At 52.1% G+C, this 49,387-nt stretch carries 47 protein-coding genes and 1 pseudogene; 7 read left to right on the forward strand and 41 right to left on the reverse strand.

Translation table 11 applies throughout. The features are described from left to right. Positions 1-57: 57 nt before the first annotated feature. The gene (locus tag EDM55_RS20975) at positions 58-414 is read right to left on the reverse strand and encodes a group I truncated hemoglobin (protein WP_092274481.1); all 357 of its coding nucleotides are present in this window, start codon (positions 412-414) and stop codon (positions 58-60) included. Between the two features lie 270 nt (positions 415-684). On the opposite strand from EDM55_RS20975, the gene EDM55_RS20980 reads away from it, so the two are divergent. Continuing rightward, positions 685-1,149, forward strand: a complete 465-nt coding sequence (locus tag EDM55_RS20980; RefSeq protein WP_246071081.1) for a GbsR/MarR family transcriptional regulator — start codon at positions 685-687, stop codon at positions 1,147-1,149. A gap of 92 nt (positions 1,150-1,241) precedes the next feature. Here the strand turns inward: EDM55_RS20980 and EDM55_RS20985 are convergent. The 27 genes and pseudogenes from EDM55_RS20985 to EDM55_RS21110 all read right to left on the reverse strand — a co-directional run. Beyond that, positions 1,242-1,531 (reverse strand): annotated as a pseudogene (locus EDM55_RS20985) (DUF2785 domain-containing protein); the annotation flags it as partial. A 431-nt stretch (positions 1,532-1,962) separates the two neighbouring features. Next, on the reverse strand, positions 1,963-2,349 hold the full coding sequence (locus EDM55_RS31145; RefSeq protein WP_246071080.1) for a methyltransferase domain-containing protein: 387 nt from the start codon (positions 2,347-2,349) through the stop codon (positions 1,963-1,965). A 264-nt stretch (positions 2,350-2,613) separates the two neighbouring features. Beyond that, positions 2,614-3,171: a nitroreductase family protein gene (locus tag EDM55_RS20995; protein ID WP_122961310.1), complete on the reverse strand. Its 558-nt coding sequence runs from the start codon at positions 3,169-3,171 to the stop codon at positions 2,614-2,616. A gap of 120 nt (positions 3,172-3,291) precedes the next feature. Next, positions 3,292-3,540, reverse strand: coding sequence for a hypothetical protein (locus EDM55_RS21000; protein ID WP_122925837.1), 249 nt, complete (start codon positions 3,538-3,540; stop codon positions 3,292-3,294). Positions 3,541-3,672: 132 nt separating this feature from the next. Further along, a complete protein-coding gene (locus tag EDM55_RS21005; protein WP_122961311.1) occupies positions 3,673-4,410 on the reverse strand; it encodes a PIG-L deacetylase family protein in 738 nt (245 codons plus the stop codon). Positions 4,411-4,427: 17 nt separating this feature from the next. Then, positions 4,428-5,420, reverse strand: coding sequence for an N-acetylglucosamine kinase (locus tag EDM55_RS21010; protein WP_122961312.1), 993 nt, complete (start codon positions 5,418-5,420; stop codon positions 4,428-4,430). Beyond that, positions 5,420-6,928: an argininosuccinate lyase gene (gene argH / locus EDM55_RS21015; protein WP_122961328.1), complete on the reverse strand. Its 1,509-nt coding sequence runs from the start codon at positions 6,926-6,928 to the stop codon at positions 5,420-5,422. Before argH ends, EDM55_RS21010 begins: the two co-directional genes overlap by 1 nt. Positions 6,929-7,056: 128 nt before the next feature. After that, positions 7,057-9,588 (reverse strand): NEW3 domain-containing protein, encoded by a 2,532-nt coding sequence (locus EDM55_RS21020; protein ID WP_122961313.1) that lies wholly within the window; start codon positions 9,586-9,588, stop codon positions 7,057-7,059. Between the two features lie 160 nt (positions 9,589-9,748). Continuing rightward, entirely contained in the window at positions 9,749-11,476 is a 1,728-nt protein-coding gene (locus EDM55_RS21025; protein WP_092274463.1) for an ABC transporter permease, read from the reverse strand. A gap of 15 nt (positions 11,477-11,491) precedes the next feature. Beyond that, positions 11,492-12,568 carry an ABC transporter ATP-binding protein gene (locus tag EDM55_RS21030; protein ID WP_092274460.1) on the reverse strand — a complete coding sequence of 359 codons (1,077 nt, stop codon included), beginning with the start codon at positions 12,566-12,568 and terminating at the stop codon, positions 11,492-11,494. A gap of 93 nt (positions 12,569-12,661) precedes the next feature. Continuing rightward, positions 12,662-13,804 (reverse strand): extracellular solute-binding protein, encoded by a 1,143-nt coding sequence (locus EDM55_RS21035; protein ID WP_092274457.1) that lies wholly within the window; start codon positions 13,802-13,804, stop codon positions 12,662-12,664. A gap of 18 nt (positions 13,805-13,822) precedes the next feature. Continuing rightward, entirely contained in the window at positions 13,823-15,004 is a 1,182-nt protein-coding gene (locus EDM55_RS21040) for an ROK family protein (protein WP_092274455.1), read from the reverse strand. A 179-nt stretch (positions 15,005-15,183) separates the two neighbouring features. Then, a complete protein-coding gene (locus tag EDM55_RS21045; RefSeq protein ID WP_122961314.1) occupies positions 15,184-15,711 on the reverse strand; it encodes a GNAT family N-acetyltransferase in 528 nt (175 codons plus the stop codon). A 173-nt stretch (positions 15,712-15,884) separates the two neighbouring features. Continuing rightward, a complete protein-coding gene (locus EDM55_RS21050; protein ID WP_246071079.1) occupies positions 15,885-16,922 on the reverse strand; it encodes an aromatic acid exporter family protein in 1,038 nt (345 codons plus the stop codon). A gap of 112 nt (positions 16,923-17,034) precedes the next feature. After that, complete coding sequence (locus EDM55_RS21055) at positions 17,035-17,451, reverse strand: zinc-ribbon domain-containing protein (RefSeq protein WP_174769318.1); 417 nt, start codon at positions 17,449-17,451, stop codon at positions 17,035-17,037. 65 nt (positions 17,452-17,516) lie between these two features. Beyond that, on the reverse strand, positions 17,517-17,690 hold the full coding sequence (locus EDM55_RS30410; protein ID WP_170184476.1) for a hypothetical protein: 174 nt from the start codon (positions 17,688-17,690) through the stop codon (positions 17,517-17,519). Positions 17,691-17,804: 114 nt separating this feature from the next. Then, positions 17,805-20,060 (reverse strand): S-layer homology domain-containing protein, encoded by a 2,256-nt coding sequence (locus EDM55_RS21060; RefSeq protein WP_122961315.1) that lies wholly within the window; start codon positions 20,058-20,060, stop codon positions 17,805-17,807. Positions 20,061-20,185: 125 nt separating this feature from the next. Further along, positions 20,186-20,560, reverse strand: coding sequence for a VOC family protein (locus EDM55_RS21065; protein ID WP_092274447.1), 375 nt, complete (start codon positions 20,558-20,560; stop codon positions 20,186-20,188). Between the two features lie 138 nt (positions 20,561-20,698). Then, on the reverse strand, positions 20,699-21,451 hold the full coding sequence (gene hemQ, locus EDM55_RS21070; protein WP_092274444.1) for a hydrogen peroxide-dependent heme synthase: 753 nt from the start codon (positions 21,449-21,451) through the stop codon (positions 20,699-20,701). A 115-nt stretch (positions 21,452-21,566) separates the two neighbouring features. Continuing rightward, positions 21,567-22,310, reverse strand: a complete 744-nt coding sequence (gene nagB, locus EDM55_RS21075; RefSeq protein ID WP_122961330.1) for a glucosamine-6-phosphate deaminase — start codon at positions 22,308-22,310, stop codon at positions 21,567-21,569. Between the two features lie 16 nt (positions 22,311-22,326). Next, positions 22,327-23,217 (reverse strand): MurR/RpiR family transcriptional regulator, encoded by an 891-nt coding sequence (locus EDM55_RS21080; RefSeq protein WP_246071078.1) that lies wholly within the window; start codon positions 23,215-23,217, stop codon positions 22,327-22,329. 222 nt (positions 23,218-23,439) lie between these two features. Beyond that, entirely contained in the window at positions 23,440-23,793 is a 354-nt protein-coding gene (locus EDM55_RS21085) for a DUF1516 family protein (RefSeq protein ID WP_092274437.1), read from the reverse strand. 183 nt (positions 23,794-23,976) lie between these two features. After that, a complete protein-coding gene (locus EDM55_RS21090) occupies positions 23,977-24,981 on the reverse strand; it encodes a proline racemase family protein (protein ID WP_122961316.1) in 1,005 nt (334 codons plus the stop codon). 30 nt (positions 24,982-25,011) lie between these two features. Then, the gene (locus tag EDM55_RS21095) at positions 25,012-26,451 is read right to left on the reverse strand and encodes an aldehyde dehydrogenase family protein (protein WP_092274431.1); all 1,440 of its coding nucleotides are present in this window, start codon (positions 26,449-26,451) and stop codon (positions 25,012-25,014) included. 12 nt (positions 26,452-26,463) lie between these two features. Next, a complete protein-coding gene (locus EDM55_RS21100; RefSeq protein ID WP_092274428.1) occupies positions 26,464-27,348 on the reverse strand; it encodes a dihydrodipicolinate synthase family protein in 885 nt (294 codons plus the stop codon). Positions 27,349-27,385: 37 nt separating this feature from the next. After that, positions 27,386-28,411, reverse strand: a complete 1,026-nt coding sequence (locus EDM55_RS21105; RefSeq protein WP_092274425.1) for a 4-hydroxyproline epimerase — start codon at positions 28,409-28,411, stop codon at positions 27,386-27,388. Beyond that, positions 28,408-29,607 (reverse strand): NAD(P)/FAD-dependent oxidoreductase, encoded by a 1,200-nt coding sequence (locus EDM55_RS21110; protein ID WP_092274422.1) that lies wholly within the window; start codon positions 29,605-29,607, stop codon positions 28,408-28,410. Before EDM55_RS21110 ends, EDM55_RS21105 begins: the two co-directional genes overlap by 4 nt. 216 nt (positions 29,608-29,823) lie before the next feature. On the opposite strand from EDM55_RS21110, the gene EDM55_RS21115 reads away from it, so the two are divergent. Next, positions 29,824-31,491: a sigma-54 interaction domain-containing protein gene (locus EDM55_RS21115; protein ID WP_375371895.1), complete on the forward strand. Its 1,668-nt coding sequence runs from the start codon at positions 29,824-29,826 to the stop codon at positions 31,489-31,491. A gap of 192 nt (positions 31,492-31,683) precedes the next feature. Here EDM55_RS21115 and EDM55_RS21120 read toward each other — a convergent pair whose 3' ends face one another. The 7 genes from EDM55_RS21120 to EDM55_RS21150 all read right to left on the reverse strand — a co-directional run bounded on the left by EDM55_RS21120 (position 31,684) and on the right by EDM55_RS21150 (position 39,195). Then, positions 31,684-32,400, reverse strand: coding sequence for an ABC transporter ATP-binding protein (locus tag EDM55_RS21120; RefSeq protein ID WP_122961318.1), 717 nt, complete (start codon positions 32,398-32,400; stop codon positions 31,684-31,686). After that, entirely contained in the window at positions 32,397-33,170 is a 774-nt protein-coding gene (locus EDM55_RS21125) for an ABC transporter ATP-binding protein (RefSeq protein WP_122961319.1), read from the reverse strand. Before EDM55_RS21125 ends, EDM55_RS21120 begins: the two co-directional genes overlap by 4 nt. After that, a complete protein-coding gene (locus EDM55_RS21130) occupies positions 33,136-34,137 on the reverse strand; it encodes a branched-chain amino acid ABC transporter permease (protein ID WP_246071076.1) in 1,002 nt (333 codons plus the stop codon). The genes EDM55_RS21125 and EDM55_RS21130 overlap by 35 nt, the downstream gene beginning before the upstream one ends. A 3-nt stretch (positions 34,138-34,140) precedes the next feature. After that, positions 34,141-35,043, reverse strand: a complete 903-nt coding sequence (locus EDM55_RS21135; protein WP_122961320.1) for a branched-chain amino acid ABC transporter permease — start codon at positions 35,041-35,043, stop codon at positions 34,141-34,143. Positions 35,044-35,063: 20 nt separating this feature from the next. Then, on the reverse strand, positions 35,064-36,209 hold the full coding sequence (locus EDM55_RS21140; protein ID WP_122961321.1) for a branched-chain amino acid ABC transporter substrate-binding protein: 1,146 nt from the start codon (positions 36,207-36,209) through the stop codon (positions 35,064-35,066). Between the two features lie 21 nt (positions 36,210-36,230). After that, the gene (locus tag EDM55_RS21145; RefSeq protein ID WP_122961322.1) at positions 36,231-37,895 is read right to left on the reverse strand and encodes a peptide ABC transporter substrate-binding protein; all 1,665 of its coding nucleotides are present in this window, start codon (positions 37,893-37,895) and stop codon (positions 36,231-36,233) included. Between the two features lie 232 nt (positions 37,896-38,127). Further along, the gene (locus tag EDM55_RS21150; protein ID WP_122961323.1) at positions 38,128-39,195 is read right to left on the reverse strand and encodes a M24 family metallopeptidase; all 1,068 of its coding nucleotides are present in this window, start codon (positions 39,193-39,195) and stop codon (positions 38,128-38,130) included. A 191-nt stretch (positions 39,196-39,386) separates the two neighbouring features. On the opposite strand from EDM55_RS21150, the gene EDM55_RS21155 reads away from it, so the two are divergent. From EDM55_RS21155 to EDM55_RS21175, 5 genes are all read left to right on the forward strand, one after another. Beyond that, on the forward strand, positions 39,387-39,659 hold the full coding sequence (locus EDM55_RS21155) for a (2Fe-2S)-binding protein (RefSeq protein WP_122961324.1): 273 nt from the start codon (positions 39,387-39,389) through the stop codon (positions 39,657-39,659). Further along, a complete protein-coding gene (locus EDM55_RS21160) occupies positions 39,656-39,991 on the forward strand; it encodes a (2Fe-2S)-binding protein (protein ID WP_246071075.1) in 336 nt (111 codons plus the stop codon). The genes EDM55_RS21155 and EDM55_RS21160 overlap by 4 nt, the downstream gene beginning before the upstream one ends. Then, entirely contained in the window at positions 39,988-41,184 is a 1,197-nt protein-coding gene (locus tag EDM55_RS21165; RefSeq protein ID WP_246071074.1) for an NAD(P)/FAD-dependent oxidoreductase, read from the forward strand. Before EDM55_RS21160 ends, EDM55_RS21165 begins: the two co-directional genes overlap by 4 nt. Positions 41,185-41,321: 137 nt before the next feature. Further along, a complete protein-coding gene (locus tag EDM55_RS21170) occupies positions 41,322-41,744 on the forward strand; it encodes a VOC family protein (RefSeq protein WP_092274387.1) in 423 nt (140 codons plus the stop codon). A gap of 30 nt (positions 41,745-41,774) precedes the next feature. After that, on the forward strand, positions 41,775-42,365 hold the full coding sequence (locus tag EDM55_RS21175; protein ID WP_092274384.1) for a TetR/AcrR family transcriptional regulator: 591 nt from the start codon (positions 41,775-41,777) through the stop codon (positions 42,363-42,365). Between the two features lie 4 nt (positions 42,366-42,369). On the opposite strand, the gene EDM55_RS21180 is transcribed toward EDM55_RS21175, so the two are convergent. From EDM55_RS21180 to EDM55_RS21205, 6 genes are all read right to left on the reverse strand, one after another. Beyond that, positions 42,370-43,197 (reverse strand): carbohydrate ABC transporter permease, encoded by an 828-nt coding sequence (locus tag EDM55_RS21180; RefSeq protein WP_122961326.1) that lies wholly within the window; start codon positions 43,195-43,197, stop codon positions 42,370-42,372. A gap of 14 nt (positions 43,198-43,211) precedes the next feature. After that, entirely contained in the window at positions 43,212-44,504 is a 1,293-nt protein-coding gene (locus EDM55_RS21185; protein ID WP_092274379.1) for a carbohydrate ABC transporter permease, read from the reverse strand. A 112-nt stretch (positions 44,505-44,616) separates the two neighbouring features. Further along, positions 44,617-45,966 (reverse strand): ABC transporter substrate-binding protein, encoded by a 1,350-nt coding sequence (locus EDM55_RS21190; protein ID WP_092274376.1) that lies wholly within the window; start codon positions 45,964-45,966, stop codon positions 44,617-44,619. A 61-nt stretch (positions 45,967-46,027) separates the two neighbouring features. Next, on the reverse strand, positions 46,028-47,086 hold the full coding sequence (locus EDM55_RS21195; protein ID WP_092274373.1) for a Gfo/Idh/MocA family protein: 1,059 nt from the start codon (positions 47,084-47,086) through the stop codon (positions 46,028-46,030). Between the two features lie 10 nt (positions 47,087-47,096). Then, positions 47,097-48,065: a sugar phosphate isomerase/epimerase family protein gene (locus EDM55_RS21200; RefSeq protein ID WP_092274370.1), complete on the reverse strand. Its 969-nt coding sequence runs from the start codon at positions 48,063-48,065 to the stop codon at positions 47,097-47,099. 60 nt (positions 48,066-48,125) lie between these two features. Beyond that, positions 48,126-49,145 (reverse strand): LacI family DNA-binding transcriptional regulator, encoded by a 1,020-nt coding sequence (locus tag EDM55_RS21205; RefSeq protein ID WP_311133301.1) that lies wholly within the window; start codon positions 49,143-49,145, stop codon positions 48,126-48,128. Between the last annotated feature and the right edge of the window lie 242 nt (positions 49,146-49,387).

Here is a 49,387-nt window from a genome sequence, read left to right on the forward strand (position 1 = left end):
TATAAATTCTTACTGTATAAAAATAGGCCCATACAAGATGGACCTACCCCGAACACTTTACTTGTACAAAATATCGTCTCGTAGTGCGCCAACTTTTGCTAAAGCATCATCGATATCTCCCGCTCCGACTCCGAAATGCTCAAGCGCTGCCTGCAAATGGTTTACGATCGCATCAAAATGCTCCGGCTGCAGGTTCATCCCTGCATGGACCTTTGCCATTGACTGACCGGTATACTGATTGGGACCGCCTAACGCGTAGCTTATGAACTTAGTTTGGTGCCTCCGCTGCTTTTCCATATCGGTGTCCTTGAAAAAATGGTTCACGGTTTCATCTGCCAATATCAGATCGTAAAAGTAATCAACGACCTTGGCAATCGTTTCTTCACCGCCATATTTGTCATAAAAAGTTGCCATCGTTTCCCTCCAGCATGTAGAAGTTTCCTTTTAGCTATTCCCTGATCTAGGAATCCCCATTACATGTTTTAGGCTGGCAGCACAAGTGGGAGTGAATCAGTTCCTCTTTGTCATGAGCGCCACGATATCAAACCTCCGTGTCGAGCAAGAGCACGGTCGGGTTGATTCTCTCTTACCCAACCGTTCGAAGTATTGGTATAATAAATTACTGAAAACTATCCGAGCTGCTCGAAAAACGTCTGTACGTTTTTCCCAAAGGGAGTAATTGTATTGAATGATAAGTTATCTCCAGAGCTTTTGACTTATATTGAAGAAATCGGGCTCCACCATGAGAGCCAAGGTATTTCCCGAATTGCAGGACGGATACTCGGCCTGTTGATGGTGACAGAAGGCGCTCTTTCCGCCGAACAGATCGCATCCTCCCTGCAAGTAAGCCTTGGCAGCGTTTCTACCAACATCCGCTTATTGCTGCAAACCGGACATGTGGAAAAAAAGAGTGTGACGGGAGACCGTGTCACCTACTATATATTTTCTCCCAATGCCTTGGAAAAGGAGGTTCTCTCTACCCTGAAGCGAGCTGCATCTCTGCAGACCATCCTGGAAAAGGGGGCACAAATCGAGAGCGTGAAAGAAAGCGGGATCTTGTCAAAGCGCTTTGAGTCCATGAAAGAGAGGGCCGTGCATTTGGAGGGATATCTGGAAAAATTGCTTGCTCAATGGCGTTCGCAATCCTGACTGCTGAAGTGCGCTGCTCCATCATGCTGGTATAAAAAGAGGCAATCCCTCCGCCAATTTTCTATGGCTTTTCGGACAGCCCCTCCACTTCTTTAACGGATAGAAAACCTGTTCAATTTTGCCTCAGTACCAATCATGACTGTGTTAAGCTCATTCCCTCGGCTATCTTGTCCCCGTCTGAAATAGAGACTACGTAAAAAATTCTTGCTGTTCACGCGAGCAATCACCTGACTACGAGTTCTCGGCATATTGCAGCATTGCGCCAAGCCACTAATCCAATCCGCGATTTCTTGATGGGGAAGTAACTCTTTGACAATCAGCGTATCCACGATGTTGACTAACCGCTACCATTGTTAAGCATGCCAGAAATAGCGACAAGAACCTATTTGCGCGTCCATCTTGCCTTCTTGAAATAGATGGAATTGCTGTCGTTGAAGATACGGACTGAACGTAGACACTTAGTAACTACATTGCGCTTACCTGCCCGTTCCTTCAAAGAAAAAGGCCACTGATCGTTATGACCGGTTGCCGTCTGTCTTTATTCTCCATAAGTGTAAAAGAGGTAACGTCGCAACTGTTCGTTTGATTCCGTATCACTTTCTAAAGAGGTATAGGCCGAAACCTAATGTATCTCTTCCCCATTCCAGATACGTATTTCTCCAACTCCTAATTCTTGTGAGCATCGCGTCAACGTCGGGATCATCCGGGTTTTCATAACAGTACTCTTCAATAGAGCTCGCATAAAGGCCTTCGTAAGCATCCCAATCATCCTCACTTGCTACAGCCGAGAAGAGTGGGGTTAGCCCCATCTGTTCACCCAGCTTTACATTTCCGTGATGAGTCGTCGGCATGTGTAGACCCAATGCATATACCCAAACGAAACGCTGAAGTGGAATATTGATCGATAACTTGCTTTGCATCTTCATTGACAAATTGGATGCGCTCCAAAGAAATTCTCCCGTTGGCACGATTACGCGCCGATTCGATCGAACCTTCATACAGCTCAATAGCAGTGGCTGAAATGTTATATTTTTCCATATAACGAATAAGCAATTCACTTGTTCCAGCTCCAATGTCAATCGCTTTATCATTGGGATTCAGCTTTGTGTGATTCATAAACATATTGATCTTGCTTTCACTGATCGGATTGCTAAATGCATGGCTCCTGTGGGCTATCGCCGAGAATTTTTTTCTGTCCATTGTTTTCCCCTTTGCTTGAATCAAGTTTATATGAGTGATAGTCCTTTAAGCGATCGGTACAGAAAATCATAATCCCAGCCCCTTTTATGAATGTTAGATTCGATTTTACACTACATATTCAGTATAAGAATAGTCGGTTGAACAAGCCGCATTTTCTTAGCACTCCTGATCGTCCCGAAAAAGAATCAGCAAAAAAAAAATCGGCGAACGTCAAAAAAAGGGGGACACCACGTCTGGTGTTAACCCCCTCCTTTCTTCTATCAACTACAGCCACGTCGTCTTGCTTGCAGCCTCTGCGCGAGCCGTAGTAGGAACGTCCGCTTCTGGATACCCGATGAATAGAGTCCCGACAACCTTTTGATTTTCCGGTGATCCTAGGAACGTCATCAATCGTTCGTCTCGTACCAGTCCCACGCCTCTCGTGCGCCAGACCATGCCCAGCCCAAGTTCTTTAGCTGCCAGCCACATCGAGTGAATCGCGCAGCAGACAGCGTATTCGTTATCTTCTGACGACGCTTCATCACCGGGAATGATATCCGCTGTCGCCACTATGACCAGTGGCGTTTTTTCCAATACTGCCAGCGATTCCGCGACGAGATGAGGCTTGGTTGGGAAGCGCTCCAGCAAAAATTGTTTGGCGATTGCCTCGAATCGCTCCTTCGCCTCTCCTCTGATCACATAAAAATGCCATGGCTGGCGCAGTCGATCATTCGGCGCGAGCACAGCACACTCCAGCAGCGCCTCGATCTTTTCGGTCTCTACCTCTTTTGGCAAATAATTTCGCACAGCTCTTCTCTCTTGCAAGGCTTGACGAACGAACATGACGCGGTTCCTCCTCTACTACCTATCAGGACAAATTTTACCATCATTATATCTAAGATACCTACCCGCCGTATAGAAAGAAACACCAACTTCCCTATGCAGCCGCTCCCATGGCCTCGGCTAATTCCCATGTATCGCCATTTGTGCTTTATACTCGTCTGCTTTGGTTACATAAATATCGTACTGCGTAAAATCTCTAGTGGAGAAGGAAAACGAGCCTGTGTGATGCCGGGGGTCCTGATGAGTTCGTGTCCGAAACGAGACGCCAGCCGCCTCCAGCCTGTAAATCACCCGAAAGTAATCCTGGCTGCCAAAAGCTGTGTAAATCAAGCTCTTGTGCCGGGAAAACAAAAACTGGAATAGACTCACTGTGCATTCCTCCCTTCCCTCTTATGGATATACGGGGGTGGGGAAAATTGGTTTCTAACATAGAATAAAAAAAGGATTAACCAGCACTACGCTGACCAACCCTTGTGCTATTTTTGCCGTTGAACTCGCCACTCACAGCTCGATCACCGGAATCTCGGTTTCTGACGGTAAAGGCTCTACCCTTTTTCCTCCTGAACGAATCAGTGTGTAGTATTCATAGCAGCCTATCACGCCAAAGTCGCCGTCAATCACACCCGGGTAGGCCCGATTCACCGAGTAGCTCTGACTTTGATGGGCGCGCAAGGCTTCGCCCTTTTGCAAACGGTAGGAGGTAATATCGACTTTTCCCGTAATGGGCACGGCCGGCTGTGGCCCCCGATCCGGGCAATGATCGTAGTAGTGGGGAATGGAAACGTAGTACAGATCCGGATATTCTTTGGCTGACAGCACCTCCTCAGCAAGTTCTACTGCCCTTGTTGTCGCCTTGCACGTCACAATGTGATCGGGATGACCTGTCACACCATCTGGCGGAAAGGTCACCACGACATCCGGCTTCCATTCCACAATCGTCTCGCGTATTCGCCCGACCAGCTCATCGAAATTCGTCTGCACCAACGAGCCATCTGGATAGCGGAACAGATCCAAGCGGTCAATCCCCAAAACCTCGGCAGCTCTCTCCAGCTCCTGTTCACGATGGCGTGCCAATTTCTCGCCACAATCGATTTCAAACGGCCCCGTCCGCCCTTTGCAGCCGGAAGTGACGCAGACTAAACACGTCATTTGACTGGCATCCCGGCACTTTGCCAAGGTACCACCGCAGGCAAACGATTCATCGTCAGGGTGAGGAAACACTACCATTACTTTTTTCATCTCAACTGGCACCTCTTTTACTGTTCAGATTGGCCGTCCAAATACGCCAATCCTTTTGCAATGACCCCGTAAATCGGGTCGTTCTGTGCATTCTCGATCACGGCCGACGACGCGTAGCGGTTGACTCGATCTATGACAATTTCTCTGACCCGATCGTCATTTTGCAAAACGCCGCCCTGCAGAATCAGCTGAAACGGTTTGTCCTTCATGTGCAAGGCTTCTATGACGGCACGAACGGCAAGGAACAACTCCTCCCCTGCGTCCTGCAAGATTTCCAAGGCTACAGGATCTCCTTGATCGGCAGCCTGACTGACCAAGACGGACAGCTCGCCCACCTTGTCCACGGAATAGAATGAGCCGTACGTCCAGTTAAAAAGCTCATCCACGCGAGACAGCCCGATGAAGGGCAGCAGCAAATCTTTCAAAAGAGTGGGGGCTCCCCTGCCATCTGCCGCTTTTAGCACAGCGACAATCGCCCGCTTACCAATCCAGTAGCCGCTTCCTTCATCCCCGACGCGATGACCCCAGCCCCCTGCCCGTGACGTCTCCTGTGCATCGTTTACCCCAAAAGCGATGGAGCCGGTACCTGCGATCACCAGGATGCCTGGCTTGCCGCCAGTCGCACCGAGCAAAGCCGCGAAGCCATCGTTTTCGACGATTAAATGACGGACGTGCACGTGCAGCTGCTGCAATACGCGCTGAACCATCCCCGTTATCACCTGGCGATCATGTTCGGTATCAAGGCCAGCGATCCCGAAGACAGCGCACTCAACCTCCCACTCTGCCGAGGGCGTGCTTGGCACGTTTGGATAGTGAGTTAAAGCCTCCCCCAGAGCCTGGGAGATCGCCTGCATCAGCTCTCGCGCGGCTGCCTCCTCCCCACTTCCCTGGTAATTGCATGAGCCGGATCGTCCGGAGCCGACTTCCTGCCCGGATCGTTCCACCAGCACGGCCAAGCACTTGGTGCCCCCTCCGTCTACTGCCAAAAGGGGAATCCGTACAGCTACCATCACCCCACACTCCAATCAGCGATGATCTGATCCAGCCGCTTCCACGTTTGTTCTCTCTCCTGTTTCTCCTGCGAAAGCCAAGACGCTTCTGCCCGCAAGGAAGCTGTGCGCTCCTGAATCATCCGCTTGATTTCATCGGCATTCGGTCCTCCCGGAAGCTTACGGATGCGGACAAAATGAACCGGATCCAAGGCGAGACGAAGCTCTTCTGCCGTGATAGCCAGCTCTTTGCCGATCACGTCCAAAGCCGCACGATTGACCAGCTCCAGACTGATCTGATCCGCTTTAAGCCCGGCTGCCATCGCTTCTTTTACCACTTTGCTGACGATGTGGTGGGAGTTTCTGAACGAGAGATGATCCGTGCGCACAAGAGTATCTGCCAGCTCCGTCACGGTCGCAAAGCTGCCTTTTGCCCGTTCCAGCAGACCTGCTTTGTTTACTTCCATCGTTCCTACCACGCAAGCCATCAGTCGATACATCTGCTCTAGCACCGACATGCTCTTCCAGACATACGGCTGCATGTCATCCTCTGTGTCCACGATGTCACCGAATGGCGTGTTGTGCATCATGGTCAGCACCGTTTGGGCATTTCCCGCGCTGCTGGACAGTAAGGAGCGCATGTGCTCAAAGGACACCGGGTTGCGTTTTTGCGGCATAATCGAGCTGATCTGCACGTAGGGGCTCGCTACCTTTAAGCCCGAAAACTCCTGCGTGCACCATAGCAGCATATCCTGAACCGTACGTCCCAAATTAATCGCTGCCAGCTGAATCGCCGTGGCAGCCTCCCCCAGGTAATCGGCTCCGCAAACGGCGTCGTACGAGTTTTCTACCAGCTCATCAAAGCCGAGCAGCTCCTTCATCCTCTCCCGGCTGATTGCAAATCCCGAAGTGGTCAAAGCCGCCGCTCCCATCGGACTGCGATTGCACGTCCGATAAGCGTTCAACAGCCGCTTGATATCGCGACTGAGCAAATCGACTGCTGCCATAATGTAATGGGCCATGGTTGTGGGCTGTGCCTGCTGCGTATGGGTATAGCCGATCATCACGGTCTCCGCATGCTCTTGTGCAAAAAGGAGCAAATGCTCTTTCAGATAGAGGGCAGATTCCAAGGTTACCAGCAGCTTTTCCCGCAGCACCATGCGATATATGGCGATTCCCATGTCGTTACGGCTTCGCGCCAGATGCAGATTGCCCGCCACGTCCGGGGCCAACTCCAAGAGACGGCTCTCTACCTGAAAGAACAAATCTTCAAACTGCCCGGTGTACGCGGAGTGGCGGAGCTCTTCCATCTCGATGCCGACCAGAGCTTGGGCAATCGCCTTCGCTTCCGTATCCGTCAAAAGCTCCTGTTCGCGCAGCATAACCAGATGCGCCTTGTTGATGGTCATCATCGGCTGCAGGAGATGGTTTTTGGCTTCATGAAAGGCAGGTGCAAGAACTACCTCCACATAGGTCTTTCCTGGGAAGCTTTCTCCCTCCTGCTGAAAAATACGCTCTCTATAATTCATTTGACTTGCATCTCCTTCCCTGCTGTATCGGCTGGCTACTACGATTATTACAAAGATTCTCGCATCGATCCGGGAAGGAAAAGAGGCAGGCATTCTGCCTCTTCCCTTTGGCGGATCAAACTTGATTGCTACTGATGGAGACTCACCATATTGACGAACAAGCGGATCGCCCCAGGAACCAGAGCAGGAATTTCACGGTACCAGACGAGGGAGCTGTAGGTGTACGTTCCTTTGCCGTACTTAGCTGAGAGGAATGTGCCTGTAAACTCTTTCTCTCCTGCATCTCCGTTGGAAATCAGCTCGGTATACTCTTTGCCCCACTGTGCCGGGTTGTAGGCAGAGCGGTCCTGAATCCAGTTGTTCCAGTCTTGCTCGGTAATCTTGTTCGGGGTCGTAAACAGCGGATGATCAGGTGCCAGCATGGTCACCTTGGAGTTTTCATCCGTTACCCGCCATTGAATCAACGGCTCCCCGATCTTGATCGGATACGGAGCGAGCTCTGGCTTCCACTTGTCTTCCGGCTTGTGGTACTGCACGACCAGATTGCCGCCGTTTTCTACGTATTTCAGCAAACGTGCATTGCTCGGAATCAGCTCCGGACGGAAGCCGTACGCACGAATTCCCAAGACGATGGTATCGTATTGGCTCAAATCACCCGACTCAATATCCTTTGCTGTCAGGTTTGTCACCTGTACACCCAGCTGCTGGAGGTATTGATCGATGTTGTCAAAGCCGCTGGAGACATAGCCGACCTTCAATCCTTCTGGAACCTTCAGGTCAAAGGCTTGAATCGCCAATTCGGCTGGCTGAACGAAATAAGTAGTCCCAATATGTGGATAACGGATGACCTGTGCTCCATGTCGACTTTCTTTTCCTCCACCTGTTGCGACGGCTGTCACTTTGTACGAATCCGGTTTGACGGAGGAAGCTGCCTTGACTGTGAACGCCACCGATTTCGTTTCTCCTTTTGCTGCAAAATCAAGCGGCGTCGCTTTCGGCTCCACGCTCCAGCCTGCAGGTACGTCGAGAGAGATATTCGCCTTCGCTGCTCCCGGGTTGTAGTTTTTGACTGTTACTTTGACCGGGATCGGCTCCTGCGGCTTCAGTGTGTTCAAAACGGTTGCACTCGGAGAAAGAGACAGCGCAAATGCCGGCAATACCGCGACAGCATCGCTTGGCACCGCATGGCTCGTGGCAGTCGCACCAGAGAAGCTGTACGAAACATCCGCCGTAAGTGCCGGTGCCGCATACGGCTGGAACAAGTCCGCATCTGCTGGTACCGATACTTCATACGTCGTCTTGACTGTCTCGTTGTAGCCCAGCTGATTGAAGCTGGTCGTTCCCTGCGGCGTCGCTCTCCAGCCTTTCGGTACGTTCAATGCGAGGTTCACTTTGCCCAGCTTGACTTGACCGCCGTTGTAGGCAGATACCGTTACTTTTGTCGTCTGACCTGCCACCAGCTCGCCCGTTTCCGGTTTCACTTTAGTGACGAGTGACAGTGATTCCGCGCTCGCTTTGTTGAGCTGTGCCTGCTTGACATTCAGGCGGTGCAGCAGGTCTGTTTTGGACTCGCTGGTGAGGCCCGAAGCCTGCACATCTGCCGTTGCCTTTGCGACATCTGTAATCATTTCGTGCACTTCTTTTGCCACCGCTTCAAAATGCGGATAGGCGGCAATGACTTCTTCTCCGTCTTTTTGCAGCTTTTGCAAATCGCTGGCAATTTTCGCTCCACCTGACTGACCAGCTACTTCTTTCGCCAGATCGGTAAAGGTGTACGCGATGCCATCGAAAAAGTCCGTTTCCTTGTCCTTCGCTTTCACGACAGACTGATCGAGCTTGTAGTAGTTGGAGCTCGGTCCTTCGTCATAGACACGTCCCATCCCTTGGCTCTTGTGCATAAAGCGGGATTCTTCCCCCAGCTGCACATAGGACGCGCCGTATACCTCGTCGTAGGCTCCGACGGGAACACTGACGTTGTAATCCTTCTGCGTGGCAGGCAGGTACAGCTTTTTCACTTGCCATGGCGTCAAGCCTTCCTTTAGCTGTTCGGGGAAAACGGTCGGATCAGCCGCGTCTTTGTACGCCCGAACCGTGATGACATTAATCGCCCGATGATGCCCATGAGTGGATGGCTCGTTCAAAAATGCAGGTATGACTACATCTGGCCGCAGTGTACGTATTTTGCGGATCAGCCGCTCATACGCAACGTCTTCCCCCCATTTTTCCAAGGTCTCATCCGGGCTCTTGGAAAAACCGAAGTCAAAGATCGGGTCGTCGATCTTCTCACTGAGATTCTCTAGGTGAATGTTCGTGATCTTGGAAGCCTCCTGCAATTCGCGTGTGCGGATAATGCCCAACGCATTGCCCAGCTCGCTGCCGATTTCGTTTTGGCCGCCTTCGCCTCGATTGGCAATGATACTGGACGTGTCCACGCCTTTTCCCAATGACAGATACGCAAGCACCGCACTGTGCTCGTCGTCTGGATGGGCCCCGGTATTCATGGCGCTGGCAATAGTGGTCAACGGTTTGATCGCTTTCCACAGATCGACAACCCCCCGGTCAGCATGGGCAGTCTGGGGCGCAAGTGGCATGATCATACTGCCGACGAGCGCCGCCGCTGTTGTGAGAGTGTACAGCTTGGCAAGTTTCCCCTTTCTCAATGAACCCTCCTCCATTCCCTACTCAGATTGACGTCTATATCAATCACGGCACTCTTTCGTAGTATCCCCTGTTGCAGCCATGGATTGACCCTAGGAAGATAGCGGAGTACTAGAAAACCTCGACCCGCCCCCAAGCGAATCCTTTCTCTACAAGCTTTTACTAGATAGCGGTGCCTGCTTTGTCCCCGCCAAGCTTTCTGGAGATGAACAGAACCACGATGATGACGATAATCTGCAGCACCCCATACGCGCACGCCGTTCCAAACTCAAAGCTGTACATTCGCTGGAATACGGCTACCGACAGAGGAGTCGTTCGCGGCGTAAAGATCAGGATCGATGCGACAAACTCTCCGATACACTGGACAAAAGCCAGCAGCGTTCCGGCCAGAATCCCACCCAACGCCATCGGAAAGACGACTCGGCGGAAGCTGTACCACCACGATGCGCCCAAATTACGCGCCGCTTCCTCCACGGATGGATCCATCTGCATCAACGTTGCGGAGGTAGAACGGAAGACAAGAGGCAGATGCCGGACAAAGTACGCGAGCGGAATGATCCAGAACGTCCCGATCAGCACCTGTCCAAAGCTGAATACGGTCGGTTGGCTGAACGCTGCGATCAGGTTTACCGCTACAACCGTACCTGGCAGCGCCCAAGGCAGCATGATCAGCACGTCCAGCAACGTCTTGCCGCGAAACTTCAGACGAACCATCGAATACGCAGCCGCCACGCCGAACAAGACGATACCTACGCAGGCGATGGCAGAGAGCTGCAAGCTGTTTACGATCGGACGCCAAGTCTTGCTGTCCGTAAACAGGTCGAGATAATGGTCAAGTGTGTACTGCGGAGGTAATATTTGCACCGTCCAGGTACCGTCAACCGAGAACGAGATGAGGACCAGGACGAGAATGGGCAGCATCAGGATGATCGTGCCGATAAAGGAAAGCACCATCGCTATGTAACGGACAGCTTTGCTCTTGATCTCCGTGCGGTGTACGCTAACTCCTTTGCTCAGGTTCTGGTAGTTGCGCACTCCTTGGTACCAGCGCATGATCAAAAGGAAGAGAACCGAGACTATTGAGAGAATCGTAGATTGCGTGGCCGCCATGTCCAAATCCCCGTTCGTACGGGAAAGGTAGATCTGCATCGTCATCGTCCGGTCGATGCCGAAGATGAGCGGTGCTGTATAGGAAGCCATAGAAACCATGAATACCAAAAGGGACGAAGCTACCATCGCCGGTGTCAGCATCGGCAAAATGACACGCCGCCAGACAGTCAAACGGCTCGCTCCAAGACTGGCTGCCGCTTCCTCCAAGGACGGATCAAGTCCTTTGATCGCTGCAGTGGCCGTCATAAAAAAGTAGGTGTACATCGTAAAGGTATGGACGACAACGACGCCCCAAAAGCCTTTTAAGGGAAACGGTACCTGCGAGAGTCCTAGCAGTTCTTTGATCGCACGAGGAAAGATCCCGCTCTCCCCGTACAAAAACGTAAAGGACAATACCCCGATCAACGGCGGCAATGCCATCGGCACCAGTGCCAGCACAGACAAGATTTTGCGCCCCGGAAATTCATAACGCTCCAAAAGGAACGCCATGGTCACTCCGACGATGCCGCAGGAGATGACACTCAAAACCGAGATGTAGATACTGGTCCACAGCGCCTCCAGATTGGCGGTATGCTCGAGACTAAAGAAGCGCGCATAGTTTTTCCAGGTGATGACTTCATCGACTTTGATACTGGCAACAAAGGTTTCAAACAACGGATATATCACATAAGCAAGTAAAATCAAAAAGAGTGGCGAAACGAGCACGTAGACGAAGGAAGGCGAAGCCATGATGGACTTCCGTCTGGTCGCTGCTGGCGCCTGCTGCAGTTCTGCTTTCAATCGCTTCTCCCTCCCTTATCCAGCAAAGTAAATGCTCTCTTTCGGAATGTGCAGCTTGATCGTGTCTCCACGCTGCTTGACAGGTCTTCCCAAATTGATGGACATGCTGCGCAGCTGCTCATCCCCAACGCTCGTCACATAGTTGACGCATGCCCCTGTGAATTCAGCCAGAACCACAGCGCCTGTGACTGTATTCGCCTCTTCCCCCGTCGTGCTCTCCATCACCGATTCCGGGCGAATGGACAGGGTCACTTTTTCACCTGCAGCCAGCCTTACTTGCGGGGAAGCATTCTTTTTCAAACCGGTCAAAATCTGCCCGGAGGAGACACGCACTTGTACCTCGTCCCCCTCGATGCCAGCCACCGTACCTTCCCAGAGGTTGGTCTCCCCGATAAAGGATGCGACGAACCGATTGACGGGACGATGATAAATATCATGCGGTGTGCCGATTTGCTGCACCTCTCCACTCTGCATCACCATGATCCGATCTGACATCGACATCGCTTCCGCCTGGTCATGCGTGACGTAAATCGTCGTAATTCCAAGCTCCAGCTGGAGTCTTTTGATTTCAAAGCGCGTCTCTTCCCGCAGCTTGGCGTCGAGATTGGACAGCGGCTCATCCAACAGCAGTATCTGCGGCTCGATGACCAGCGCCCGTGCGAGTGCCACCCGTTGCTGCTGTCCACCGGAGAGTTGATCGATCCTGCGCTCCCCGTACCCTTCCAGGCGAACCAGCTTCATCATTTTTTCCACACGCTCTTGGGTCTCTGTTCGGGACAGCTTGCGAACCTGCAGCCCAAATGCAATGTTTTCAAACACCGTCATATGCGGAAACAACGCGTAGTTTTGAAAAACCATTCCCGTGTTTCGCTTATGCGGTGGCACCGAGGTAACCTCCCTGCTGCCAAAGCGAATTTGCCCCTCAGTTGGAAAGTAAAAGCCTGCGATCATCCGCAGCGTCGTTGTCTTTCCGCATCCACTCGGCCCAAGAAAGGTGAAAAATTCACCAGACTCAATATGAATGTGTACATCTTCTACTCCTTTTGCCTGGCCAAAACGTTTGTGAACGTGTTCGAGTGTTACGCTGCTCATCCGTTTCTGTATCCTCCTTCGTAGCGAGTCTGGGCGCGTGAGGGATAAGTGACTGGACGGAAAGGAACACTCCTTCCCGTCCAGCTTGTCACATTACTTTTTCCCTTTGCCCTTGATGTTTTCATCCCAATGCTGCATCCACTCTTTTTCCTTCGCTGCCATGACTGCCCAGTCGAGCTCCAAAGGCTTCAGCTCCAGGTTTTTCATGAAATCAGGCAAGTCATCCTTGCTGATATCGGTACGTGCAGGGAATTGGAAGCGCTCCTTGGCGAGCGTGGAGGCAATCTCAGGGCTCATCAGGAACTCCATGAAGTTTTTCGCCGCCTCCATGTTTTTCGCACCTTTTACGAGAGCGATTCCGTCGACGAGGATTGGCGCCCCGCTCTTAGGATAAATGAAGTCGTAAGGATGGTTGTTCTTTTTGCTCTGCAAGAGTACGTCCTGCAGGTTCCACAGGGAGATCACGCCTTCTTGACGGTCCAGCTTCAGATACAGGTTGGTTGGGTCTTGTGTGTATTCCTTGGTATTTGCATCCAGCTTGGTCAGCCAGTCGTAGCCTTTTTCCGGCGTGTCTGCGCCTTGACGATAGATCATGGCAGAATAAATGGTGCGCATCGTTCCGGATGGCAGTACGTTACGGATGACGATTTTGTCCTTGTACTTCGGATCCAGCAATTCGTCCCAATCTTGCGGCGCTTCTTCTGGCTTGAGCGCCTGCGAGTTGTACATGATGACCTCTGGCAAGAGCATTTCACCGTACCAGCGATCCTGCGAGTCTTTGTACAGATCTGGAATCTTGTCTGCAAAAGTAGGCTTGTATGGCTCAAGCAAGCCCTCGTCAGCTGCTGTGCTCAAAGCAGATTGTGTGCCGCCCCACCAGAAGTCTGCTTGCGGGTTGGCTTTTTCTGCCCGCACACGCTCCAAGATTTGTTGGGCACCCATCTCGAGCGTTTCTACTTCGACATTCGGGTACTTTTCTTTGAATTTCGGCAGGACGACCTCGAAGATATTTTTGTCGCGGCCGGTGTAAATGACCAGCTTTTGCGGTTCTCCAGATGGAGCCGGTGTTGTCGCCGCGGGCTGTGCTGCGGGCTGCGTTCCTTGTCCGCCAGCGTTACTGTTATCCGCAGGCTTTGCCTCCTGACCTCCCCCCGAGCATGCAGCTACCGTCAGGGCCAAAGATCCTGCGAACATACCCTGCATCCATTTTTTCAGCTTGCTGTTTGACTTTTTCAAAACTACTCCCCCTCTTTTTTAATCTTTTTCCAGAAGTCTCGTCGACGGAAACGCTTCCAGTACGCTGTGTACAGCGCCGATCAACCCCGCCTGTTCACCAAGACTTGCCTTTTCGAGACAAGGTACCTCTGGCACCCACTCGGTCAGCCAATCGTGAATCCGCTTCACCCCTTCTTCGTCGACATGGACCATCTCCCCACTCAGGATCAAAAGCTCCGGGTTCAATACACTGACGATGTTGGCCATTCCGTACGCCCAATGCCGATACACATCCTCTAACAGCTGTTGTGCACCGACGTTTTCATTGCGAGCGAGGCGGATGAGCTCTTTTATGACACTCGACCCTTCCTGAAGGTCAGAGAGTAATCCCTTTGCCTGTTGCCGAATCCCCGGGACGGAATAATGGGTCTCAAATACGCCAGATGCCTTTTTCGTGCGGTTATGTACAGGACCAATCATCATAAAACCAATTTCTCCGGCCGCTTCCCGGCTGCCCCGGTAAAACTGACCATCCAAAATAATCCCAGATCCAATCCCGGTTCCGACGTACATGTTGACGACATGCGTGTGTCCAACACCAGCTCCTCGCACGTACTCCCCGAGTGTCATCATGTTCACATCGTTGTCGAGGATAACGGGCAGCCCTAAACGAGCCTGAATCGTCTGCTGAATCGGAGAGCCCATCCACCCGGTACTGGGCGAAAAACTGACGGTCCCGCTGTTGCGCTGAGTAACACCCTGCACACCGACCCCCATACCGAGCAGTCGGTCACGAGAGATGCTGCTTTTCGCAAGCAGCTGCGTAAGTCCCCCAGCCAGGTCTTCGATGACGGTCTCGCCATCTTCCGGCCTCGCCAATCGCTTGCTGTAGCGAGCTAAAAACTCACCTTTCAGGTCAGCGATCGCCATTTCCAGTGTCGACCCGTCAAAGATCGCTCCTGCTATCGCGTACGCCTGATAGTTGTACTCCAAAAGAATCGGCTTACGCCCTCCCTTGGAGTCCCCCATGCCTACTTCGCACAGCAGACCTTCCTGGATCATTTCATCGACCAGAGCGGATACACACGGCCGACTCAACTGTGTCTCTTTGGAAATGTCAGCTCGGGAAATCTGCCCGTGCAAAATAACCTGCTGCAATACCTCTTCTTTGTTCAGGTTTTTTACCCGTTTGCTGCTGCCAGTTTTCTTAGGGACACGCACTCTTTTTCGCTCACCACCATGCAGTTAGTTAAGTTTACTAACAAAGTAACCAAATTATACCTGCCCATTTTTGAATAGTCAAACTATTTAGATTCATCAGAACTAAATTTATTTCTATCGTACTAAAAAAAGCCAAATCCCCTGTCGCACACTCAGAGAAATTTGGCCTTTGTTTCCTTTTACTGATCTGCTTTTCGATCATCCTCGTTCAATTTTACTTCCATAAATACAGCACCTTCTATCGGATTAAACACATAAGGTTCAATGTGGTAGAAACCGAATGAGTGGTACAATGACTGCGCTTTGGCCATCGTCGGGAGCGTATCCAGTCGCATCACATCATAATGAAGCTCGGAAGCCTTCTCCAGTATGGCTTGAATCAGGATTTTCCCGATCTTCAACCCCCGAAATGAATCGCGGACGTAGAGTCGCTTCATCTCGCAGATGCCCTCCCCGATCCTGCGAAGAGCGATACATCCCGCGGCTTGTCCATCCACTTTTGCCAGTAGCAGCACGCCATCCGGAGGGCCGTACTTTCCAGGCAGTGCTTTGTATTCCGCCTCAAAGTCTTGGAAGGAAAGATCGATATCGAGGGAGTGGCCGTACTCCAAGAATAGCTGCTTCACTTGGTCTAAGTCTTCCTCATCCAGACCAGAGACTTCCCTGACCTCAAGCCCATACTCCTTGCCATCTGCTATTGTCGCCATTTGTTTGTCTGCCCCCTATTGTCCTATTCTGAAAAAATGGTAAGCGCACCTCCATCTTACTCACTTTTGCCAGGAGGAAAAAGTCCTTTTCTTGGCACGAAAATGGTGACGAAGGAGCAGCAGAAGCCCTGCCAATCAAAAACGACTGCCATTCGTGACAGTCGTTTCTTCGCTTACTTGGCGGCAGCCACATTTTTATGGGCTGCTTCATCCGTATTTTTTCCCAGCTCATGCTTAATGAACAAGTACCGCTCTATCTCACGCAGCAAATAAAACAACGAAGCGCGTGTCTCGAACTCCTCGCGCGAGGTCGGCAAACCTGTCTCCCTGATCTCATATCGCATGACGAGCAGTTGATCGAGGAAACGATAAGCGGTATTCCCCGGATGGACCGAGTCACTGAGCCGCTCCAAAAAGTCCGCCATCTGATGCCCCTGCGGTACCTGGATATCGAGCGTGGAGACGATCGGCATCATCCGCTCCAGAAGCTCGAACTGCTTCTCGCGCATCACAAAATACTGGTAGTACGGATCGTCTTCCCTTTTTCCCAGCCGATTGTCAACTGAGCGAGAGGCGAGCTGCACCGCTTTCCCCAGCAAGCCTGGCGTTTCGATCATCTCGTGACCATCCCAATTGCTTTCCCCATGACGCAAATAATAGGCAAATTCTTTGAGGATCTTCATGAAGTTTTGCTCGATCTGTGATTGCATGGCCTTCAGCTCGTTGTCCAAGCTAGGCATGTACAAATTGACGATCAGGGCTACCCCTACCCCAATCAGCAGCAGCGCCAATTCGTTCAAAATGAGGGAAAGATCCATTCGCTGCGAGGAGTATAAGTGCATCATGACAACCATGCTGCTGATGAAGCCTTCCTGAATCTTAAAGCGCACAGCCAATGGCAAAAAGATCAGAATCGCCAGCATGATAGCCAGCGGCGAGTATCCGAGCAAGGCAAACAATGCCATCCCGATCCCCAATCCCAGCAAACTTGCGAGAATCCGGTTTCCGACGGTTCGAAACGATTGTTTTACCGTTACTTGAATGCAGAGAATGGTAATGATCCCTGCCGATGCGGGAAACATCAGGTCAAACTGCTGGGCGAGCAAGATCGATACGGCTGTACCAACTGCCGTCTTTAATGTGCGATAGCCGATTTTTAGTGAAAGGAATCTCAGTCCTGCTCCCTCCTTGCTGATAGAATATGCTCCCACTTTCTTTCCTCTTTCCACTGTACCAAAAAATGTGAACGAACCAAAGCTACGACTTTGTTAAGGGAAAGAAAAAGGACGTCCATTTTGAGGACATCCTCTTTGCTTCAATCATTCACTGTTTTTTTCCGCACTTCGGGCAGTACTGAAAGCTCGACTGTACACTTTGCCCACAATAGGGACAAAATGCTCGCTCTGGCGACAGCTTCTGTGTGCGTTCTACCGGATCTTTTGCTGTTTCAGCTCCCCTGAACCGTACATCGAGCGGATCGGGCTCTTCTTTTGAATCCGTTATATCGAACAAGGACATTCTCTGTTTAGACGTCGCGTTCTTGTAATGATAGACGGCTTGAAATATCCCGAAACCCACAAAGAGAATCCCCGCTGCCGGAAAAATAAAGCCGATGGGGAATGGGGCATCACGGGTAATGGTGAACGCCATGATCGTCCAGAATATCCCGAAAATGGCGACGACGATACTGCCGGCTGCACCCATAGTAGATGGCCCGCGACCAGGTTTTATGCTTTTCAAAATATCCCCTCCTCTTTCTATCTTAGCGGAAAACGGGGGGAGGCTCAAATCGAAGCGGGGGGAAATTACTGTTCTGTCTGCTCTTTCCACATCTTATCAAAGCTGATCCACTTTCCTGTATGGCCGTCTACGATCGCCCCGTCTCCTGTCAGGCTATAAACGAGAATCGGCTTTGGCTCGCCCGTTTCCTCGTCGAATCCGAAAGGCTGCTTGTAGTACAGCTTAAGAACGGGATTCACCGATGCCCGCTCAACACTGTTGCCAAAAACGAAAGATACGAAAAGGAGGAGAAGAGATACTAAGTATGAACGTTTTTTCGATATAGTTGCTTTCGTTTCACAGTAGGTCCCCCTTTACTCCTGACCCTGTCTTAGCTGGATCAGATCTTGCAACAATTGAGCAGCTTCTCCCCGTGTCAAAGGATCGTTTGGCGAAAAGGCTGTCTTCGTTTTGCCCTCGATCAGACCCAAGGCATGGACGATCGCCACGGCGGGAATGTCCTGCTGTAGCACATCTGGATACACGGACTGGAAGACGCCCGGCTTGTTCAATAGATCCCCATAGCCGAGAAGTCTGGCCGCCATGTCAGCCGCTTGTGCGCGGGTAATGGCCAGATCCGGTTCAAATTTTGTGCCTTGTTTGGCGATGAAGCCGTACTGTAGTCCTTTTTGAATAACGGCATAGTGCGAATGCTCTTTCGTTACATCTTCAAACTCAAAGCGTTCTTTTTCTTCGTCTTCCGCCCTCAATCTCAACGGGTCATGAAACTCGATCCGAGTGGTCAAACGTGACAGCCATTGGGCCATCTCCATTCGAGTTACCTGTTTATCTGGCAACAGCTTTCCTTCCTCTACCGTCATGAATCCATTTCGCACAACATACTCCAACGCTTCCTGGTAGGGATGTCCTGCCAAATCTTCCGGACGCTGCTTTTTCCGTTCGGCATCGAAACTGATCCATTTTCCGGTGAGTGCGTCGACGACTCCCTTATCACCTACATAGCGATAGACCAGCATCGGCTTGGTCATTGACTTTGGCAGATCCTTATTGCCCGGCTGGGGCTGGAAGTAAGTCAGCATCCATTTCTTTTGAGCCTGCTCGACTTTCCTTGCCTCCGTAGGATCGATTGTTTTTGCCACCTTGAGCGCAGCTAGATCCGGCAGGTCATTCGCGTTTGCTTGCAGCGATTCCGCTATGCCGGTCTCAGGATTCACCTCAACGAAGAAGCCTTTATTTTCGATCGGCACGCCATCCTTCATCCAGCCAAACTCCACCATAAAGGGGCTTCCCCTGCGCAGCTGTTCTTGCTGGAAGAGGTCAGAGGGCTGCTCGTCCAGCAGATAGATCTCACCAAGTCTGTCCGAGTAAAAGGTTTTTACCAGCTGGATTGCCCCAGCCACGGCTTCCTTCCACGCTACGGCTTTCTCTATTTTTTGCCCTCCCCGACCTGAGCCCTCACCCAGCATGACCTCCTCTAGCTGACCACGATCGTTGATCCGGAGCTGGACTGTTTCTGCTTGTCTGTCTTTGCTTTGCACCGGAGAAAAGTCAAATTTCCAATTGCGAATCTGCACCCCGTTTGGTCCCGAAGAGCTTCCTCCCCCACGACTGCCTTCCGAGAGGTATTGTCCGGGCAGCTTTTTGATCAGCTGCTCGGCTATTCCTTGGGCTTCTTCCTTGGTGATCAGCCTAGAGACTTTGTCTTTCGAAGCTGGCAAAACAGTCTTTCCCAGTGGTTGCAAGGGTTTGGTCTCTTCAGCATTTTGTCCCAAAGCGTTGATGACTTTTCCAGTTAAGGCGTCCACGTATTGCGGATCCTTTTGTCCGTACGCGAATACCAGTGCAAATTTTCCGTTGTCCCGATCAAAATTGCCTGTAATGCTTTCGAGCACCTTGTAGGAGAGTGTGGGAGTAATCCTTTCTCCCCCTGCATTCTGTGCACGCTCTATGAGCAAAGCTTGCTCAGGATCGGGCAAGTCCTCGTTGTTCCAATCTTTCGCGTACAAAATGACCTGTCCTGCCTCATCAAGAACAAGCTGAATGCCATTTTCCAGGAACGGTATACCTTTTTCGATCCTCGTAAACATAAACACTTGCTGTGGCCACTCGGTATAATAAGGGTTCAAAGCAGCGTACTCATTGGGCTTGGACAGTCGTTTGCGCTCTGCCTCGCTCGTCACCCTCTGCAGAAACACCATTGCGTTTTCCAACGCCTGCTTTTCTCCAACGCTACCGATCGTACCGCTTGTCTTCCCATCCGTTGTATAGCGCGAATATTGGAGCAATTCTCCTGTCACAGCATCGATAACGGCATTCACTCTAGCATTCTCTTGAGCATTCGTCCACGAGAGCGACCATGACTGCTTGAAGTAAGGGGAACGCTCTGGCCCTTTTAACGCCGCATTGATTTGCTTGAAATCAGCAGGAACGAGGCCCCATTTTTGAGCGAGTTGAGTGACTTGCTCCTTTGACAGCAGCGGGGTTAACGCGTCGGAGGCATACACGGCGTGAATTGTGCTTTGCGATGGGAGGATGCCGAATAACGTAGACATCACAAACAATGCTGACAAACCTGCTGTCATGTTCCTAAGCTTTTTTCCTTGCATCATAAGAATAGCTCCTTCCTCCTACCATTTGGACACCCCACCCATTTTACCATTAATTTGGAAATTAATAGACTGGATTGAAAAAAAAATGCCCTCGTGATTTTCACGCAGACAGATTTCTTGCTACTCTACCGATTCCCGCCGCTATTGGCAGAAGCATGCCCAAGAATGTTTACAAGTTTTCCTAAAGGGTCTCGCACGTAGAAACGCCGAACGCCCCATGGCTCATCGGCCGGGCCATATTCAACAGGAATTCCAGCTTGTACGACACGTTTCAATGCTTCTTCGACGTCATCGACTTCTACGGATAAATCCGGTGTCAGGGTACCCGAGCCCCCTTGGGTAGCGAAGCTGATTTGAATACTCATCTGTTCCTTTGCGCCATAGGTAGCAATCCACCCGTGGTCCATGACAACTTCCAAGCCGAGCACGTCTTGATAAAAGCTTTTCGCTCCTGCAGCATCCTGCGTTTCGATATTGGCAACGATGCGTTTTACCTTCATTTGGCTCCCCATCCTTGTGCACGCGTTTTCTGGTTACATTATCCATTTTATCATTTAATTGGAACACATATCGCTTCAGGCGTAAAAAAATCTGCCCTTGCGAATATCGCTCAGGCAGACCTCTTTTGACTCTATAAATTACACCTCAAGCATTTTGCCGAGCGTTTCCACATTCAGCACGTTTCCTACCAGGAAGTTGCCGAATTCGCCGAAGCGTGCGCTGACTTCGTCAAAGCGCATTTCGTAGACAATATGTTTGAATTCCAGTGGATCGTTGGCAAACAGGGTAACGCCCCATTCCCAATCGTCGAAGCCGACGGAGCCTCCGATAATTTGTTTTACTTTTCCTGCATACTTGCGGCCAATCATGCCGTGAGAACGCATCATTTCCTGGCGCTCCTGCATGGTCAGCATGTACCAGTTGTCCTGCAGGTCGCGTTTTTTGTTCATCGGGTAGAAGCAGATGTGCTCCCACTTTGGCAGGATCGGGTACAGACGGTCGCGTACGTGGGGGTTCGCCTTTGGATCTTCACCTGGATTGTTGACGTAGTTGCTCAGCTCCACGACGGATACGTAGGAGTAAGGAGCTTCCGTATATGTAGCGAAACGGGTTTTGTTGAACGCTGTTTTGATCTCGTCCAGCTCCTGCATGGTTGGGCGCAGGAACATGAACACCAGATCAGCCTTATGCCCCAAAATGGAGTAGACGGCCGTGCTGCCTTGCGCCTCTGCTTCGTTCGCTTCCCATGTACGGATCAGCGTATTCAGCTCGTCCAAAGCAGCTTGGCGCTCAGCCTCAGATGCCGCTCTCCACTTTTCCCAATTGATTGTGCGGAAATTATGATACGTATACCAACCTTCCAATGTAAGCAACGCTTCATTCGCGCTCATGGAATTCAGCTCCTTTGAAATATCTGGTTATCCCGACTGCAACATTCCCAGTATAGCATAAGGAGATGGTCGATATTCGGAACAGATTCGTGAACACAAAGCTTTTCCTCGTTTGTCAGGATCGCAGCTTGGCGGAGAGGGCTGAAGCTGCCTCCTCGTCCACGATGACGGTCACATCAGGATGCAGCTGCAGCAAGGACGCAGGGACGTCAGCGGTCAATTCCCCCTCTAGCATTTGCGAAACCGCTTGTGCTTTCGCTTCGCCACTCGCCAGCAAAATAATCTTCTTCGCTCCGAGAATGGTCTGAATCCCCATCGAAACAGCCTGCGTGGGCACTTCCTGGATGCTGTCGAAATACCGTGCATTTGCCTCCATCGTGCTTTGTGTCAGCGCAACGACGCGCGTAGTCGTGTCCTTCGTAGAGCCTGGCTCGTTAAAGCCGATGTGACCGTTGTTGCCGATCCCCAGCACTTGAATATCGATGCCGCCTGCCTGTGCAATCGCCTGCTCGTAACGCTTGCACTCTGCTTCCAGATCTTCGGCATCGCCTTGCGGAACATGCGTTTTTTCCTCTGGAAGGTTGATGTGCGCAAACAAATTTTCATTCATGTACGTCCGATAGCTCTGCGGATGAAGGCTTGGCAGTCCGACATACTCATCGAGGTTAAAGCTTTTCGCCTGAGAAAAATCAACGCCATCCTGTTGGTGCAGGGAAACAAGCTCCCGATACATCCCGACTGGCGTCCCACCTGTTGCCAGCCCCAATACCGTTTTCGGATTGCGAGTGACCTCTTCTGCGATCAGCTTTGCTGCCTGTTTGCTCATATCGTTGTAGTCTTTTACGATGACCAGCTTCACTTTCATTTCCCTCCTGTTAATACTTTCTCGCAAGGACTGCTTTTGCCGTCCGTTCCTTGTACATCAAAGCCTTTTCCTTGTTTCGCATGGTCAATGAGGTTACGATGACGTCGAGCACGTGCAGCTGCGCCATTTTGGCTGCCAGTGATCCACCCTGCAGGGGACCTTCCTGAGCAGCCGTCAACAAGGTAATGTCCGCCACATTTGTAATCGGTGAGCGCCGGTAATGCGTGATGCAGATGACCGTTGCGCCCGCTTCCTTCGCTACCTTCAATGAATCAATGGTGTCTTTGGTGCTCCCGGAAACCGAAAGCCCGACCGCCACATCCCCTGGACCCAAAGTGGCCGCTGCCATCGCCTGTAGATGAGACTCCGTAAAGGCGTCCACCCGCAGGCCGATTCGCAGGCAAGTGTATTTGGCATCCTGGGCGGTTACTGCAGATGTACCTACTCCGTAAAAGTGGATGGTACCCGCATTCCCCAGCAGCTCGATGCAACGCTCCAGCTGCTCCAAGTCGAATAGCGCACTCGTATCTTCAATGGCCTGGCGATTCGTCGCCGTTACCTTTTGTGTCAATATCCCCAAGGAATCGTCTTCGCCCACTTCGCCATGCAAATTTTTCACCGGGTTCACCAGCTCCTGCGCCAATGCGAGCTTGAACTCCTGGTAGCCGCGAAAACCGATTTTCCTACAGAAACGCAAGACCGTCGTCTCGCCCACTTCTGCCTTTTCCGCCAAATCGATGACAGAGGAGTAAATCACACTCTCTGTTTGATTCAGCACGATGTGGGCTACCTTTTGCTCCGATTTTGTAAAGGATGGCAGCAAGCTTTGAATTTGCAGCAGCGTATTCGTTTTGCCATTCGCCGCAGCCGAAGCTTCCAACCCCTGATCCTGTTGCTCCACGATCCTTCTTCCTCCTCCATGCAAAAAGGCTGTAGTATTCCTACAGCCATTATACACGAAATGGAGTTATCCGCCACTTCCTAAGAAAAAAGTGGAGTTATTCTTCTTTCATCTGGTTTTTTGGCAAGATCAGACCTACAAGCCTTTTTGTCCCACAAGAAAAAAAGACATCCACTCACGAAAAAAAGTGAGCAAATGCCTTTGGAAATCCATTCTGTTCCGTTACGCAAATACACGGTAGCCGAGCATGATGACGACAACCATAACGACCAGTGCCCCGATGAAAAAGCCAAGGCTTCCATCCTGTCTGCGGGCACGCCCCATACACATTTCGATCAAACCAAACGACACGATGGCGAGCACGCCTTTTACATAATAGTAGACGTCGGTCGTGTGGAATTGGAACAGCATCCATGCGCCAGTTACCAAAATAATGACCATCATCAAGCGCAGCAGCATATGTAATACTTTTGCTACTTTCGTCTTGCCTGCGCGGTATAGAATGTACCCGATGATCAAGAGGACAAATGCAGCCTCCCAGCCACCTACGTGCGCTTTTAACAACGCATAACCCATATGAAAATCAACTCCTCGATCCTTATTTAATGCCTGTCCTCGACATTATAACAGAAGTGTCGGTAAAATGCAGACGCTCGGACACATGGCATTATTGTGACAACAGGAGCAAGATGATGCTGCATGGCCTTCATAAAAAAAGACTGCACCTATCGTGCAGCCTCTGGCCCCCATAATCTCCCCTTAGCGCAGCAAAAATCCATCCTTCAACGGATCGGTAGGATCCACCACGAACTGATGGAGCCCTGTGATGAATGCTCTTCCTTCGATGGTTGGGATCACAGCGGCGTACTCGGCAACTTGCGTTGTTCCGACTACGGTCCCTATAAACTGGCTGTTTACAATTCCCTCATGGACAAACGGCTCATCGATTTCAAGCTCCCCTCGCGCAAACAACGTTGCCAATCGGGCTGCTGTACCCGTCCCACATGGCGAACGATCCACCTGTTTATCCGCAAAAATCGTGACATTGCGCAGGTGCGAATCCGGCCTTTTCGACTCGTCGGAAATGATGACTCCGTAAATGCCGGTCAGCTCTGGCTCAAGCGGATGGGCGACATGCCTCTTGGCTTCAATTTGTTCCTTGATCCGTGCCCCCCACTCTTGAAGGATCGGCAGCTGCTCGATTTCTACCTGCACATCCAAGTCCTTTGCCTGCACAACGGCATAAAAGGCTCCGCCAAAAGCAATGTCGACGAGGATGGTGCGCCCCTCCCATTCGATCGGGAAGTCTTGGGCAAGTACAAAGGACGCGACGTTTTCAAACGAAACGGACTTCACCTGCTCATCCACTACGTTGGCCCGAGCGAGGATTCTCCCTGCGGGGCTGTCAATCACGATGTCACCCTTGACGTCATCCACCCGAAGCAAGCCGGTTTCATAGGCAGCCGTCACCACGGCTATGATCCCATGGCCACACATTGTACTGTATCCTTCGTTGTGCATGAACAAGACTCCAAAGGCCGCATCCGGACTAACCGGGGCTGTCATTACGCAGCCGTACATGCCGTGATGTCCACGCGGCTCGTACATGAGCACACGACGAACGTAATCCAGCTCCTCCCGTAAATATTTTCGCTTCTCGAGGATCGTCTCGCCTTTGATCGGAGGAATGCCGCCCGTAATGATCCGCAGCGGCTCACCCCCTGTATGGGCATCGATTGTTGTAAATAGCTGATTGATGTTCATGACAGCCTCCCCATTCTCTGCTAGCTATCCCTACCAGGCGTACTTGATCGCGCACGTCTTGATTTCCGTGTAGAAATCAAGCGCTGCCTGTCCCTGCTCGCGGGTATGGGAGCTGGACTGCTTCATTCCGCCAAACGGTGCTTGATATTCCACACCTGCTGTCTCCTGATTGACCCTGACCATGCCTGCCTGTGCCACGTCCAGGAACCGATGCGCGCTTGCCAGATCACGCGTGAACAAGGAAGCACTCAGCCCGTATACCGTTTGGTTGCACAAGTCAACGGCCTCGGCAAAATCTTCAGCCGGGAGCAGGACAGCCAGCGGCCCGAAGACTTCCTCCTGTACCAAAGCATGGGTAGCTTTGACTCCCTCCACAATCATCGGACGGAAGTAGAATCCCTGTTCGGTCATAGCCAGGGCAGGGCTTTGCGCGACCAGCGCTGCTTGCTCGCTCGCCATTTCCACATATCGGCTTACCTTTTCATACTGTTCGCGGGAAGCCACTGGTCCGAGGTACGCAGCAGGATCGAGCGCTTCTCCCACCACACATGAGGAGATGGCACTTTGCAGGCGCTCCGCCAGCTGTTGATAGATTCCCTTTTCGACGATAATCCGGCTGGTGGCCGTACATTTTTGCCCAGCCGATTTAAAGGCTCCACTCAGCAGGATCGGAACTACCTTGTCGAGATCGGCATCGGCCAGTACGACCGCTGCGTTTTTCCCGCCCATCTCCGTTTGGTACTTGATATTGCGCCCCGCGCAGGCGATGGCGATTTGTCGGCCCGTTGCAGAGGAGCCGGTAAAGCTGACGGCATCGACTGCCGCTTCTTCCGTGAGCGCAGACCCGACTTCCCTTCCTCGACCGATCACCAGATTGAGGACACCAGCTGGAAGCTTCGTTTCGGCGAACAGCTCTGCCAGCCTTGTCGCAGTTAAAGAGCCATTTTCCGCTGGCTTCCAGATGACCGTGTTGCCGCAAATTAGTGCAGGAGCGATTTTCCAGATCGGGATCGCCACTGGAAAGTTCCAAGGGGTGATCACCGCTACCACGCCGAGCGGTACGCGTTTGGTGTATTGCAGCACATTTGTATCCGCAGAAGGGATGACGCTGCCGTTTGCGCGCATGCCTTCGCCCGCATAGTAGCGCAGCAGGCTGACTCCACGTGCGACTTCCCCACGCATCTCTCCAATTTGCTTGCCCATTTCCTGACTGGCTAGTCGTGCCAGCTCTTCCGCATGGGCCTCCAGAACGCTTGCCATCTGATACAAAATCTCTGCGCGAGCGGCACCAGTCATCTGCGACCATTTTTTCTGTGCCTCACGCGCTGCGTGCTCTGCCGCAAAGACGTGGGAGCGATCCGAAAAACGAACCACTCCTACTTCTTCCGCTGTGCGCGACGGGTTCACAACCGTCACCTCATTGCCGGCAGGGACCATCCACTCGCCGCCAATCCAGTTTTTGCTCTGCATCGATGCCCCTCCTTATTTCCCAGCAGCTGTTCCTACTGCGTAGTCAAACGCCTTTTTGATTCCTGCGTAGTAGTCTTGTGGCAGTGGGAGGCGCGGCGGACGAGTAGGACCTACAGGGAAGCCTGCCAGCTCCATCATGTATTTGATCGACTGCACCAGCTGCGGACTAGCATCGTAGTGGAACAGTGGCAGCAGGCGGCGATAGAGAGCTTGTGCTTCCTCCAGCTTGCCAGCACGGGCCAGACGGAAGATTTCCACCCCTTCTTTAGGCAGGGCATTCGGTACACCTGCGATCCAGCCTGTCGCGCCAATCAGCGCACCCTCCATGACCAGATCGTCTACCCCGACCATGACTTCCAGATCTGTCTGTGCCAGGATATCCTGCATACGGCGCAAATCCCCGGAGAACTCTTTGACCGCGACTACGTTTTCCAGCTTGGACAGCTCAGTCAAAATCTCAGGTGTCAGGTCAATTTTGTAGTCATGCGGGTTGTTGTAGGCGATGATCGGCAAGCCTACCGTATTGAGCGCTTCGTAATGGGCAAATACTTCTGGCAATAGCGGCTTGTAGTTGATCGGCGGCAAAGCCATGACACCTGCTGCCCCTGCGTCTTTGGAGAACTGTACCCACTCCACCGCCTGACGTGTCGATGGTGCTGCCGAGCCTACGACAACGGGTACGCGGCCTTTTGCTGCGGCGATGACGGTCTGAATGACTTTTGCCCGCTCTTCGCCTGTCATCGTGGCGTATTCCCCGAGGGAACCGGACGGCACGAGCCCATCTACTCCCTCTTGAATCAGCCACTCGCACAGCTCGGTGAGACGTTTGTAATCGACCTCATAATCGCTCGTAAATGGCGTCACAATCGCTACGTATACCCCTGCAAATCTTGTCATTCTTCATTCTCCTCTCCAGTCGAGCTGGTTTGTATGATTAGTGATCGGTTGACGGCGGGATGAGCAAAAAGCCTGTCGCCAGCTCGTCTTCCGGATGATAAAAAATCGTATGCTTGCCCATCAGCCAGGCAGAGCCTGCAATCTGCGTTACGACGGCAGACAGGCCGCCATCCTCTGTCACTTCCAGCACTTTGCCTGTAAACAAGGAGCCTACGATGCTCTCATGCACAAAGGATTCATCTAATCCAATTTCCCCTTTGGCAAACAAGGTCGCGAGCTTCGCCGAGGTACCCGTACCGCATGGCGAGCGATCAATGCCTCCGGGCGGGACCACGACCGTGTTTTTCACATCAGCCTTAGGGTGGCTGGGAGCTGTGTAAAACTCCACATGAGTCAGACCGCGAATAAATGGCTTATCCGGGTGGACGACCTCCAGCGTGTGGTTGATCGCCTTGCGGATGCGCACCGCCGTATCGACGATCGTGGAGGCATGTGCTGGCGTCAGCTCCAGTCCCAGCTTGCGCGCATCGGTGATCGCGTAAAAGTTGCCTCCGTACGCGATGTCGCAGGTGACCTGCCCTAGGCCCTCTACCTCTACCGTCACATCCTGTTTGTACAGAAAGGCGGGAATATTGCGGAAAGACACCTCGCGCGCCTTGCCTTCCTCGACCTGGATCTCCACCTCTACCAAGCCAGCGGGTGTATCCAGCTTGACTCTTGTAATCGGCTCGATCACGGGAATCATCCCCGTCTCGACCAGCGTGGTGCAAAGCCCTATCGTATCGTGACCACACATCGGCAGGTACCCGCCTGTCTCGATGTAAATGACACCTACATCTGCCTCAGGATGGCACGGCTCGACCAGGAGAGCTCCTGACATCACATCATGGCCGCGCGGTTCGTACATCAAAAGGGTGCGAATCCAGTCGTATTCTTCCTTCATGTGCAGCATTTTTTCGGCCATCGTCTGACCTTCCAGCTTGGGCAGGCCGCTGATGACGGTCCTCGTAGGATTTCCGCCGGTATGCGTATCGACGGTAGAAAACACCCGGCTTGCTTTCATCGATGCAACACCCCTTTGTTTGAAAATCGATCATGTCGCAGCGGCTCGAGTGGAATGATCGTGTCATTTTGACCCTGCAGCATTTCCGAAATCACTTTTCCGGTGACGGCAGCGAGGCTGATGCCATCTCCCTCGTGCCCAGCTGCGATATAGTAGCCAGGTACTTCCTCCACACGTGAAATGATCGGGAGGTGATCCTCTGTCCACGGCCTCAGCCCACAGTACGTACGTATGATGGCAAAGTCGGCAATCTTCGGGTAAAAGCGCAAGGCCCGCCTCGCCATGCAACGCACGACATTCATATCCACCTTGGTGTCGAAGCCTACGAACTGGCGGCTCGAGCCAATCAGGAAGTTTTGGCTCTCTGTCGGCTCAAATACTAGCGCCACCCCGTACTTTTCCGTTTCCTCATCCACCTGCCGCGTACCGCCGAACTTGGAAATCAAGTACCCGAATTCCATCACCTTGCGCACACCGACGGGCATTTGTCTGGAGGCGACAATCAGATGGCCTTTTCTCGGGTGGATGGGGATCTCTACGCCGACCATCTGGCCCACTAAAGGAGCCCACACACCAGCTGCGTTGACGACCTGCTTGGCTGTCATACTGCCTGCGTTCGTCTCCAGATGAAATGCGCCTGTCGCTTCATCTCGCCGCAGCGACTTCACCTCTGTCCGCTGCATGATCCTCGCCCCGTGCTTTTTTGCCCCTGCAAACAGGGCAAAGGTCAGCATATATGGATTGACGGTCGAGTCTGTCGCACATTCAAGTCCTCCCAGCAGATCGTCGGCGAAGTACGGAGACTCCTGACTGATATCCGAGCGGTCCAGCATTCGAAACGGCAGACCTGCCTCCTTTTGGCGTCGCACCCACTCCTGTGCCGCCTCCATCTCCGCCTCTGACTCGCAAACGAGGATGCTTCCCGGAGCCCGGTACTCAAACGAGTGATCGAGCTCGCGGCTGAGCTCGTCAACGAGCATTTGGCTTTGTAGCGACATCTGGCTGTCAAAGCCGGGGTCTTTATCAATGGCCAAAATGTTGCCGTCACAGCGGGAGGAAGTACCGGAAGCAAGCTCGCCTCGCTCCAGAACCACGACGTCCAGTCCAGACTTGGCCGCGTAATACGCAATCGCTCCGCCGATGATGCCCCCACCGATAACTGCGATTTCCGCGTGGGATTGGCTACGTGCTGTCATGGTGTCTTCTCCTCCATCCAAAATGTGTGTCTTCCAGCATTTCTTAAATGCACACACCGTGCCAATCATAGCGAACCGTTCTTTTTCACCTTTTGTCTAAATTCTTTTACAACTTAAAATAGAAATGTATAATATCTAAGAATGTGTTTATCTTTTTATACACTCGTAAAAAGGATGATCCGCTTGAAGCACAAACTGCCTGCCCTATCCGAGCTCATGCAGTTAAACCTTTTGACTTGCACAATCGAAGAGCTTGCGAGCGCACAGCCACAGCCGGATGCTGCCGTCTTTGTTCAGACTGACAACGCTTGGCATGTCGCTCACGCTTCGCAGCTAACAGACGATCACCCGAGGCGCCTGAATGAAGCCCCTTGGGAGCCTGCCATGGCGATCCCGCTGACGACGCCACTCTCGGAGACGATCCCCCTCCTGCAGGACTTTGACAAGCTGCTCCTGATCGACGCATCCGGCAGACCCACTGGCTATCTGGACCGCTCCTGTGCGCTGTCAGCCATCTTTAATGCGTATGAGGTCCTCGAGGCTTACTTCGAGACCATGATCAAGACCATGGACGCATCGATCTCCGTCATCGATGAAGAAACGAGAATCATGGTCTGGACGGAAGGAGCAGAACAGATCTTTTCCTTGAAGGCCAAAGACGTGCTCGGAAACCCGATTACACAATACTTTCCGCTGGACATGCTGGAGACGCTGAAGTCCCTGCACACGGGACAGTCCCTCTACCGGCACCAGCATCAGCCTCGCGAGGATCTGGTCGTCTTGATCAACACCAATCCGATTTACCTGCACGACAAAATCATCGGAGCTGTCGCTGCCGAAACCGACATCACGAGTCAGGTCAGGCTCAATCAGGAGCTGCTCAACGCCAACAAGAAAGTGAATCATCTCCAGCAGGAAATGGCCAAAATGAGCCCTGCATCAGACCCATTCCAGCAAATCAAAGGAACCAGTCTGGCGATTCGACAAATCAAGTCCATGATTGAAAAGCTGAGTGCCACACAAGCCACTGTCCTGATCCTGGGCGAGAGCGGTGTCGGCAAGGAGCTTTTTGCCAAGGCCGTCCATGATGTTCGGGAAGGAGCCAATGCTCCCTTCGTCCCCATCAACTGCGGGGCGATCTCCCCCACCCTGTTTGAAAGTGAGCTGTTCGGCTATGAGAAGGGGGCCTTTTCAGGGGCGGATCAAAAAGGCAAAAAAGGAATGATTGAGCTGGCGCGGGGCGGAACCTTGTTCCTCGACGAGGTTGGCGAGATGCCGCTCGATATGCAGGTCAAGCTGCTACGCGTCTTGCAGGAGAAGAAATACTACCCGGTTGGCGGTACGAAGCAGATCGAGGCCGATTTCCGCATCGTCGCCGCTACGAATAAAAATCTGGAAGCTCTCGTGAAGGAAGGAAAGTTTCGGGAGGATCTGTATTACCGCCTGAATGTGGTCACGCTGAAGATCCCGCCGCTGCGTGAGCGTATCGAGGATGCGATCGAGCTGGCCCACTTTTTCCTCTATGAGTTTTCTTTACGTTACAACCGTCCCATTCATGCCATCTCGCAAAATGTCATGCAAAACCTGATGAATTACGACTGGCCCGGGAACATACGCGAGCTGCGAAACGCCATCGAGCGCCTGGTCGTCTTTGCAACGGACGGCGTCGTCAAGGAAGAGGATTTGCCTTACTCCCTCCAGGGGCAGGTCAAGTCCCCAGCGATTGAATTACCTGACGACCTGATTTCTTTGCAGGAAGAGCTCGAAGCTCACGAGCGTCGCGTCATTCTACGTGCCATTGAGCTGGAAAACGGCAACAAGCAGGCGGCTGCCAAGCGCCTGGGTATCTCTCGCGCTACGTTGTACAACAAATTGAACAAGTGAAAGAAGGCAGCCCTCTGAGTGGCTGCCTTTTCCTTGTTGGTCTGCTAGCTTCGGAAAAGAAACGAGCGCAGACGACGACAGATGATGCGTCGATGACTTCCCTTTCTAGGCGGCAGCATCTCTGACAAAATACGGATCCATTCCACGATTGATTCCTCCTTTGTCTGGAGGACGTGCAGCGAGTAACGTCCGCTACGCCCCCAAATAGGCCTTCACGATCGACTCGTCCCCGCGCAGCACTTCTGCCGTATTCTCCATGACGATCTGACCCGTTTCCAAAACGTAGCCGCGATGCGCCAAGCGCAATGCTGCTTTGGCATTCTGTTCGATCAGGAGAATGGTCGTGCCCTGCCCGTTAATTTTCCTGATTATTTCCATGATTTCCTGCACAATGATCGGAGCGAGCCCCATAGACGGTTCATCCAGCATGAGCAGCTTGGGTCGAGCCATGAGTCCCCGGCAGATCGCCAGCATTTGCTGCTCTCCTCCACTCAAGGTTCCCCCGAGCTGTCGGCTTCGCTCTTTCAACCGAGGAAACAGCGCATACGCCAGCTCGATGCCCTCCGCGATGACCGCTTTCTCTTTTCTCTGCGTAAAACCGCCCAGCTCCAGATTCTCGTGGACGGTTAAGCCGGCGAAGATCCGCCGTCCTTCCGGCACATGTACGATTCCTTCCTCTACTATTCTATGAGGAGACCAGCCTACCAGACTCTTTCCCTCCAGCTGAATGTCACCGCTCCCTGGCCGAACCAGCCCGGAGATTGTTTTGAGCGTGGTGCTTTTCCCTGCCCCATTGCTGCCTAGCAAAGCAACGATTTCTCCCTGCCGCACCTCGAGACTGATCCCCTTCAATGCTTCGATTTTCCCGTAGAACGAATGGACATCGGTGAGCTTCAACAACGCACTCATATCGCCTCCTCCTCCTTACCGAGGTAAGCCTCTATCACGCGAGGATTGTTCAAGACGTCTGCTGGCTCCCCCTCTGCAATCTTCTGCCCATAATCGAGTACAATGACACGCTCGGAAATCTTCTTGATCAATCCCATGTCGTGCTCGATGATGACGACCGTAAGCTGGTAGGATTCACGGATGCGGCGAATCAAGGAGATGAGCTTCTCTTTTTCCTCGTAGTTTAGGCCGGCTGCTGGTTCATCCAATAAAAGAATTTGCGGCTGGGTAGCCAATGCTCGGGCGATTTCGAGATAACGCTGTGCCCCGTAAGGCAAATTTCTCGCAATTCGCTCGCTATACTCCTCGATCCCCACAAAATGAATGCACGACATGGCCGTTTTTGTAATCAGCTCCTCCTCCTGCTGCTGAGCCTTCGTGTGCCAGAGGGCTCCCCAGACGGTCTGTGAGGTACGGCCGTGCATTCCTGCTTTGACGTTGTCGAGTACGGTCAAATTCGGGAACAAACGCAGATTCTGAAAGGTCCTCGCCATTCCCAAGCGGGTAATCTGGCTCGGCTTTTTCCCTACCAAATCCTCATCACCGAGCAGTATGCGTCCGGAGGTAGGACGATAAAAGCCGGTCATCATGTTAAATACAGAGGTCTTCCCTGCTCCATTCGGTCCAATAATGCTCGTAATCGATCCAGCGGGAACCTTGAAGCTCAAATCGTTGACCGCCGTTAACCCGCCGAATTTAAGCGTTATATTTTTCAACATCAAGGCTGACATCTGCTTCGTCCCCCTTTCGAACCGATGGAGATACTCTACTCGCAGTCTTGCTGACCTCGTAGCGAGCAGGCCATAAGCCTTGGGGACGGAAAATCATCATGGCGACCAATGCTGCGCCGAAGATCAGATAGCGCCAATCCTCGACGGAACGAAGCAGCTCCGGCAAGGCGATCACCAGGACAGCACCCAGGACCACGCCTGGTATACTGCCCAATCCGCCGAGCACGACCGCCAGCAAGATCATGATCGATTGCGTAAAGCTAAAGCTCAGCGGTGCAATCGCGCTCATTTTGACAGCAAAAATGGAGCCCGCCATGCTCCCAATCACCGCTCCAATCGAATACGCCAAAAGCTTCATGTTGATCCGGTTGATTCCCATCGCCTCGGCTGCATCCTCGTCTTCGCGAATGTACATCCATGCCCGGCCGAGCCGCGACGTTCCCAAACGCCTGACAGCCAGCACCGCCAGCACCGCCACGATGAGGATCAAGTAGTAGAAATCCATTTGCCCTGACAGAACGTACCCACCGATGGAAGGACGAGGAATCCCGTAAATCCCCGACGCCGAACCCGTGATGGAGAGATTGATGGCAAGAATGCGAATGATTTCTCCAAAGCCGAGCGTGACAATCGCCAAATAATCGCTTCGCAGCCGCAGGGTAGGTGCTCCTACGATGACACCAACGACCGCGGCGAATGCCATAGCAACCGGCAGGGTCAGCCAAAACGACCAGTGATAGACGGTCATCAAGATGCCCGTCGTATAAGCCCCCACCGCAAAAAACGCCGCATAGCCGAGATCCAAAAGCCCGGCAAAGCCTACTACAACATTTAGCCCTTGGGCCAAAACGACATAAAACAGAGCCAAAGTCGCAACATCCAGCCAATAATTATTGGAGAGAAAAGGAAGCAGGCAAAGGACGATGAGCAACAGCGCAACGCTGATTTTTTTCCGCGATAGACTCATCCGCTACATCCTCTCCGTCACTTTTTCACCCATGATGCCCGTTGGCCTCAGCACCAGGATGAGGATGAGCAAAGAAAAGGCAACGACATCCTTCCACGAGCCTCCAAAAACAAAGGTTCCGGCCGTCTCCATCATGCCCAGCAGCAATCCTCCCAGCATCGCACCAGGTATGCTGCCAATGCCGCCGAGAACTGCAGCCGTAAACGCCTTGAGCCCGATAATGAAGCCCATCATAAAATTGACGGTGCCGTAGTAGGCCCCTGCCATCGTTCCGGCCCCCGCTGCCAAGGACGCGCCGATGAAAAAGGTAAGGCCGATCACTTTGTGTACGTCGATCCCCATCAAGTGACAAGCAGTCTGATCGTGGGCGATCGCACGCATGGCTTTACCATAAAGGGTCCGGCTGATGAACTGGTGCAGCCCCAGCATCAAGAGAGCGGAGATGAGGACAAGTCCCATTTGCGTATAGGTAATTTGTGCCCCCAACACATTCCAGCCATCATGAGAGAGCTGGAGCGGATAGACCTGGTATTGGGCCCCCCACGCAATCATCGAGCCATTTTCCAGAAATAAGGAGACACCTAAAGCCGTAATCAAAATCGAAAGCCGGGGGGCGAGCAAGAGCGGCCGGTAAGCGACCCGCTCGATCCCCATCCCGATCAATCCGACGATCACCATCGTCAGCAGCAGTACGACGACAATCCCCATCAGACCTGCGCCAGTGCCGCTGCCGCTAAGCAGGCTGAGCAGAGTGTAGCCGACAAATGCCCCCAGCATATACAAGTCTCCGTGAGCGAAATTAAGCAGCTTGATAATGCCAAAAACCATCGTGTAGCCCAAGGCGATTAAGCTGTAGAAGGCACCGATCACCAAACCATCTGCCAACGTTTGAACCAGAATATCCATTTGTCCACCTTTCCTTTCCGTTATTTGGCCAAGGTGAACTTGCCGCCTGCCACTTTCAAAACCGCGAAATTGGAGGTATCCAAGGTATTCTGCGCGTTGAAGGAAATGGTTTGGCCGAGTGCTTGGAAGTCTTTCGTCTCTTTTATTGCCTTTTTAAGCGCATCATGGTCCGTGGAGTTTGCTCGTTTCAATGCATCTGCGAGCAGATTGACCGCGTTGTAGCTGAGAGCGGAGAATGGTCCGGGAGCCAGGTTGCCGTACGTTTGCTTGTACTCCGTAGTGAACGCTTCTGCGTCCGGAATAAACTCCGCTGTCGGTGTGGCTGTGATGAGCAGCCCTTCCGCTTGATCTGCTCCTGCTATTTTGATGATGTCTTCGCTAAAAGAACCGTCACCGACCATGAACAATCCAAAGACGCCTTTTTGCTTGAACTGCTTCACCATCAAGCCCCCTGCTGCGTAATAGCCAGTGAAGTAGGTAGCATCAGGGGCAATCCCTTTCAATTTGGTAGCGAGGGCGCTGAAATCTTTTTCTTCGGGGTTAATGGCTTCATAGGCGACAACGGTTCCTCCCGACTTTTCCACAGCTGCTTTGGCGAAGTCGGCGAGATCTTTGGCGTAAGCAGAATTGTCATGAACCAGCGCGACCTTTTTCGCCTGATTGGCAGCCATGTAATCTGCTGCTGTTTGTGCTTGGTCAGGAGTCAAACCGTTGATTAAAAACAGGGTGTCGTAGCCTTGCGCAGGTAATTTTGCAGAGTTGGCGGCAGGGACAATCATCGGAATATTGGCATTTTTAAAGACACCAGAGGAAGGCAGTGTCGCACCCGAGCAATATCCTCCCACAACCGCAACCACATTTTGCGACACGAGCTTGTTTGCCGCTGTAGTAGCCATTTGCGGATCGCAACCATCATCCGCCACTTCGATTTTCAATTTCTTGCCGAGCACGCCACCGCCATCATTGATCTTTTTGATAGCCATTTCGATAGCATTTTGCATGTCTTTTCCGTCTGTGGCGTTGTTTCCCGTCACAGGAAGCAACACCCCAACCAATATGTCCTCTCCGCCCGACGCACCTGATAACTGCCCTTGGTTCGCACACCCTGCCACGCCCAGCGAAAGAGTCAATAACGCAGCCGTAATCACGCTTGTCCATTTTCTCATACCCATACCCCCGCTTGAATATTATTCGATGTACGCCCATTTCCAATCGATCGCGCCCAGCCCGTCCTGATAGACTCCTTTGACCTTGTCATTTTTCACCCATGTGTGCGTGTAGAAGTAGATCGGCATGATCGGCATTTCGTCCATCATGATCTTCTCGGCTTCTCCCAAAATGGCTTTGCGCTTTTCTGGATCTCCCTCCATCGCTGACTGATTCAACAGCTCCTTGAACTTCGGGTTTTCCCAGCGGGTATCGTTATTTCCGCCATTCTTATCCTTGAACAGCTCCAGGAAGTTGATCGGATCGTTAAAATCTCCTGACCAGCCGAGGCGGCCGACCTGGTAGTTTCCTTCATGCATCGTCTCGAGGTAGACCTTCCACTCCTGGTTTTCCAGCTTCACCTCGGCGCCGAGGTTTTTGCGCCACTGATCCTGGATGGCTTCTGCGATCTTTTTGTGTCCTTCGGAGGTGTTGTAGGCGAGCGTGATGGGGGGAAGCTTGGTCATTCCTAGTTCTTTTAATCCTTCATCCAGCAGCTGCTTGGCTGTCTCTTGGTCGTTGTCCTTGAAGTAGCCGCCTTGATTGAGCGCCATCGTAGGAGGAACGGCTGCCATCGCAGGCTGTTGATTCGCTTGCAGCACGTTATCGATCAGCGTCTGACGATTGATAGAGTAAGCAAAGGCTTTGCGGATTTTAACATTATTAAAAGGAGGTTTCTCCGTATTGAATTTGTACCAATAGGTCGCTCCCACAGGTTTCACCTGCAGCTTGCCACTGTCTTTTAAAGCTGGCATAGCATCTGTAGGCAAAGAACTGAGTGGTGATCCTGCCCAGTCAATTTCTCCATTTTCAAACATGGACAGCTCTGTGTTTTCATCCTCTACCATCGAGAAATTGATTTTGTCCAGTTTGACATTGTCTTTGTCCCAGTAATTCTCGTTTTTGACCATCACCATCTTGCTTTTGTGATCCCAGGTCTCCAGCTTGAATGGGCCGTTGCCCACATGCGTTTTCGCATCTCCTGCCCAATTCGGGTTTGACTCGATGAGCTTTTTATTTACCGGGAAATATGTTTGGAAGGCAGTCAGCTCCAAGAAGAATGGCGTGGGATTTGCCAGTTCTACCTTTAACGTCTTATCGTCAGCTGCTTTTACGCCAACATCATCGAGGCTCCCTTCCCCTTTATTCGCTTTTTCCGCATTCTTGATGTAGTAGAGCTGGTAGGCATAGTTGGAAGCCGTTTTGGGATCCAATGCACGCTTCCAGGCGTACTCAAAGTCATGTGCGGTCACCGGTTCTCCGTTGCTCCACTTGGACTCTCGCAAGGTAAAGGTGTATGTTTTCAGATCTTCCGAAACATCGATCTTTTCGGCAACTGCCTCTACAGGCTTGCCTTCGGGACCAATCCTCGTCAGTCCATCAAAAAGCGCTTTAGTGACTGCAGCTGAAGTCGTATCCTCCGCTAAGCCCGGATCTGCTGACGGTGGCTCGGAGTGCAGATTCCAGCGCAAGACTTGCTCGGCTTTTGGCTTTTCCGCTGGTGCAGGCTGTGAACCTCCCTGTGGCTGCGGTTGCGTTTGTCCTGAATCAGCAGGCTGGGATGCTTGCTGCCCTCCCCCACATCCTGCCAGCGCTGCTCCCAGCATCGCTACACTGCTGATGAGAGCAAAGAAACTTTTTTTCACACGATCAACCCCTCTAGTCTGAATTAGGCGAAACTTTTGCAATTTACAGAAAATGCAAGAGGTATGCCAACGGCCTCGCAGGTAAGCGCGTGCTGGCACCGCAAGATCGACTATGTCTAAAATTTTATACACGAGCGTGTCTATTGCCCAAAATATTAGACAGTACATTTTGACAAAAGCAAAAACCCCCGCCTGCTCTTTCACAGCCGAGGGTCCTCTTCATCTTTTCGTGTTACAAAACGATCAAATCACGGGGCGAATGTGTGAGAACCTCGTTGCCCACCTCCGTCACCACGAGATCATCCTCGATACGCACACCGCCTATTTCCGGAAGATAGATTCCCGGTTCTACGGTCAGCACCATGCCCGGTTGGAGGATGGCCGTACATCTCGTTGACATGAATGGCTCCTCGTGAATATCGAGGCCCACACCATGCCCCATCCCGTGACCAAAACGCTCTCCGTAGCCTTGTTCGGTAATAAAGTCGCGAGCAAAGGCATCCGCTTCTTTTCCGGAAATCCCGGGACGAATCCCGGCTACCGCACGGTTCCGTGCTTCCAGGACAATTTGATAGATTTCCTTCAGCTGATCGGAGGGATTGCCAACCGCCACGGTACGGGTAATGTCGGAACGATAGCCCTGGTACAAAGCTCCGAAGTCCATCGTGACCATATCCCCTGACTGGATCACTTTCTCGCTCGCTACTCCATGCGGCAACGCCGAGCGATGACCCGAGGCGATGATCATATCAAAGGCAGAGCCGGATGCTCCTTGTTTGCGCATGAACATTTCCAGCTCATTGGACACATCCAGCTCCGTGATCCCCGGGCGAAGGAAGCTGGTAATATGGGTAAATGCCGCATCTGCAATCTGTGCTGCCGTTCGGATTTTTCCTAATTCCTCGGCAGTCTTGATCATCCGCAGCCCTTCGATCACACCAGATGTCGCAACCAGTTCACCTTTTACCGCCTCTTCATATTTGCGATGCAGCGAATAGGTCAGATTTTCTTCTTCAAAGCCGAGCTTGGTAATCCCCATTTCTTTCGCAATACGAGCGACTTCACTGTACACGGATTCCTTTGCGGCCAGAAACACGATTTCGAAATCCGTAGCCTGGGCCTGTGCCTGTGCTGTATAACGGAAGTCCGTCAGCAGCTTCGCTTGACCCTGTGAAATGAGAACAACGCCATACGTCCCTGTAAAATTGGTCAAATAACGCCGATTTTGTCCGTTGGTCACCAGCATTCCATCGATTCCGGCTGCCTCGAACTGCTGGCGAAGCTTCTTCAATTTCTCCATCTATGTCATCCCTCTCATGCCTATTTTTCAGGCAGTCTCTTTCATTGTCTGATCTAGCAAGCATTATGCCAGCACCTCTTTTTTAGGCATTCTCTCTGCTTCTGTATTTTCCTTCTCCCTGCACCTTCTCTCGCCAATATGGCATGACACTTGCATTTTCATTCGCACAAGATCGAAAGGAGGACAGCATCATGGACGCACACCAGCTGATTGTCTGTCGTTGTGAAGAAGTATCCTTGGCTGAGCTTATGGAGACAGCCGAAGCCTATCCGTGCAGTGCACGGGAGTTAAAGCTGCGAACACGCGCCGGGATGGGCTGCTGTGGAGGTCGGACCTGCCGGGTGCTGGTAGATCAGGTAATCGAGAAAGTAACGGGCCAAACTCCCTCTCATTCAGTACCGCTCGGATATCAGCCACCCGTACGCCCCCTGTCTTTTCAACTCATGGGAGGTCGAAATAAATGAGTCAGCGAATTGTTCAGCATCCCGTTCTGGGCTCCTTGGTGCAAGGAAAACCGTTGCATTTTACCTTTAATGGAGACTCCTACACTGCCTATGAAGGGGAAACCATCGCTGCCGCACTGCTTGCCTCCGGTGTCCGTACGCTGCGTGTGCACGAAGAAAAAGGGACTCCTCGGGGGATTTACTGCAATATCGGTCATTGCTATGAATGCCGGGTGCACGTCGATGGTGTTCCCACTGTCCGCGCTTGTATGACAGTAGTGAAGGACGGGATGCAGGTCAGTGCCGGGACCGTGCTGCCTACTCCTCTGAAAAAAGGAGGGCATACCTCATGATCGATGCTCTCATCATTGGTGCTGGACCTGCCGGCTTATCAGCTGCCATTGCTTGCGCCAAACAAGATTTGTCCGTAGTCGTCATCGATGAATTTTACCGAGCCGGTGGACGGCTTCTCGGCCAGCTGCATCAGGAACCGGATGGCACCTGGTGGAATGGCATCGAGGAAGCTCTGCGGCTGGATCGGGAGGCGCGTGCACTCGGCGTCGATATACGCTGCGGTGTATCCGTCTACGATGTATCCCGAACACCCGGCGGTTGGAATGTCTCTACCACTGCAGGCAAAATGGAAACACCCCTGCTGCTGATCGCAACCGGGGCTTCTGAAACGGCCGTACCAGTACCTGGGTGGACTTTGCCAGGCGTCATGTCCATCGGCGCTGCCCAAGTCATGACCAATGTGCAGCGCGTGCGTGTAGGCGAGCGCGGAGTCGTGATCGGGGTCAACATTCTCTCCGTGGCTATCGCTCGAGAGCTGCAGCTCGCCGGGATCCAGATCGATCGGATGATTCTCCCTCCTGCTTCATCCATCACCGGAAATGCTGGACTCCCTGAAGAAGTCATGCGTGCCCTGCTGCGAGTGGCTCATCTGGCCCCATCCCCTTTGCTTCGCTGGGGGAGTCGGTTCATGCACAGCCATTGGATGCAAAGCTTGGCTGTTCGTCTTTATCCTTCCCGTGGCTTCCCTATGTGGGACATTCCCATTCAGCTGCGCACAGCTGCTCTGGAAATCGTTGGGAAGGCTCAAGTCGAAGGGGTGCGGATCGCGCAAATAACCCCGGACGGTCAGCCCATCTTTGGAACGGAACAGCTCATACCTGCTGATTTCGTCTGTATAGCAGGAGGATTGAGCCCACTCGCCGAACTTGCTGCGATCGCAGGCTGTCCATTTGCCTATGTGCCTTCACTCGGCGGTCACGTACCGATCCACAACGACCAGATGCAAACGGCATTGCCTGGTCTTTTCGTAGCTGGAAACATAACCGGAGTCGAAAGTGCCAAGGTCGCGATGGCACAGGGGAAAGTCGCAGGACTCTCCATGGCGCATGCCCGCGGTGCCTTGACTGACCTCTCTCCGCTGACGGACGCTATTCGGGATGTAAAGGCGGTACGGCAACGAGCCACAATCCAGTTTCATCCGGACATTGATGACGGGCGCGCTCTTGTTGAAAAGCTGGCGCTGGCTCCATAGCACGCCTTCACTTGGAAGAGGGGATTCAGCCTTTGCTGTGTCCCCTCTTCTTTTTTCGTGTTTTTGCAATTTGCTATTCACATACATACAGTTTGTATGTTAAATTGGTACCATCTACCATATAAGGGGTGATTGATATGCAGATTTCCAGTTCATACCCTGTCATTTTGACAGAACAGGTTGCTGACAGCTCCCGCTTTTACACTGACTATTTTGGCTTTGCGCCTGCGTTTGAATCAGGTTGGTACGTGAGTCTGAAAAACGATCAGACGGAGCACTCCTTTGAGTTAGCTATCTTGGATGCGTCACACGCTACCATTCCTGATGGGTACCGCAAAACCACGCAAGGTCTCATCCTCAATTTTGAAGTAGACAATGTGGATGCGGAATACGAGCGTCTGATTGTCCAATCAGGACTCCCTCTGCATCTGGATATCCGCGACGAAGCTTTCGGTCAACGCCACTTCATCACGTCCGATCCGAATGGGGTATTGATCGATGTCATCACCGTCATCCCCCCTTCGGAAGCATTCCTTCTCCAATACGTAGAGAACGATTGACCCGATAGGAACAAATAAGGAGACCTCATCATGAAACGATCAAAAGAAGAACAAAAAAAGGCGACCATCCGCAAGCTGACGGAAGTAGCCAGAGTACATTTTTCCGCGCACGGGTATGCCGAGGCTTCCACGGAGGAAATGGTCCAAGAGGCTGGGTTGACTCGGGGAGCGCTTTACCATCATTTTGGCAACAAGGAAGGCTTGTTTCATGCGGTTCTCGCCATGGTGCAAGCAGAAATCGCACAACAGGTGGAATCTGAAGCAGCACAAAGCGAAGATCTATGGGAGCAGCTGGTTCTGGGGTGCCGCGCCTTTGTATCCGCTGCGGTCGAAAGTCCCAATAGGCGAATTCTGCTTATCGATGGCCCATCCGTGCTGGGCTGGGAAAGCTGGCGCCAGATGGACCAGGAACATTCCATGCGGTTGCTGCACGAGCAGCTGCTGCTCATCGACGAGCAAGGCGGTCTCAAGCCTGTGTCGATCCCCGCTCTCACTCATCTCCTCTCTGGCGCCATGAATGAGGCCGCACTCTGGATAGCCCAGATGCCCGACCAGCAGCATGCTCTCATCGAGGCTACAGCATCGCTTCGCCTGATGCTGGATGGATTCAAAGCACAATAGCGTCTCACTCTTTCACTGCGCCGGAAGTCAAACCAGAGATAATCCGTCGCTGGAAAATCAGCACCATGATGACCAAAGGCACAGTCACGATGATCGACGCTGCAGAGATTTCCCCCCAAGGAATCGTAAACATCCCTTGGAACATCACGATCCCCACAGGAACTGTCTTCATCGCTTCCTGCGTATTGAGCGTCAGAGCAAACAAGAACTCATTCCACGCCGCGATAAAGACGAGAATCGCTGTCGTAAATACGCCGGGCATCGCCAGCGGAAAGAACACCCTGGTCATGGTCTGCCAAATGCTAGCGCCGTCTACTTTGGCAGCCTCCCCCAAATCCACGGGAATTTTGCGGAAAAAGATGGTCAGATTCCAGATCGCCAGCGGCAGCGCAAAGGTCGTATACGGGATAATCAAACCCAGGTAGCTGTTCGTCAGCCCCATCGATTGCATGAACATGAAAATGGGAGAAATCGTAGCGATTTGCGGGAACATCGAGACAGCAAGCACAATTCTGAGGATGATCGTTTTGCCGCGAAACGACAGCCATGCGATCGCATACGCCGCAAAGGAAGCAATCGTAATCGAGTACAAAGTTGTCAGTGTCGCCACAACTGTCGAGTTCCACAGATACCTGGCAAACGGCCGCTCTGTGAATACCCTGACAAAATTGTCAAAGCTGGGGTTTAAGATGATAAATTGAAAGGCCCTCTCTCCAAACAGCTCACTTGGCGGCTTCAAAGCGGCGATGAGAATCCATAAAAACGGAAACATCACAATAAAGATAAAAAGGACCAAAAAGATATAGAACAACGGACCCGCCTTTTTCTGCATGCCTTCCTCCCTCCTTATCTTCCGCCGCTTTCGCCCAAGAGGTCTGCTCCCAGGATTTTGATATAGCCCATGGAGATCAACGCCACACATAAAAACACGATGATGGCGAGTGCCGAGCCTTCGCCAAAGCTCATTTGGGCAAACATCGTTTTGTACGCCAGGATAGAGATGGTTTCGGTCGAATTGGCCGGTCCGCCTCCTGTCAAAGCATAGATCAAGTCAAAAACCCGGAAGGCATCGAGCGTGCGAAACAGCAAGGAAACAAGCAGTGTGGACTTGAGCATCGGCAGCGTAATCCGGAAAAACTGCTGAACGCGGCTGGCTCCGTCTACCTGTGCCGCCTCATAGAGACTATGGGGAATCGTTTGCAGTCCAGCAAATAGCAGCAGCGCCATGAATGGTGTCGTTTTCCAGACATCCGCTAAAATAACGGAGAACATCGCTCCTGCTTTTGTCGTCAAGAGCACACCCATGTTTGACACCAGCCCTGTCACTTCAAAGAGATGCGCGACAATTCCATTTTGTCCATCGTATAAATACTTCCACATCATCGCAGAAATCACAGTTGGGATCGCCCAAGGAATGAGAACCGTCGCCCGAACCAGCCCGCGCCCCGCGAACTGCTTGTTGATCAACAGGGCAATCCACAGCCCGAGTACCAGCTCAATCGCTACCGAGACTACGGTAAAAAACAGCGTGTTATACAAGGCACCCCACATCCTGCTATCCGTCAGGAACTTCTTGTAGTAGGCAAAGCCTACGTAATTCGGTTCAATGACGGATGACGAGATCCCCTGTACGACTCCCGTGGCTCCCTCTGGCTTGCTCAGTTGTTTTTGCTTCCCCATTTCATCGAGGGTCGTCCCGATCGCTGCGAGTGTAGACTGGATCGATTCCATCTGCTCACTCGTAAGCTCTACGTACTTCAGCTCGTTTGGGACAGGCTTGAACTCTAGCAGCAGCTGATCAATTCTCTCGTATCGTGCGGCGATTTCGCCCGTTTGCTGTAGTGTCGCATTCATTTGTTCTGTCTGCTGTCGTAGGGACAGCAGCTGTTCCTTGGCAGCTCCCTGCGCCGTGTCCGCTTCCTTTTTCAAATAGCGCAGCAAATTGGGCAAGGTGTTGACGTATCTCTCCATATCCAATCCATACGAGGTGTGCACCTCTGTTTTCGTCGGATCATTCAGTCGAATATCGTGCAGGCTAATCCAAAAAGAACGCATGACGGGCCAGATAGCAATGATGAGAATGATCACGATGGCGGGTAGTATCAATAAATAGCCCATCTGCTTTTCCGAAAGCTTCATCCGTTCACCCTCTTTTTCGCCGTTGTCATGATTGGTGCGTCGTTTCAAGAGAGGACTCCCGGGAAAGCAGCACTGGCCTCCCGGGAGCAACCCCTTCCCTTGCGATTCTCCGTTATTTTTTCATTAAAGCGTTCATTTGGGTTTCCATGCTCTTCGCAGCTTGCTCAGCCGTTTGCTGACCTGCGAGTGCTTTCGATACCTCGATCTGGATGACTTCCGAAATTTTCGGATAGATCGGGGTGGTTGGACGAGATACCGCTGCGCTTACGCCGTCGACGAAGTCTTTGTTTGCAAACAATGGGCTTGCCTTTTGGACGTCGGCTTCATCGTATGCAGGCAAATACGTCGGAGCGAGGCCACCGTGAACAGCAGATATTTTTTGACCTTCTGGACCTGTCATGAACTTCAGGAATTCCCATGCTTCTTTTGGATGCTTGGTGAACTTGTTGATCCCGCCCATCCAGCCGCCGAGCGCTGCTGCTGAACCCGCATCACCAGCCGGCAGTGGAGCGATTGCTACTTTGTCTACGATTTTGGATTGTGTTTGATCCTGTGCCATGGCGAATTGATACGGCCAGTTGCGAACGAACGGAGATTGGCCCTCGAGGAATGTGGTATGCGATTCTGTTTCTGTAAATGTGGTGATGTTTTTGGGGACGAAGTCAGACTTTACGATCTCCATCATTTTTTGCAAGCCTTTAATGGTTCCCGGGTTGTTTACGGCGACGTTTCCTTGTTCATCGAGAATTTTTCCACCGTATGCCGCGCTGAATTCGACGAAGTTACATACGAGCCCTTCATACTGCTTGGCTTGCATCAGATACCCGAACTTGAACCCGTCTTTGCCATTTAAAGCTTTTGCCTGCTTGATCAGGTCATCCCATGTCTTCGGTGCTTCTTTTACCATATCCTTGCGATAGAAGAGGAGACCGGCGTCGATGAACTTCGGCATGGTCCACTGCTGTCCACCGAAGTTTCCAGCGTCCATCGCGCCTTTAATGTATTTGCCTGTATCGATATTATCCTGCTCCATGAGTCGATCCAGAGGCAAAAGGTAGCCCGCTTGAGCGAATTCCGCCGGCCAGATTACATCGAGGTCAAACACGTCTATCTCGGAAGACTGCGCGCTGAACATCGTGACGTATTGATCATGGCTTTGTCCGGTGTCAGACGGCATTTCGCGGATTTCCACTTCGATATCGGGATGTGCGGCAGTAAAGGCCTCAACCAGCTTCTTCGTAGAATCGGTGGAATCCTTTCCGCGCGCGTATACCAGTTTGACTTTTTCAGCTGCGGGTGCTGGCTCGGTCTTGGGTGTTTCAGCAGGTGCAGGTGTCTGTGCGGCTGGCTGCTGTGGAGCTGCTGCAGGTGCGGATTGCTGTGGAGCGCTTGAACACGCGGCTAAAGAGAAAAGCATGGAAAAGGTCAGACCAACAGATGTAAGCCCTTTCAACAATTTCATTTTATGGACCCCCTTATTCGATTTTTACGAGGCCCCCCTAAAGGAGTGCCTCATCACAGCCTTACAATCGGATTGCCTCACCTGTCGCAGCAGATGCGTAAATCGCCTCGATCAAGCGATTGATGTACAGCGCTTGCTCCGGTGTGCAAAGAGGAGTTGCGGAACCTTCCAAGGAGTCGATAAAGTTCTGAAACAGCTTTACTCGTTCTTTTTCCCGCTTTGGTATAATCTCGGTGGTAGCCGCTGTCCCGTTCCAATCCTGATACATGGTGAGCCGATCTTCCATCAGGTTGAGCGATGTTCCCCCTGCTTGCCCGTACAGATGGAGGAAAACGTTTTCCTTTTCAATATGAGAAGCCCAGCTCGCATCCAGTGTGAGAGTCAACCCATTTTCGAACGTAATCATCGCTACTGCCATGTCTTCTACGTCAAAGGTACCGTTCTCGTCACGCCGCCCCCACTCTGACAGGCCCTTCTTATCTGGTCCGAACTGTGCGTAGGTCTGCCCGAGAACCGACACGGGTTTTGGATGACCGAGCAGCCACAGCGTCAGGTCCAGCATATGTACCCCAATGTCGATCAGCGGTCCACCCCCTGCCAGCTCTTTTTGGGTAAACCAGCTGCCCCAGCCAGGAATGCCGTTTCGCCTGACCCAGCCTGTCTTCGCGTGATAGACCTGTCCCAGCTTGCCTTCCATCAACAGATTTTTGACGTACTGTGCGTCGCTGCGAAAACGGTTGTTCTGTGCTACCATCAGTATTTTGCCTGCCTGCGCTGCTGCTTGGATCATTTCTTCAGCTTGTGCGACGTTCATCGCCATCGGCTTTTCGCACAGCGTGTGTTTGCCTGCTGCCAGGGTTTCCATAGCCGTTTCCGCGTGCAAGTAATTGGGAACGCAGATGACAACTGCATTCACGTCTGGATTTTTCAGCAGCTCCCTGTAATCCGTATAGACTTGTGGAATCGTATGCCGAGCTGCCCGGTTTGATGCTACTTCCCGCGAGACGTCTGCGATCGCCACTACCTCTGCCCTGGGCTCATCCTTGATCGCTTCGAGATGTGCCTCTGAGATCCCGCCCGCTCCAATGATCCCGATCTTCCATTTTTTTGTGCTTGTCATGCCCAGCCTCCTATACCCACCACAGATTGTTTACGGGCTCTCGCAAAATGACCTGCTTCAGATTGTGAACTGCTCGCTGGAAGCCTTCTTCAATCGACATGAGCGCATCCTCGTGTTCGATACTGACTACATAGTCATAGCCGTTCATCCGCAAAGCGCTCATCATATTGGCCCACGTTTGCTGATCGTGCCCGTAGCCTACCGTGCGGAAGTACCAGGCGCGTTCATTTAAATTGGCGTAGGAGTTCATGTCGGTCAGTCCGTACATGTTGACTTTATCCTGATCAATGTACGTATCCTTCGCATGGAAATGGTAGATCGCTTTTTCTTTCCCCAAGATCTTGATTGCCGCTATTGGATCGATGCCTTGCCACCACATGTGGCTGGGGTCGAAGTTCGCTCCAATTCCTTCCCCTGCCTGTTCGCGAAGCTTGAGCAGCGTCCCCGGCGTATGGACCAAGAAGCCTCCATGCAGCTCCAACGCTACTTTTACGTGATGGGAAACGGCGTACGCAGCCCATTCCTTCCAGTAAGGGATCAGTTTGTTTTCCCATTGCCAGGTCAAAACATCCCGGTATTCATTCGGCCAAGGCGCCACGGGCCAGTTTGGATAGACTGCTCCTTCATGATCGCCAGCCGTACCCGAGAAGCAATTGACGACGGGGACCTCGAGCTGCTCTGCCAGCCTCACTGTTTGGACAAACGTCTCATGGGACTCACGCGCAAACTTCTTGTCGGGAGTCAAAGGATTGCCGTGGCAGCTGAGCGCACTGATGATCAAGCCGCGATCTTCAACTGCTTTTTTGTAGGCACGAACCTTCTCCGGGTTGTCCAGCAGCTCCTCCACTTGGCAATGGGCATCTCCGGGATATCCGCCCGTTCCGATTTCTACTGCTTCCAAGCCTGCCGCTTGCACGTGATCCAGCATTTCCTCAAATGACTTTTCACCGAATAACACCGTAAATACTCCAAGCTTCACACTTCTTCACCCCTTTTCTTGACATGCACACTATCTATGCTCTTTTTCTTGATGCTGTTTTCATCGAATGGCCCTCACACTTTGCCGGATCACTAGGTCGTGCGGAACCGTGCTCAATCGCTCAAACGGCTCGTTGCGCAGCTGCTTCAGCAGTTTCTCCCCTGCGGCGCGACCGTACATATAGGGATCGTTGTGAATGGTTGTCAGCATCGGTCTTGCCAAGGAGGCCATTTCCAGATTGTCAAAGCCCATGACGGACACAACATCCGGTACGCGTATTCCCGCGTCATGCAAATAGTTCAAGACACCGACTGCCATGAGATCGGTAGCGACAAAGATCGCCGTCGGAAGTTCATTCTCATGCTCATTTTCTTCAAAGATTTTTTTCACTGCTTCGTAAGCACTCTTAGGTGTAAAGTCGCCCTCCATCGCAAAGCCATCGGGAACGTTCAAGCCATGCGTCCTCATCGCTTTCCGATATCCTCCCATCCTGTCCAGCCCACATGGCGGATCCCAAAGCGGCCCTGATACACAGGCGATGCGTCGATGCCCCTGAGAAATCAAATAGGCTGTAGCGTCATAGGCGGCTTGCACATTGTTCACGTTTACGGTAGGAACCTGATAGCCGTGCAAATCATGGCCGGTTACTACCATAGGAACCTCCATTTCATGCAAGTGCTGGATGTGGCCTTCGAGAAAGTGAATGCTCGCAAGGATCACGCCATCAATCTGCTTTTCCTTGAATAGCCGCAAGTACTTCAATTCCTTCTCGACGGCTTCATCAGAGATCGCCAAAAACATGCTGTAATCGTATTCGCTGATGACACTGTCGATCCCGTAAATGAGGTTGGAATAGAAGCTATTGGATATATCAGGAATCATGACGCCGATGATCCGGGTTTCTTTGTTTACCAGACTTCTCGCTATTGCGTTGGGCTGAAAAGAAGTCTCCTCTACTGCTTTCATCACTTTTTCCCTCAGCTCGGGGCGAACAGGCTTGGAATTATTCAAAACTCTAGAAACAGTTGCGATCGATACGTTTGCTAGCTGCGCGATGTCTTTAATGGTAACTGCTATGATCGTTCACTCTCTTTCCCTTAATTAGGAAAACGATTTCCTACTCAAAAAATACACGCGTCCACTATTTTTGTCAATATTCAGTCAATTTACTTTTTTCGACAATGCCAAAAAGCTGCATTCGTCATTACTCGCCAAATGGAGTAATCGCGAATGCAGCTTTTCTAGTTCGTGCCTTCAAAACTGGATCTGCATGTTTGCTAAGAGTGTGGATAAGTCCTCGACCGATTAGTATTCGTCAGCTC

Origin of the sequence: Brevibacillus centrosporus, from assembly GCF_003710815.1 — a bacterium.
In the GTDB taxonomy this organism is placed as follows: domain Bacteria; phylum Bacillota; class Bacilli; order Brevibacillales; family Brevibacillaceae; genus Brevibacillus; species Brevibacillus centrosporus.

Bases quoted from the DNA above. Each gene is read 5' to 3' on its own strand.
- EDM55_RS21195 (WP_092274373.1), bottom strand. From the start codon at position 47,086: ATGACAAGCACAAAAAAATGGAAGATCGGGATCATTGGAGCGGGCGGG.
- EDM55_RS21030 (WP_092274460.1), bottom strand. From the start codon at position 12,568: ATGAGCAGCGTAACACTCGAACACGTTCACAAACGTTTTGGCCAGGCA.
- EDM55_RS21060 (WP_122961315.1), bottom strand. From the start codon at position 20,060: ATGATGCAAGGAAAAAAGCTTAGGAACATGACAGCAGGTTTGTCAGCA.
- EDM55_RS21120 (WP_122961318.1), bottom strand. From the start codon at position 32,400: ATGAGTGCGTTGTTGAAGCTCACCGATGTCCATTCGTTCTACGGGAAA.
- EDM55_RS21110 (WP_092274422.1), bottom strand. From the start codon at position 29,607: ATGACAGCACGTAGCCAATCCCACGCGGAAATCGCAGTTATCGGTGGG.
- argH (WP_122961328.1), bottom strand. From the start codon at position 6,928: ATGAATTATAGAGAGCGTATTTTTCAGCAGGAGGGAGAAAGCTTCCCA.
- EDM55_RS21005 (WP_122961311.1), bottom strand. From the start codon at position 4,410: ATGAAAAAAGTAATGGTAGTGTTTCCTCACCCTGACGATGAATCGTTT.
- EDM55_RS31145 (WP_246071080.1), bottom strand. From the start codon at position 2,349: ATGGACAGAAAAAAATTCTCGGCGATAGCCCACAGGAGCCATGCATTT.
- hemQ (WP_092274444.1), bottom strand. From the start codon at position 21,451: ATGAGCGCGAATGAAGCGTTGCTTACATTGGAAGGTTGGTATACGTAT.
- EDM55_RS21130 (WP_246071076.1), bottom strand. From the start codon at position 34,137: ATGAGTCTATCGCGGAAAAAAATCAGCGTTGCGCTGTTGCTCATCGTC.
- EDM55_RS20995 (WP_122961310.1), bottom strand. From the start codon at position 3,171: ATGTTCGTTCGTCAAGCCTTGCAAGAGAGAAGAGCTGTGCGAAATTAT.
- EDM55_RS21095 (WP_092274431.1), bottom strand. From the start codon at position 26,451: ATGCAGAGCAAAAACTGGATTGGCGGCGAGTGGATGGTCCCTGCCGGC.
- EDM55_RS21165 (WP_246071074.1), top strand. From the start codon at position 39,988: ATGATCGATGCTCTCATCATTGGTGCTGGACCTGCCGGCTTATCAGCT.
- EDM55_RS21125 (WP_122961319.1), bottom strand. From the start codon at position 33,170: ATGTCAGCCTTGATGTTGAAAAATATAACGCTTAAATTCGGCGGGTTA.
- EDM55_RS21105 (WP_092274425.1), bottom strand. From the start codon at position 28,411: ATGAAAGCAAGCCGGGTGTTTTCTACCGTCGATACGCATACCGGCGGA.
- EDM55_RS21010 (WP_122961312.1), bottom strand. From the start codon at position 5,420: ATGGTAGCTGTACGGATTCCCCTTTTGGCAGTAGACGGAGGGGGCACC.
- EDM55_RS21160 (WP_246071075.1), top strand. From the start codon at position 39,656: ATGAGTCAGCGAATTGTTCAGCATCCCGTTCTGGGCTCCTTGGTGCAA.
- EDM55_RS21175 (WP_092274384.1), top strand. From the start codon at position 41,775: ATGAAACGATCAAAAGAAGAACAAAAAAAGGCGACCATCCGCAAGCTG.
- EDM55_RS21185 (WP_092274379.1), bottom strand. From the start codon at position 44,504: ATGAAGCTTTCGGAAAAGCAGATGGGCTATTTATTGATACTACCCGCC.
- EDM55_RS21090 (WP_122961316.1), bottom strand. From the start codon at position 24,981: ATGAACATCAATCAGCTATTTACAACAATCGATGCCCATACAGGGGGT.
- EDM55_RS21100 (WP_092274428.1), bottom strand. From the start codon at position 27,348: ATGACAAGATTTGCAGGGGTATACGTAGCGATTGTGACGCCATTTACG.
- EDM55_RS21150 (WP_122961323.1), bottom strand. From the start codon at position 39,195: ATGGAGAAATTGAAGAAGCTTCGCCAGCAGTTCGAGGCAGCCGGAATC.
- EDM55_RS21065 (WP_092274447.1), bottom strand. From the start codon at position 20,560: ATGAAGGTAAAACGCATCGTTGCCAATATCGAAACGCAGGATGCTGCA.
- EDM55_RS21180 (WP_122961326.1), bottom strand. From the start codon at position 43,197: ATGCAGAAAAAGGCGGGTCCGTTGTTCTATATCTTTTTGGTCCTTTTT.
- EDM55_RS21135 (WP_122961320.1), bottom strand. From the start codon at position 35,043: ATGGATATTCTGGTTCAAACGTTGGCAGATGGTTTGGTGATCGGTGCC.
- EDM55_RS21190 (WP_092274376.1), bottom strand. From the start codon at position 45,966: ATGAAATTGTTGAAAGGGCTTACATCTGTTGGTCTGACCTTTTCCATG.
- EDM55_RS21140 (WP_122961321.1), bottom strand. From the start codon at position 36,209: ATGAGAAAATGGACAAGCGTGATTACGGCTGCGTTATTGACTCTTTCG.
- EDM55_RS21115 (WP_375371895.1), top strand. From the start codon at position 29,824: ATGCAGTTAAACCTTTTGACTTGCACAATCGAAGAGCTTGCGAGCGCA.
- EDM55_RS21045 (WP_122961314.1), bottom strand. From the start codon at position 15,711: ATGGCGACAATAGCAGATGGCAAGGAGTATGGGCTTGAGGTCAGGGAA.
- EDM55_RS20975 (WP_092274481.1), bottom strand. From the start codon at position 414: ATGGCAACTTTTTATGACAAATATGGCGGTGAAGAAACGATTGCCAAG.
- EDM55_RS21155 (WP_122961324.1), top strand. From the start codon at position 39,387: ATGGACGCACACCAGCTGATTGTCTGTCGTTGTGAAGAAGTATCCTTG.
- EDM55_RS21085 (WP_092274437.1), bottom strand. From the start codon at position 23,793: ATGGGTTATGCGTTGTTAAAAGCGCACGTAGGTGGCTGGGAGGCTGCA.
- EDM55_RS21170 (WP_092274387.1), top strand. From the start codon at position 41,322: ATGCAGATTTCCAGTTCATACCCTGTCATTTTGACAGAACAGGTTGCT.